The sequence below is a fragment of the Brevibacillus sp. YAE8 genome, from assembly GCF_057543335.1.
This window is the reverse complement of record NZ_BAAIYG010000007.1, coordinates 115,344-173,014: the sequence shown is the minus strand read 5'-3', so window position 1 is coordinate 173,014 and position 57,671 is coordinate 115,344. Positions and strand designations below refer to the sequence as shown.

The 57,671-nt window shown below is 52.7% G+C and carries 50 protein-coding genes, 4 pseudogenes and 1 riboswitch (1 of these 55 only partly in view); of the genes and pseudogenes, 37 read left to right on the top strand and 17 right to left on the bottom strand.

Features of this window, described 5'->3' with window-relative positions; translation table 11 throughout:
* The first annotated feature begins 201 nt into the window (after window positions 1-201).
* The 24 genes and pseudogenes from AC27IT_RS12915 to lpdA all read left to right on the top strand — a co-directional run bounded on the left by AC27IT_RS12915 (window position 202) and on the right by lpdA (window position 28,113).
* Window positions 202-1,224 carry a methyl-accepting chemotaxis protein gene (locus AC27IT_RS12915; protein WP_283858471.1) on the top strand — a complete coding sequence of 341 codons (1,023 nt, stop codon included), beginning with the start codon at window positions 202-204 and terminating at the stop codon, window positions 1,222-1,224.
* A 12-nt stretch (window positions 1,225-1,236) separates the two neighbouring features.
* Window positions 1,237-1,818 (top strand): annotated as a pseudogene (locus tag AC27IT_RS12910) (methyl-accepting chemotaxis protein); the annotation flags it as partial.
* 408 nt (window positions 1,819-2,226) lie between these two features.
* A complete protein-coding gene (locus AC27IT_RS12905) occupies window positions 2,227-2,478 on the top strand; it encodes a lactococcin 972 family bacteriocin (protein WP_283858469.1) in 252 nt (83 codons plus the stop codon).
* Window positions 2,479-2,579: 101 nt separating this feature from the next.
* Window positions 2,580-4,868, top strand: a complete 2,289-nt coding sequence (locus AC27IT_RS12900) for a DUF1430 domain-containing protein (protein WP_283858468.1) — start codon at window positions 2,580-2,582, stop codon at window positions 4,866-4,868.
* The gene (locus tag AC27IT_RS12895; RefSeq protein ID WP_005830633.1) at window positions 4,865-5,506 is read left to right on the top strand and encodes an ABC transporter ATP-binding protein; all 642 of its coding nucleotides are present in this window, start codon (window positions 4,865-4,867) and stop codon (window positions 5,504-5,506) included. The genes AC27IT_RS12900 and AC27IT_RS12895 overlap by 4 nt, the downstream gene beginning before the upstream one ends.
* 432 nt (window positions 5,507-5,938) lie before the next feature.
* Entirely contained in the window at window positions 5,939-7,483 is a 1,545-nt protein-coding gene (locus AC27IT_RS12890) for a malate:quinone oxidoreductase (RefSeq protein ID WP_268871430.1), read from the top strand.
* Between the two features lie 366 nt (window positions 7,484-7,849).
* Entirely contained in the window at window positions 7,850-8,074 is a 225-nt protein-coding gene (locus tag AC27IT_RS12885; RefSeq protein ID WP_005830628.1) for an ABC transporter substrate-binding protein, read from the top strand.
* Between the two features lie 437 nt (window positions 8,075-8,511).
* Entirely contained in the window at window positions 8,512-9,702 is a 1,191-nt protein-coding gene (locus AC27IT_RS12880) for a helix-turn-helix domain-containing protein (RefSeq protein WP_283858467.1), read from the top strand.
* A gap of 61 nt (window positions 9,703-9,763) precedes the next feature.
* Window positions 9,764-10,792, top strand: a complete 1,029-nt coding sequence (locus AC27IT_RS12875) for an ABC transporter substrate-binding protein (protein ID WP_122952394.1) — start codon at window positions 9,764-9,766, stop codon at window positions 10,790-10,792.
* Window positions 10,789-11,604, top strand: a complete 816-nt coding sequence (locus AC27IT_RS12870; protein WP_283858466.1) for an alpha/beta hydrolase — start codon at window positions 10,789-10,791, stop codon at window positions 11,602-11,604. The genes AC27IT_RS12875 and AC27IT_RS12870 overlap by 4 nt, the downstream gene beginning before the upstream one ends.
* Window positions 11,605-11,848: 244 nt before the next feature.
* Window positions 11,849-12,289 carry a VanZ family protein gene (locus AC27IT_RS12865; RefSeq protein ID WP_309479582.1) on the top strand — a complete coding sequence of 147 codons (441 nt, stop codon included), beginning with the start codon at window positions 11,849-11,851 and terminating at the stop codon, window positions 12,287-12,289.
* Complete coding sequence (locus AC27IT_RS12860) at window positions 12,289-12,780, top strand: RDD family protein (protein WP_283858464.1); 492 nt, start codon at window positions 12,289-12,291, stop codon at window positions 12,778-12,780. The genes AC27IT_RS12865 and AC27IT_RS12860 overlap by 1 nt, the downstream gene beginning before the upstream one ends.
* A complete protein-coding gene (locus tag AC27IT_RS12855) occupies window positions 12,762-13,514 on the top strand; it encodes a response regulator transcription factor (RefSeq protein WP_283859322.1) in 753 nt (250 codons plus the stop codon). The genes AC27IT_RS12860 and AC27IT_RS12855 overlap by 19 nt, the downstream gene beginning before the upstream one ends.
* 43 nt (window positions 13,515-13,557) lie before the next feature.
* The gene (locus AC27IT_RS12850; protein WP_283859321.1) at window positions 13,558-14,337 is read left to right on the top strand and encodes a sensor histidine kinase; all 780 of its coding nucleotides are present in this window, start codon (window positions 13,558-13,560) and stop codon (window positions 14,335-14,337) included.
* A gap of 401 nt (window positions 14,338-14,738) precedes the next feature.
* Complete coding sequence (locus AC27IT_RS12845; protein ID WP_005830611.1) at window positions 14,739-16,124, top strand: amino acid permease; 1,386 nt, start codon at window positions 14,739-14,741, stop codon at window positions 16,122-16,124.
* Window positions 16,125-16,391: 267 nt separating this feature from the next.
* Window positions 16,392-17,441 carry an LLM class flavin-dependent oxidoreductase gene (locus AC27IT_RS12840; protein WP_283858463.1) on the top strand — a complete coding sequence of 350 codons (1,050 nt, stop codon included), beginning with the start codon at window positions 16,392-16,394 and terminating at the stop codon, window positions 17,439-17,441.
* A 184-nt stretch (window positions 17,442-17,625) separates the two neighbouring features.
* Window positions 17,626-18,171: a hypothetical protein gene (locus AC27IT_RS12835; RefSeq protein ID WP_283858462.1), complete on the top strand. Its 546-nt coding sequence runs from the start codon at window positions 17,626-17,628 to the stop codon at window positions 18,169-18,171.
* A gap of 137 nt (window positions 18,172-18,308) precedes the next feature.
* Entirely contained in the window at window positions 18,309-20,006 is a 1,698-nt protein-coding gene (locus AC27IT_RS12830) for a DUF262 domain-containing protein (RefSeq protein ID WP_283858461.1), read from the top strand.
* Between the two features lie 196 nt (window positions 20,007-20,202).
* On the top strand, window positions 20,203-22,113 hold the full coding sequence (locus AC27IT_RS12825) for a sigma-54-dependent Fis family transcriptional regulator (RefSeq protein ID WP_283858460.1): 1,911 nt from the start codon (window positions 20,203-20,205) through the stop codon (window positions 22,111-22,113).
* 37 nt (window positions 22,114-22,150) lie between these two features.
* A complete protein-coding gene (locus AC27IT_RS12820) occupies window positions 22,151-22,984 on the top strand; it encodes a lipoate--protein ligase family protein (RefSeq protein ID WP_005835593.1) in 834 nt (277 codons plus the stop codon).
* Window positions 22,985-23,257: 273 nt separating this feature from the next.
* A complete protein-coding gene (locus AC27IT_RS12815; protein ID WP_005826811.1) occupies window positions 23,258-24,250 on the top strand; it encodes a thiamine pyrophosphate-dependent dehydrogenase E1 component subunit alpha in 993 nt (330 codons plus the stop codon).
* Between the two features lie 18 nt (window positions 24,251-24,268).
* Window positions 24,269-25,306: an alpha-ketoacid dehydrogenase subunit beta gene (locus tag AC27IT_RS12810; protein WP_283858459.1), complete on the top strand. Its 1,038-nt coding sequence runs from the start codon at window positions 24,269-24,271 to the stop codon at window positions 25,304-25,306.
* A gap of 98 nt (window positions 25,307-25,404) precedes the next feature.
* Window positions 25,405-26,721 (top strand): dihydrolipoamide acetyltransferase family protein, encoded by a 1,317-nt coding sequence (locus AC27IT_RS12805; RefSeq protein WP_283858458.1) that lies wholly within the window; start codon window positions 25,405-25,407, stop codon window positions 26,719-26,721.
* A 12-nt stretch (window positions 26,722-26,733) separates the two neighbouring features.
* Entirely contained in the window at window positions 26,734-28,113 is a 1,380-nt protein-coding gene (gene lpdA, locus AC27IT_RS12800) for a dihydrolipoyl dehydrogenase (protein ID WP_005826817.1), read from the top strand.
* A gap of 103 nt (window positions 28,114-28,216) precedes the next feature.
* On the opposite strand, the gene AC27IT_RS12795 is transcribed toward lpdA, so the two are convergent.
* The 5 genes from AC27IT_RS12795 to AC27IT_RS12775 all read right to left on the bottom strand — a co-directional run bounded on the left by AC27IT_RS12795 (window position 28,217) and on the right by AC27IT_RS12775 (window position 32,181).
* On the bottom strand, window positions 28,217-29,212 hold the full coding sequence (locus AC27IT_RS12795) for a sensor histidine kinase (protein WP_005826819.1): 996 nt from the start codon (window positions 29,210-29,212) through the stop codon (window positions 28,217-28,219).
* A complete protein-coding gene (locus AC27IT_RS12790) occupies window positions 29,209-29,886 on the bottom strand; it encodes a response regulator transcription factor (protein WP_005826821.1) in 678 nt (225 codons plus the stop codon). Before AC27IT_RS12790 ends, AC27IT_RS12795 begins: the two co-directional genes overlap by 4 nt.
* A 100-nt stretch (window positions 29,887-29,986) precedes the next feature.
* Window positions 29,987-30,709 carry an amino acid ABC transporter ATP-binding protein gene (locus AC27IT_RS12785; RefSeq protein WP_005826823.1) on the bottom strand — a complete coding sequence of 241 codons (723 nt, stop codon included), beginning with the start codon at window positions 30,707-30,709 and terminating at the stop codon, window positions 29,987-29,989.
* Complete coding sequence (locus AC27IT_RS12780) at window positions 30,706-31,362, bottom strand: amino acid ABC transporter permease (protein WP_007778144.1); 657 nt, start codon at window positions 31,360-31,362, stop codon at window positions 30,706-30,708. The genes AC27IT_RS12785 and AC27IT_RS12780 overlap by 4 nt, the downstream gene beginning before the upstream one ends.
* Before the next feature lie 45 nt (window positions 31,363-31,407).
* The gene (locus AC27IT_RS12775; RefSeq protein WP_005826827.1) at window positions 31,408-32,181 is read right to left on the bottom strand and encodes a transporter substrate-binding domain-containing protein; all 774 of its coding nucleotides are present in this window, start codon (window positions 32,179-32,181) and stop codon (window positions 31,408-31,410) included.
* A 93-nt stretch (window positions 32,182-32,274) separates the two neighbouring features.
* On the opposite strand from AC27IT_RS12775, the gene AC27IT_RS12770 reads away from it, so the two are divergent.
* The 9 genes and pseudogenes from AC27IT_RS12770 (at window position 32,275) to AC27IT_RS12730 (ending at window position 41,386) form a co-directional block, all read left to right on the top strand.
* Entirely contained in the window at window positions 32,275-33,762 is a 1,488-nt protein-coding gene (locus AC27IT_RS12770) for an alanine/glycine:cation symporter family protein (RefSeq protein WP_286085948.1), read from the top strand.
* Between the two features lie 86 nt (window positions 33,763-33,848).
* Window positions 33,849-34,634: a gamma-glutamyl-gamma-aminobutyrate hydrolase family protein gene (locus tag AC27IT_RS12765; protein ID WP_005826832.1), complete on the top strand. Its 786-nt coding sequence runs from the start codon at window positions 33,849-33,851 to the stop codon at window positions 34,632-34,634.
* 77 nt (window positions 34,635-34,711) lie between these two features.
* Window positions 34,712-35,050, top strand: coding sequence for a zinc ribbon domain-containing protein YjdM (locus AC27IT_RS12760; RefSeq protein ID WP_283858456.1), 339 nt, complete (start codon window positions 34,712-34,714; stop codon window positions 35,048-35,050).
* Between the two features lie 124 nt (window positions 35,051-35,174).
* Window positions 35,175-35,273 (top strand): DUF1963 domain-containing protein, encoded by a 99-nt coding sequence (locus tag AC27IT_RS12755; protein ID WP_412679495.1) that lies wholly within the window; start codon window positions 35,175-35,177, stop codon window positions 35,271-35,273.
* Between the two features lie 13 nt (window positions 35,274-35,286).
* Complete coding sequence (locus AC27IT_RS12750; protein ID WP_283858455.1) at window positions 35,287-36,012, top strand: metallophosphoesterase; 726 nt, start codon at window positions 35,287-35,289, stop codon at window positions 36,010-36,012.
* A gap of 51 nt (window positions 36,013-36,063) precedes the next feature.
* The gene (locus tag AC27IT_RS12745) at window positions 36,064-36,600 is read left to right on the top strand and encodes an Ig-like domain-containing protein (RefSeq protein ID WP_283858454.1); all 537 of its coding nucleotides are present in this window, start codon (window positions 36,064-36,066) and stop codon (window positions 36,598-36,600) included.
* Window positions 36,545-37,774, top strand: a complete 1,230-nt coding sequence (locus AC27IT_RS12740) for a chitobiase/beta-hexosaminidase C-terminal domain-containing protein (protein WP_283858453.1) — start codon at window positions 36,545-36,547, stop codon at window positions 37,772-37,774. Before AC27IT_RS12745 ends, AC27IT_RS12740 begins: the two co-directional genes overlap by 56 nt.
* Window positions 37,759-38,478, top strand: a pseudogene (locus AC27IT_RS12735) (FecCD family ABC transporter permease); the annotation flags it as partial. The gene AC27IT_RS12740 and the pseudogene AC27IT_RS12735, both read left to right, overlap by 16 nt.
* Before the next feature lie 232 nt (window positions 38,479-38,710).
* Window positions 38,711-41,386 carry a YhgE/Pip domain-containing protein gene (locus tag AC27IT_RS12730; RefSeq protein ID WP_283858451.1) on the top strand — a complete coding sequence of 892 codons (2,676 nt, stop codon included), beginning with the start codon at window positions 38,711-38,713 and terminating at the stop codon, window positions 41,384-41,386.
* A 126-nt stretch (window positions 41,387-41,512) separates the two neighbouring features.
* Window positions 41,513-41,712, top strand: a riboswitch (cobalamin riboswitch).
* A gap of 129 nt (window positions 41,713-41,841) precedes the next feature.
* On the opposite strand, the pseudogene AC27IT_RS12725 reads toward AC27IT_RS12730, so the two are convergent.
* A pseudogene (locus AC27IT_RS12725) lies at window positions 41,842-42,555 on the bottom strand (transposase); the annotation flags it as partial.
* A 60-nt stretch (window positions 42,556-42,615) separates the two neighbouring features.
* On the opposite strand from AC27IT_RS12725, the gene AC27IT_RS12720 reads away from it, so the two are divergent.
* From AC27IT_RS12720 to AC27IT_RS12705, 4 genes are all read left to right on the top strand, one after another.
* On the top strand, window positions 42,616-42,900 hold the full coding sequence (locus AC27IT_RS12720; RefSeq protein WP_283858450.1) for a hypothetical protein: 285 nt from the start codon (window positions 42,616-42,618) through the stop codon (window positions 42,898-42,900).
* Window positions 42,901-42,920: 20 nt separating this feature from the next.
* The gene (locus tag AC27IT_RS12715; RefSeq protein ID WP_005826868.1) at window positions 42,921-44,324 is read left to right on the top strand and encodes a sigma-54 interaction domain-containing protein; all 1,404 of its coding nucleotides are present in this window, start codon (window positions 42,921-42,923) and stop codon (window positions 44,322-44,324) included.
* A 196-nt stretch (window positions 44,325-44,520) separates the two neighbouring features.
* Complete coding sequence (gene gabT, locus AC27IT_RS12710) at window positions 44,521-45,870, top strand: 4-aminobutyrate--2-oxoglutarate transaminase (protein ID WP_005826870.1); 1,350 nt, start codon at window positions 44,521-44,523, stop codon at window positions 45,868-45,870.
* 18 nt (window positions 45,871-45,888) lie between these two features.
* A complete protein-coding gene (locus AC27IT_RS12705; RefSeq protein ID WP_221843272.1) occupies window positions 45,889-47,313 on the top strand; it encodes an aldehyde dehydrogenase family protein in 1,425 nt (474 codons plus the stop codon).
* 112 nt (window positions 47,314-47,425) lie between these two features.
* Here the strand turns inward: AC27IT_RS12705 and AC27IT_RS12700 are convergent, their stop codons facing one another.
* From AC27IT_RS12700 to AC27IT_RS12650, 11 genes and pseudogenes are all read right to left on the bottom strand, one after another.
* A complete protein-coding gene (locus tag AC27IT_RS12700) occupies window positions 47,426-49,111 on the bottom strand; it encodes a hypothetical protein (protein WP_283858449.1) in 1,686 nt (561 codons plus the stop codon).
* 23 nt (window positions 49,112-49,134) lie between these two features.
* Entirely contained in the window at window positions 49,135-49,569 is a 435-nt protein-coding gene (locus tag AC27IT_RS12695; RefSeq protein ID WP_007778189.1) for a divergent PAP2 family protein, read from the bottom strand.
* A 24-nt stretch (window positions 49,570-49,593) separates the two neighbouring features.
* Window positions 49,594-49,950 carry an SMR family transporter gene (locus tag AC27IT_RS12690; RefSeq protein WP_005826878.1) on the bottom strand — a complete coding sequence of 119 codons (357 nt, stop codon included), beginning with the start codon at window positions 49,948-49,950 and terminating at the stop codon, window positions 49,594-49,596.
* Between the two features lie 27 nt (window positions 49,951-49,977).
* A complete protein-coding gene (locus AC27IT_RS12685) occupies window positions 49,978-50,904 on the bottom strand; it encodes a decaprenyl-phosphate phosphoribosyltransferase (protein WP_035422928.1) in 927 nt (308 codons plus the stop codon).
* 262 nt (window positions 50,905-51,166) lie between these two features.
* A complete protein-coding gene (locus tag AC27IT_RS12680; RefSeq protein ID WP_025846906.1) occupies window positions 51,167-52,954 on the bottom strand; it encodes an FTR1 family protein in 1,788 nt (595 codons plus the stop codon).
* A 27-nt stretch (window positions 52,955-52,981) separates the two neighbouring features.
* On the bottom strand, window positions 52,982-54,256 hold the full coding sequence (gene efeB / locus AC27IT_RS12675; RefSeq protein ID WP_007778196.1) for an iron uptake transporter deferrochelatase/peroxidase subunit: 1,275 nt from the start codon (window positions 54,254-54,256) through the stop codon (window positions 52,982-52,984).
* 4 nt (window positions 54,257-54,260) lie between these two features.
* Entirely contained in the window at window positions 54,261-55,148 is an 888-nt protein-coding gene (gene efeO, locus AC27IT_RS12670) for an iron uptake system protein EfeO (protein WP_025846910.1), read from the bottom strand.
* 284 nt (window positions 55,149-55,432) lie between these two features.
* Window positions 55,433-55,969, bottom strand: coding sequence for a FadR/GntR family transcriptional regulator (locus AC27IT_RS12665; RefSeq protein WP_309479801.1), 537 nt, complete (start codon window positions 55,967-55,969; stop codon window positions 55,433-55,435).
* Window positions 55,970-55,987: 18 nt separating this feature from the next.
* Window positions 55,988-56,068, bottom strand: a pseudogene (locus AC27IT_RS12660) (GntR family transcriptional regulator); the annotation flags it as partial.
* Window positions 56,069-56,251: 183 nt separating this feature from the next.
* On the bottom strand, window positions 56,252-56,932 hold the full coding sequence (locus AC27IT_RS12655) for a LutC/YkgG family protein (protein ID WP_340673418.1): 681 nt from the start codon (window positions 56,930-56,932) through the stop codon (window positions 56,252-56,254).
* On the bottom strand, window positions 56,925-57,671 hold the end of the coding sequence (locus AC27IT_RS12650; protein ID WP_327944412.1) for a LutB/LldF family L-lactate oxidation iron-sulfur protein. It continues 762 nt past the right edge of the window; the window shows 747 of its 1,509 coding nt (coding positions 763-1,509); its start codon lies off the right edge, out of view; its stop codon occupies window positions 56,925-56,927. The genes AC27IT_RS12655 and AC27IT_RS12650 overlap by 8 nt, the downstream gene beginning before the upstream one ends.

The following is a 57,671-nucleotide window of genomic DNA, read 5'->3' as shown; positions in this document are numbered from 1 at the left end:
CGAGTATAGGAGAGGCGATGCTCTACAAGCTGTTGTTTCCCGAGAAGAGAATAAACACGGAAAAAGCGGAAGGGAAAGGAGGGGAACGAATTACTCTTGACAGAAAACCGAACGGGGCATGTCGCCGGACAGCGCAGTAGCGTCTGAGGTAGAGCTTGTCAAGGTTTGTTATGCCAGTTTGAGAAACAGGAGTGTATCGGTATGAATTTTACCATTGGCAAAAAGCTGTTCTTGTCATTTTTGGCAGTATCGTTCCTTTTTTTGATTTCCAGTACGGTCTCTTATGTCTATTTTATAAAGGTCGATGACTCCTACACGGACTTGGTTGGAAGGCGTGCCGTGATTTTAGCCAATGCTGAAAAAATCCAGGGACAAGTCTACAAACGGTCGAGTGGGCTACGCGGATATCTGGTGACCAGAGAAGCGAAATACATCGAAGACATGAACAAGGCTTACGAGAGTATCGGCCAGTTGATTGACGAGACGTCCAAATTAGTCCAACGACCAGTGGACCAAGAGAGATTCGATAAGCTGCAAGCGATGAATCAGGAGTACAGGCAAAAGTCAGATGCGATGCAGCAATTGGCGCGCAATGGCGAGAGTACGGAGAGCATTACCGGGTATTACAGCAAGGAAATGGTTCCGATTGGGCAAGAAATGGAGAAGATGGTCGGAAATATCGTTGCCGATCAGTATGCGCTGATGAATGAAGGCAGCGAGGCAAATACGGAGATGGTCAACTCGGTGCGCCGTCTGCTGAATATCATCAGTATAGCAGCCACGATCCTGGCGTTAGCAATCGGCTGGTACATGACGAAGAAAATTACGAGACCGATTCTGCAGATTTCCGAGGCAGCCGAACAGATTGCAAGAGGAAATGTTATGCTGGATGCGATTCAAGTGAAGAACAAAGACGAGATCGGCAAGCTGGCAGAGTCCTTTAACGAAATGGCTGCCAATTTGCGTGAGCTGATCCAAAAGGTCAGGCTTACTTCCGGGCAGGTGGCCGCTTTTTCTGAACAGTTGAAGGCAAGCGCCGAACAGACGACAGAGGCTACGAATCAAATTGCGGCTTCCATCCAGGGGGTCGCCACCGGAACCGAAGTGCAGGGGCAGGGCGCGGAGGAAAGCGCCAGAGCGATGAGCGAGATGGCAATGGGCATTGGACAGATCGCAAAAGCCGTCGCGTCGGTGTCAGAGGAAGCGGAGAGGACCCATCAATAGGCCAGAAAAGGCGATGAATTGCTGGAGGCTGTCAAACAGCAGATGAATGCGATCTCCCAGTCCACAAACGAGACGACTGCGGTGATTAAGCAGTTGCGTGAGCGTTCGACACACATTGGCAAGATCACCGACGTCATTACCGGCATAGCGGACCAGACGAATTTGCTCTCTTTGAATGCGGCGATCGAAGCGGCGCGGGCAGGAGAGCACGGGCGGGGGTTTGCCGTGGTTGCGCATGAAGTGAGAATGCTGGCGGAACAATCGAGGCACTCGTCCGAGCAGATCGCCAGCTTAATCCACGACATTCAAAGCGACACGGAAAAGGTCGTACAAGCCATGGCAAAAGACTCCCAGGAGGTAGCTGCCGGATTCGAGTACGTGCAAAAGACGGGAGAAGGCTTTGTCCACATCGTCAAATCAGTAGAAAGCGTGTCGAATCAGATCCACGAGCTGTCCTCTGTCTCCGAAGAAATGTCAGCTAGCTCCCAGCAGGTGAGCGCGTCCATCGAGGAAATGTCCAAAATCGCCAAAGAGACGGCGAACAATACACAAAACGTCGCGTCTGCTTCGGAAGAACAGTTGGCTTCCATGTAAGAAATCGCAGCCTCGGCGACCGCTCTGGCAGAGATGTCCGAGGAGCTGGAGTCTTTGCTGAAAAGATTCACCTGTAATTGAGGCTATGCTTCTTTGCTTGCTGCTTACAGACAAAAGTCCTTCGTGGAGAAGGGCTATTTTTTGTAAAAAGCTGTTTCTCACATAAAGAAGAGCTATTTTCTTTGCGTGATACGTCTATTAAATGGAAGCAATATTTGAATTTACCTTTTCTACCATTCATTATTTTCAATCACATAGACAAAGAAGACTATATAACTTATAATCATGAATTGGTAAAAAAAGTAAATCAGTGAAAGGGGCACAAAGCTTTTATGGATCTGATTGTCGACAACATGACGATATCTCTTGGCGATGACTGTTATCTGGACATAGATGGTTAACGCGCTTGTGACTCCGTTCGCAGTAAATGTGGGCGGCGGTACTTGGGATTACGGCACGGAAATCACAGGCTCTCAAAAGCATTGCTGGTCGCATTATAACCACCCGGATAACTACCATTCTTCTACTGCAAAAGTAGGAACAAGTACAGATAAAGCATATGCATATGCAGGTGAATGGTCACTGGCAGATGCTTACGGGCCAAAAGACAAAACTGGCTATGCATACTGGGACAATGAAGCGAAAGAACCCGGTAAATAACAGGAGCCTGACTAGCAACAGCTACCATACGTTACTCATCTGAGTGGCGTATGGTACGTTGCGTTTATGAGGGGGCCAGGAAAAATAAGGGGAGCGGATGCATGAAAAGGACGTTATCAGGTTTGCTTATCTTTATTTTCGCGGTGTCTTTTCTGCTAGCATACAATCAGGCTTATCGCACTGAGCTTGAGCAAATGGAAAGGGCAGGAGAGGGGGATTCAGCCCCGTTTCGGATACCTAATTATGCGAGTTTTGCTTCACCAACTGAAATGTATCCGATTCTACTCGATGCGGCTGTGAAGGCAAAGGTAAATATTTTTAGAACCAATATTGATTATGGCGTAGATGACGAGGTTCGGATTCACAAGTACGTGTTGTTGACAAACAGCACTGCGTTTTTTGACTCGTTTCGATTAAAAAGCGGCAGATTTCTCACAGCACAAGATACCCAACAGGGCAATTCCTATCTATCCACGGTAGACTCAGAAGACCAGGAGCAAAGAGGAACGATTAAGATGTTTGGCAGTCATCGGCTGATCGAAATCAAGCCACTTCGGTCTGCTTACAAGCACCTTCCCGTAGAGGGGCAGTATTTTATAGAGGGGTCCGATGAGCAATACCAGCAGTTTGTAGACCATGTCATCAACAAGATTGTTGCGAACAAATTGGTTGACCAAGGAACCAGACTCACCCCTGAAGATTTTAAGGGGCATTTTTATACTTCCGGCAAAATGGAAATCGAAGCAGATTTCTTTACATATATCAGATATTTGATTTTTATCGTGACGATTATTATGCTCGTCTACTATGTCTTTAACGAGTCAAAGCAGATTGGCGTTATGAAAATGCACGGCCTCTCCAACTTGCATCTATGGTACCTGGTTATCGGGAGATTGGTGACGGTTATTTATATACTGGCGGCCGTGATTTCTGTACTGGCAGCCTTGCTTATGAAAGATACAGCGGCTCATTTCATCGTAAATGTCATTCTGTCTCAATTGGTAAGTTACGTCATTGCTCTTTTAATCTCCCTAATCGCATATGTCTATATAGCGAGAATTAAGGTTATTGATGTCATCAAAAACCGCAAAGAAACAAATGGAATCGTTACTTTGAACACAATGCTCAAAACTGGTTGCTCTATATTTCTTGTCTTGGTCATCCTTCCGATATGGAATCAGTTTGATGAGGTGCGTATTCAAGAGGAAAATTTGAAAAGCTGGGAGCGAAGCAAAGATTACGGCGTGTTCTACCCGGTAAGGGTCGGCGATGATTCGGAAGATTACGATAGAGGTGCGTATAAAATTACCGCAACGGAAGTCACAGGCCTCTATCCCCTGCTCAATAAAATGGGAGCTTTATTCATTGATGCACGTAGCTACCGGGAATCAGTGCTTCTGCTGAACAGAAATTCTCGCAATATCCGCTCCATTTCGGTAAATCTCAACTATCTTCAGGAGTTTCCTGTATATGATGCCCAAGGAAATCCTGTGAACATTTCAGAGGATACAAGCGATTTCATTTTGCTTGTTCCTGAAAAATACCGTAACAAGGAAAAAGAAATTTTGGATTACTTTACGAAAGTAAGAAAGAATCTTGTTGAGGTAGATGAGAACCGGTTTCAGGTGGAAGTCCCGGATCGTGTAAGAAATCAACGGCTGTCTATCATCTGGACAGCAAATAACCAGAAAATATTTAGCTTCAATCCAGAAGTGTTTCCATTAGAAAACAATATGATTGTAGATCCGATTATTGAGAAAAACAGCCTTGTTGCAGACAAAGCCAACATGATGAGCGGAGGGTGGGGCCGCGATCCGTTAAAGGTGAAATTGATAAACAGAGACAGTGAACGGACGTTCGAGTTGCTCGAACCTGAACTGAAAAGGCTGAAGCTCGACGATAACCTGACAAATCTGATATCAGTCGACCAATATGTTCTGAGTCAGATATATGAATTGAAAAATACAAGGACCCAGCTTACATTCATCAGTCTCGGACTGTTAGCCGGATTGCTGGTGCTTGTCGTACAAAATCTGAGCGTGTTTTTTAGCAAATTTCAACGAAGATTTATCGTGCGCAGATTATTCGGTACCGGTTTTTTCAAAACGTACCAGGAATATATGTGGTTGCTGTCGGTGACATGGGCGATCCAGATCGGCGCCTGCCTATTGGTAAACAGTGGTTTTTCATCCAGTTTGCTTCAAATGGCCGGAAGTGTATCTATGGTAGCGTCATCCATCAACGAAGCAGTCGGATCGTCTAGCGATCGTCTGCTTGCAATAGGCGGCGGGGTGCTCGCTATTGAATTTGTAGCGTCTGTTCTCGCACTGTTTGTTATCGAGCGGAAAAATAAAGGAAAAGTACTAAAAGGAGGTGGGGGAGCAGCATGAAAACGGTATGTGAACTGGTTGATGTCAGCAAACGCTATCAAGATCACACGGTTCTTGAACAAATCAATTTGAAAGTATATGAAGGAGATATGCTCGCTATTACGGGTAAAAGCGGCTCTGGCAAGACGACTGTTCTCAATATTATGGGATTGCTTGAAGATCCGAGTAGTGGCACAGTGAAACTGTTTGATAAGCAGCGTCCGCGGATTGGATCGGCCCAGGCAAACAAACTGCTTAGAACAAGAATTGCCTACCTCTTCCAGAACTTCGCATTGATTGATGATGCAACCGTTGACTATAACCTTGAGGTCCCGCTGCTTTATTCGGGAAAAACAAGAGCGGAAAAGCAAAAATTAAAAAAAGAGGCACTGGAGAAAGTGGGGCTGGATATCTCACTCAAGCAAAAAACATACGGTTTGTCGGGCGGGGAGCAACAACGGGTGGCAATTGCGAGGATATTGTTAAAGCCATGCGACCTCATCCTTGCCGACGAACCGACAGGATCATTGGACGTCGACAACCGCAATGAAATTGTGAAGCTTCTGAAGGAACTGAATCATAAAGGCAAAACCATTATTATCGTCACTCATGATGAGTACGTTGCGGGAGAATGTGGCAGAGTGATTTCACTGTCGTGAAGAAGAGGTTGCCCGAATATCCCGTTTTGTGAAAACATGAAAGAAATGTCCCACGAAGCCCGATGAGCAGTGTGGCAAAACGTATTAGTAGTGGCACAAAAAGCGACGATTGCAATATACTGACTGATGAAGAAATAAAGACCTCGTGAGAAATCCGCTATAAACCAAAGCGACATCCGTGCAGCAACCGGGTAAAAGCTTTGGTTTTTGTCTATCCATGAGTTTTTTACACAAATTGCCAACACATTCCCTATAAAAAGTATATCATTCCGACACTTTACGGGCCTTTTAATAGCATATAACTATCAATATATAGCAAATATTTTATTCTAAAGATAAAAGTGATACACTATATAACAGGTTGTAATTATTCCAGAAAAGGTGTGTACTAGGTAGCACCCTGACTTGCAACGGGGCCAGATCAGGAGCCGCCTGCATCTTTTCTCCAAATACCAGCGAGTTAGGACGGTAAAAATGAGTAACAGACAAATGCAAACAGACGTTATCTTAATTGGTGCCGGCATCATGAGTGCGACTCTAGGGTCACTGCTGAAAGAATTAGTACCAGACTGGAAAATTACAGTGTTTGAAAAGCTCTCCAAAGCAGGAGAGGAAAGCTCCAACGAATGGAACAATGCCGGAACCGGGCATGCTGCACTCTGTGAGCTGAACTACACCACGGAAAAGAAAGACGGATCGGTCGACATTAGCAAGGCGATCAAGATCAATGAGCAGTTTCAGGTTTCCATGCAGTTTTGGTCTCATCTCGTAAACAGCAAGCTGATTAGCAATCCGCAAGATTTCATCATGCCTTTGCCGCACATGAGCTTGGTGCAAGGGGAGAAAAATGTTTCGTTTTTGAAGAAGCGTTTCGAAGCGATGTCCCAAAATCCTCTGTTCCAAGGCATGGAGTTTTCCGATGACCCGGAAAAACTGAAGGAATGGATTCCGCTCGTGATGGAAGGCCGTTCTTCGAATGAGCCAATCGCAGCCACAAAGATCGACACGGGAACGGATGTCAACTTTGGGGCTTTGACGCGGATGTTGTTTGACCACCTGAAGACGAAAAACGTTGAAGTAAACTATGAGCATAGCGTTGATGATATTAAACGTACCAGCGACGGCTCTTGGGAATTGAAAGTGAAAAATCTCAAGAACGGCATCGTCCAACGCCATAAGGCGAAGTTCGTCTTTATCGGCGGCGGTGGCGGAAGCCTGCATTTGCTGCAAAAATCCGGTATTCCGGAAGGGAAGCGCATTGGCGGATTCCCGGTAAGCGGTATCTTTATGGTCTGTAAAAACCAGGATATCGTGGAGCAGCATCATGCAAAAGTTTACGGAAAAGCCAAGGTTGGCGCTCCGCCAATGTCTGTTCCGCATCTGGACACACGTTACATCGACGGCAAGAAGTCGTTGCTGTTCGGGCCTTTTGCCGGGTTCTCGCCGAAGTTCCTGAAAACCGGCTCCATGTTCGATTTGATTACTTCTGTCAAACCGAACAACGTGCTGACAATGCTGGCAGCAGGCGCGAAAGAAATGTCGTTGACGAAGTACCTGATCCAGCAAGTCATGCTGTCCAAAGAGCAGCGTATGGAAGAGCTGCGCGAGTTTATCCCGAACGCGAAGAGCGAGGATTGGGATTTGGTCGTGGCCGGCCAGCGCGTGCAGGTTATCAAAGACACCGAGGCAGGCGGAAAAGGAACACTGCAGTTCGGTACCGAAGTCATTACGGCGTCGGACGGCTCGATTGCAGCGTTGCTGGGTGCTTCTCCGGGAGCTTCCACTGCCGTGTCCGTCATGCTTGAGGTCATTAAAAAATGCTTCCCGCAGCATATTAACGAGTGGGAAGTCAAAATCAAAGAAATGATTCCTTCTTATGGCGTGTCATTGATGGACAATCCAGAGTTGTTGCATGAAATTCACTCTTACACAGCACAGGTGCTGGGGCTGGACAGGAAAGTAGCTGTCGCCCGGTAGCCAGCCAGTAATCAATATACGAGCGAAGCGGCCTTTTCCCTGCGATTTGTAGGGGGAAGGCCGTTTTTTTCAGCTTGTCTTTGGCGCCGATTAGAAAAAGCGGCAGATCAGCCTCGAAGAATTTTTGCAAAGATAGCATGGCGTGCAGTCAAAAACGCAGGGGGAGAGGAAGCGTTACATGGTAATAGATCAAGACTTAACCATCCATGAACTAAAATCGTTTCTGCAAAGCGGCGAAAGACACTTCAGAAGAGTTTGCGTGGAGACGGGAGCCTTGAGAAACGCTGACTTGCAAAACGCGTGTTTTCGGGGCAATGCCGTATGTGGCGTAGACATGCACGGCGCCAATATCCAAGGGGTGGAGTCATGGGGGACAATATTTTTCTTTTGACCAACGGCAGTGATGAAACAAGCGTCCACCAGAAGCAACTGACAGAAAGCCCGTTGTGGAAAACGATTCCGGCCGTCCAGCAAGGCCGCGTTTACACGCTGGACAGCAAATTCAACTTCGACGACCCGATTACGTTGGACATGCTGCTGGATGAAATCGTTCAGATCATGGCCGGGGCGGGGAAGGCTGACAAGAAATAAAGCAAACGACAACCGAAGAAGCTGCTCATGCCACGGGGACGGATCGACGCCCGGTTGTGCGAGCGGCTTTTTTGTGTGGAACAGATCGCCCGGCAAATCGAAAGGGGATTGGCATGACGAAAACAATCGTTGAAAAGCTGCGTTTGCACACGTACAAAAAAGCAGCGGTTTTGCATCAGCCGGAGGGCGCAGACTACTTGGCGTCGCAGTCCCTTTTTCTGTGATAGATAAGCCCCTGGTATTTTTCATAAAAAGGAGACAGGCACTTGCGGCCAACGAAGCTCATGCCTGCTTTGCCTGCTTTATTGCGACACGTCTGAAGCGATTCGGAAGATTGCCGTCCCAAAGCAGCTATCCTGTGCTACAATTATGAAAATGATTATCAATATCACATTCGCATAAACATCATTGTTGAAAAGTGCAGGAGGTGGCTGTGCATGTTCAGTAATGAGCGGAACCATAGCGAAGCAGGAAGCACGGATGCGCCGCACATGTCGTTGGATGAAGTGCGTGAGTACATAGCCAGCCGTTTTGCGGAGCAGATGTCGATCCAGAGCTTGGCGCAGTTGGCGGGGCTTAGTCCCAATTATTTTGGTGAGGCGTTCAAAAAAGCGTACGGACAGAGCGTGATGGACTATTTGACGGAGCTGCGCATCGGCCACGCCAAGCAGCTTTTGCGCGATTCCGATTTGTATATGCGCGAAATCGCGCGCAAGGTCGGCTACCACGATGAGTTTTACTTCAGCAGAAAGTTTAAAAAAGTAGTCGGGGTTTCGCCTTCTGCATACAGCAGGGACACGAGAAAGCGGGTAGCCGTCACTTCGGCGGCTGCCATCGGCAATCTGCTCGTGCTGGGGGTCGTTCCGGTTGCCGCACCGCTTGATCCGAAGTGGAGCCCGTATTACCACTACTACTATCAAGAGCAGATCAAGGTCCATCTGAGCTCGCCAGAAGCCGACCTGGACGAAGAAAGTCTCCGGAAGCTGATGTCGGCCAAGCCGGACATGTTGATTTTGCACCATGAACACGATCCGATGGTTCGAAAGCAACTGCTCAGCTCCGGGATCGAATGCGTCGAAATCGGAGCGGCGGATTGGCGGGAGCAACTTCGGCAAACCGCCCAATCCGTAGACAGGCAATCCGTGTGTGAACAATGGATAGCAGACTATGAGACGAGGGCGGCGGAGGCGAGGGAGAGCGTGAGCCAGGCAGTCGGGGCGGATGTATTCATCACGCTTCGCATATCGGGCGAGCAAATCTACCTCTACAGCAACAGAGGGATTCGCGACATGCTTTACGGGGACCTGGCGCTTGCGACGATCCCGGAGCTAAAGCAGTTGTCCAACAAAGAGATTACGCTCGACCAGTTGGCGCAGTTCAATCCTGACAGGCTGCTGCTGTTGATTTGTCCGAACGCAAGCACCAGAAGGTACTGGCTGTCTTTGCAGTACCACACGCAATGGCGGGGGCTGAATGCGGTCAAGAACGGGCAGATGTACGTCATTCCTTCCAACCCGTGGTTCGAATATTCCGCTCTGGCAATGAACCGGATGCTGGAAGAGGCTATCTTGATGCTAACAGGGAAAAATCCAGCCCCTTCACCTGTTCCAGTCCATGGAGTCACGTAGCGGATTGCTTTATAATTCCTTCATGTGAGAATCGTTATCACTTGGAGGGGGAGCTTTTTTGATGATAAACGCGGGAAACAAAGGGCGGGGACGCATTCGCCAACCGTTGGCCCTGCTGTCAGCCTTGTTGCTTGTATCCGGACTGCTGGCTGCATGCGGGACGAATGCGGATGCACCCGAGGCGCAGGCGAGCAAACAGGAGACAGCGGTACAGAACAATGCGGCAGACGCGGAAAAGAGCAAGGCTGAGCAGGCGAGCATCTACCCGCTGACGGTCAAAGACGAGCTTGGGCATGAGGTGACGATTCCAGCGAAGCCGACCAAAGTTTTTGCTCCGGTCATGGAGGATTCTTTGCTCACGCTGGGTATCAAGCCTGTACGGCAATGGTCGAACGGCGTAAGCCCGCAGGAATATTTGCAAGATCAGCTCGGCAGCGTGCCGCAGATCAGTTTTGCGGGCGGACAGCCTTCTTTTGAAGCGATTTTGGAATCGCAGCCGGACCTGATTATTTTGCACAATGCGTATGCAGCGGAGAACGGCGTGTACGAGCAATATGCCAAAATCGCGCCTACGTATGTGTTCAAGAGTGCATCCACCGATTTGAACAGCTCGATTCGCGAACTGGGCAAATTGCTGGGGGAGGAAGACAGGGCAGCGCAAGCGATCAAAGACTACGCCGACAAGGTCACAAACGCAAAAGCCAAGCTGGAAGGAATCACAAAAGGGAAAAAAGCTGCAATCATCCGCTTTAATGCCAAAGGCATGTTTTTCATGAATAGCGACTATTTCAGCGGCTATGTGCTCGCGCATGAGCTGGGCTTCGAGCCAAGCAGCCTGGTGAAAGGCGGCGCTTTTGAAGTGTCCCTGGAAATTTTGCCTGAGCTGGATGCCGATTATATTTTCCTCGTGAACGACGGCAATCAGGGAGATCGCTTTGTAAAAGAGTTGAAGGAAAGCGAAGTGTGGAAAAACGTTCCGGCAGTGAAAAACGGTCGCGTCTTCGAGACGTCCAATGATTACTGGCTGAGTGGCGGGTTTATTGCCCAAAGCAAAGTGATGGACGATGTAGTGAGGTTCCTGCAGCCATGAACAAAATGACAGAAAGACCTCATATCGCGGAGCGTTGCTTTGAGTACGAGATGACGTCGAGCAGGCAACTCGACTACCGGATTTTGATTGCCACGCCAAAAGACGAGCCGCCGCCGAGCGGTTACGCAGTCGTCTACGCGTTGGACGGAGATGCGCTGTTTCAGACGCTCGCAGAGGCGGTCAAGCTGCAGACGCGCAAGCCGAAGGGCTTCGACCCGATCTTGGTGATCGGCATTGGCTATCCGTCCAGGGAGCCGTTTGACATGGAGCGGCGTTGCCGCGACTTTACGATGCAGGCCAGCGAAGGAGCGCTTCCGAAACGGCCTGACGGTTCACCGTGGCCGCCGCATGGCGAAGCAGACGACTTCCTCGATTTTCTGGAAACAGAATTGATGCCAGCTATCGCCAAGGAGTGGCCGATTGATCCGGCCAGACAGGCGATTGTCGGACATTCCCTCGGTGGACTGTTTACGCTGCACGCCTTGTTCACCAGACCGCATCTGTTTACGCATTATGCGGCGGGCAGCCCTTCCGTCTGGTGGGCCGACAACGAGGTGCTCAAGGAAATGGAGCAGTTCAAAGCGGGCTGGCAGCGCGAGGAACAGCGTCATCTGCTGCTGACGATCGGGGCAGATGAACTGGAGGATATGCTCGAAGGCGCGGAAGAGGTCGCCCGGGGGCTGAGTCCGCTCAAAGAGCAGGGGCTTCATCTGGAATGGATCAAGTTCGCCGGAGAAGATCATGTGACTGTTTTGCCCGCCATGCTCAGCCGCCTGCCGCGGTTTTTGTGGTCCGGAAAAGAAAACACATAACGCGAATCAGTAGTTCGGCTGTCAGCAGAAAATGACAGCCGAACCTTTTTTTATTGCATGACAGCAACCGTCTATGATAATTTTTGTAAAGTCTATCGTACAGACGAATCATCCAGGTGGGCGTGCGTCGGGAGCCAACGCGCGTCCATGACCATCGAACGAGGTGCAGCATGTCGGCATACTTGATCCCGATTCAAACCGCATTTATCGCTTTTTTCCTGCTCGAATTTGTGCTTGTAATCCCGTGGCTGATCTACAGCTACCGAAGTACGGCTATGTGAGCCTGTGGGCTTCTGTCGTGGCCTACTCGTTTATGTACTATATGTTGTCCGCGTTGTTTCTTGTGCTTTTGCCGCTCCCGGAGACGCGGGATACGTGCGCGCACCAGTCAGCGGATACGGTGTACTATTCGCTTGTGCCCTTTTCCTTTGTCAGCGATACGCTTGCGGCCAGCTCAATCGTCTGGTCCAATCCGACCACGTACATGCAGGTTTTTCAGCAGAGCGCCTTTTGGCAAGCAACCTTCAACTTTCTCCTGCTGCTCCCTTTTGGCGTCTACTTGCGCTACTTTTGGCAAGAAAAACGGCACTGGAAGCGAGCGCTTGCTTTCGGCTTTGCCCTGTCCCTGTTTTACGAGGTCACGCAGGTAATTGTCCGTATCGCATCTTTGAAGTGGACTATTTGATGCTGAACAGCAGCGGAGCGCTGTTTGGCTACTGGATTGGCCCGATCATCCTCGCCCTGTTTCCATCGAAAAAAACGCTGCTGGCGAAAACGGCCAAAATCCGGCAAAGCGAGCGGGTTCCGCCACTGTCGCAGTTGCTGGCAGTGTGGGTCGATTATTTTGCGATTCAGGCAGTCTTGTTTGTCACGATTGGCTTTTTTACGGCAAATGAACTGATTGAGATGCTCTGCACCACTGTGGGCTTTTTGCTTGTCTACTTTGCGCTTCCAGTCCTGTGGGGCGGCAAAACGATAGGGACGAACCTGCTGCGCTTCAAGCTTGCCGATCCGCAGGGAGAGACGCCTTCGCGGAAAGCTTTGCTCTTCTGCGCATTTTCGCTATCGGTGAACAAGCCCGGCTTGATAAATGGGGAGCGGTCAGGCATACTCTCACATAAAAAGGTTGGGCAGTTGAGGAGGCGAAGCCGAGATGTCTGCAAAAAAAGGTGTTAATCATTGACGACGAAGAAGATATTTTGAGGCTCATTAAAACGGTGCTGCAAAAAGAAGGCATCGAACACGTCTATACGTCTGCGACGGCCAAAGACGGCCTCGCTCAATTTCAGGAAAAGAAGCCGGATCTCGTGCTGCTGGACATCATGCTGCCCGATGGGGAAGGCTATGACGTATGCAAACAAATGAGAAGCATCTCGAAGGTGCCGATTTTGTTCATTTCGGCGAAAACGGAGGAAATTGACAAAATTCTCGGCTTTGCCATCGGCGGTGACGACTATATTACAAAGCCGTTCAGCCCGAAAGAGCTTGCCTACCGCGTCAAGGCGCAGTTGAGGCGAGCAGACTATGCCGCAGCAGAGTCTGTGGAGGAAGCAGACCCTGTGCTAAAGGCAGGCCCCTTCGAGTTGAATCCGCAAAAAGCAGAGCTGTTAAAGAACGGCGTTGCCATTGAGTTAAAGCCGAAAGAGCTTGGGCTGATGAAGGTGTTTCTGGAAAACGTCAACAAAGTGATTAGCAAGGAAAAGCTGTATGACACGGTCTGGGGCGAGGATTTTATCGGAATCGACAACACCGTCATGGTGCACATTCGCAGGCTGCGGGAAAAAATCGAGGACCAGCCGTCCCAGCCGAAGTATTTGATTACGATGAAAGGCTTGGGGTACATTCACGCTGACACCAGAAGGAAAAGATGCGCTGCAAAAAAAGAACGCGTGGATTCAGATTCTCGATGAAAACGGCAACGAAGTGTGGGGCTATCGGGTGCCCGCAGGCGTGATGAAGCATTATACGCCAGCAGACATGATTCAAATGTACAAGTACCAGGAAGTGAATGGCGATACGACCGTGTTCGTAGGGGAAAAGGCGAGCGCAGACAGGCGCTACAGCTACTTCATCGGAATGGAAAACCCGAATCTCAGTCGGTACGTGGTTTTTTACGACAACCAGGTCATCCTGCACTCGGAAATGCTGCGCGACCCGGACTATCATTTTACGCTGGACGAAATCAGGGAGTATGCAGCGATTATCGAGAAAAAGTCAGTGTACATCAAAGAGGTCATCGAAGACCTGAACTTGACGACGCGGCTGAGGAACAAAGAGCTGTCGCTGCAGCGGAAGACGGTCAACATGGTCACGCTCTTGCGCAGCATCGTGATTGACATCCTCAACGACCCGAAGTACGCCAACCGCCACATCGAATTTGCGTTCAGCGAAGAGTACATCCCCGTAGAGGCAGATGAAATCTTGATGTGGCGGGCGATCAACAACCTGATCTACAACGCGCTCGTCCACAACGATGACGGGGTAAAGATTACGGTGAGCGTTGAAAAGAAAGAACGCGTGCGCATTACGATTGCGGACGATGGAAAAGGGATTAAAAAAGAAGAGCTGAACCGGATTTTTGACCGTTACTACCGGGGGACGAACACGGGCGATGCGCATAAAGGCTCCGGGCTGGGCATGGCGATTGCTCACGATATCATCAAGGCGCATCAGGGAGAGATCGTCATCAACAGCGAGGAAGGACGCGGAACTGTAGTGGAGATTACTTTATAGATAATCATGTAGGGAAGCGGGACACCTGTGCAGGGTGTCTTTTTTATGCGGGTTTGTGGGAGGTTTGGACCACAGAAATTTATTTTATCTATCACATATTTTTTATTTTATATAAGTCTGAATATATTGATTTACCAACTGTTTTTCTAGTGAATATAATTGTTATTATCAGAAAAACATATTACAATAAACAAGTGTTTCTGGAGTAAAGCACGCTAAAAGGGGGAGAAGAATAATCTTACCAACTATTAGGAATGCTTTATTAGAAGCACGACATGATGCAGGAGAACGTTTTTTATCAAGTAAAAATGATCGCCTGCTCATGATGTGTACGATTAGGTAGTACTCTACAGCTTTTTCGCAAATACAGCTAGCCAAAGCAGAGAGGAAGAAGAACCGAAGTGGAAAAGAAAGAGTTAAAAAGGGGTCTGGAAACGCGCCACATTCAAATGATCGCATTGGGCGGTACAATTGGCGTAGGGCTCTTTATGGGTTCGGCAAGCACGATTCAATGGACGGGTCCATCCGTAATGCTTGCTTATGCAATTGTAGGAATTTTTATATTTTTTATCATGCGCGCCATGGGGGAAATGCTGTATGTAGAGCCGAGCACCGGGTCGTTCGCGACGTTTGGCTACAAGTACATTCATCCCTTGGCTGGTTACTTGACGGCCTGGAGCAACTGGTTCCAGTGGGTCGTCGTGGGGATGGCGGAGATTATCGCCGTCGGGACGTACATGAAGTACTGGTTCCCGGATTTGCCGGCCTGGATTCCCGGGATTATTGCCATGCTGATTCTCGGGGCAGCGAACTTGTTCTCCGTTAAATCGTTTGGTGAATTTGAGTTTTGGTTCGCTATGATTAAAATTGTTACGATCGTCTTGATGATTATCGCCGGATTTGGCCTGATTTTCTTCGGAATCGGCAACGGCGGCAACGCAATCGGATTGTCGAACCTGTGGGAACACGGCGGCTTTTTTGCTGGCGGCTGGACAGGCTTTTTCTTCGCTTTATCATTGGTAATCGGGGCTTATCAAGGGGTCGAGCTGATCGGGATTACGGCTGGTGAGGCAAAAGATCCAAAGAAAACGTTGACGAGCGCGATCCAAAGCATCATCTGGCGTATTCTCATTTTCTACATCGGTGCAATCTTTGTTATTGTAACCGTTTACCCATGGGATCAACTGCAGTCGATTGGCAGCCCGTTCGTGGCGACGTTTGCGAAAATCGGGATTACGGCAGCGGCTGGACTGATTAACTTTGTCGTTATCACCGCAGCGATGTCCGGCTGTAATAGTGGTATTTACAGTGCGGGTCGCATGCTTTATACGCTCGGTATGAACGGACAGGCTCCAAAAATTTTCACCAAGCTGTCCCATAACGGCGTGCCGCTTCTGGGAACGATCGGCGTGCTGATCGGCTTGGGCGTCGGCGTGATTTTGAGCTATATCGCGCCGGAAAATCTGTTTGTGTATGTGTACAGCGCAAGCGTGCTGCCTGGAATGGTTCCGTGGTTCGTCATTCTAATCAGCCAAATCCGCTTCCGCAAGCAAAGAGCGGCAGAGCTGCGCGATCATCCGTTCAAAATGCCGCTTGCTCCACTGACCAACTACGTCACGATTGCCTTTTTGCTGATGGTACTGGTCGGAATGTGGATTAACGATGAAACACGCATCTCGCTGATTGCCGGGATTGTGTTCCTGGGCATCATGACGATCAGCTTTTACGCTTTTGGCATTGGCAAGGCGGTTCCGCTCGATGAGCAGGACGGGAACGCCAAGCGGTAATAATCGTTTGGGCAACAGATAGGGACATTGGCGACGATGTCCCTATTTTTTTGTGCAGATAAAAATTATCCAGTATCAGGGCAACTAACCTTCGAGGTTCGCCAATGGCTTGGCGCAGCCAAGTTTTCTAATCTGTGCGGGAAAAAGAGGCGGTGCAGTTGCAGGGTTGAAATTTAAGTTCGAGAATCTTAAAATAAAGATATTATTTGGTGAGAAGCTACGTGTGTCACTGGAAGAAAAATGCGAAACAGTAAGGGGGCTTTTTGCGTGGAAATAGGGGTAAGCACCTTTGTCGAAACGACGCCGGACCCACAAACCGGCGAGGTTATCAGCCATGCGCAGCGTTTGCGGGAAGTGGTCGAGGAAATTGTGCTGGCGGATCAGGTAGGGCTTGATGTGTTTGGCGTTGGCGAGCATCACCGGAAAGACTTTGCTGCGTCTTCTCCCGCGATGGTGCTTGCGGCGGCTGCGCCACAGACCAAGCGGATTCGACTGACGAGCGCGGTGACGGTGCTGTCTTCGGCTGACCCGGTTCGTGTATTCCAGGACTTTGCGACACTCGATGCGCTCTCGAACGGACGCGCAGAAATCATGGCCGGGAGAGGGTCTTTTATCGAATCATTTCCTTTGTTCGGCTATGATTTGAACGATTACGATGAGTTGTTCGAAGAAAAGCTGGAGCTGCTGCTGAAAATCCGCGCGTCGGAAAAGGTGACCTGGAGCGGCAAGCATCGGCCTGCCATCCAAAATCTCGGGATTTATCCGCGGCCTGTCCAGGACCCGCTGCCCGTCTGGATCGGCAGTGGCGGCAACACGCAATCGGTCATTCGGGCCGGACTGCTGGGGCTTCCGCTCGTTCTCGCCATCATTGGCGGCCGCCCAGTGCAGTTTGCGCCGCTGGTCGAGCTGTACAGGCGCGCAGCGATCAAAGGCGGTCACGATCCGCGCAAGCTGAAGGTGGCTTCCCATTCGCACGGCTTCATCGATTGGGATAAGGAGACGGCAGCCGACAAATTTTTCCCGTCTACCCAGCAAGTCATGAACGTCCTGGGACGGGAGCGCGGCTGGGGGCACTACGACCGCTCGAGTTTTGACGCGGCCAGAAGCTTTGAAGGCGCGCTGTACGTAGGCGACCCGGAAACCGTAGCGGCGAAGATCATTCACCTGCGCAAACAGGTCGGGATCACCCGGTTCATGCTGCACGTTCCTGTAGGCACGATGCCGCACGATCAGGTCATGCAGGCGATTCGGCTCTTGGGCACCGAGGTGGCGCCGCGCGTGCGCGAAGAAGTGGCAAAGTGGGAAGCGGCAGAGTGAACCAGCCGTCGGCAGCGTGGTCTGCTCTGTCTGGGGAGTCCTCGTAACGAGCAAAAAGGCAGATTGTATGAGGTGGAAGCAGTCAGATGCTCCACCTTTTTTTATTTGGATAGTACGAGACGTAACGTACGCCAGGAACGTCTACCTTGTAACCAATCATTAAAGCAAATAAGGTGGGCTTCCTATGAAAAAAGTGGTCGTCACGTGCTTTTGCATGCTTTTCGCAGCTTTTGTCAGCGGCTGCGCCCCGGAGGCAACTGTACAGGAGAAGGCTTTGCCAGCGCCGAAAGAAGCTCCGGCCGCGGCTGATGCCGGTGCTGCGTTGAATCAGACGATAGACATCTCCGCAAACCAGAACAAAATCGCCAGCTATATGGTGGAGGAATGCAAAAAGGCGTTCTCGCCCTACTATGAGCTGCTGGCGTTTACTTTGTCCGACTACGAGGAAAAAACCGTCGATGGAAAAGTGGAAGCCATTTTCGGGTATCAGGTGAAATATAAAAACTTCGAGAAAGACCCGGACACCGTAGACTACATCAAGGCGGCAAAAGCCAAAGGCGACCCGCGATATCAGCAGTTGCACGACGAGTATTTGCAGCCCAAAGAAATGCACTTTCATTTGAAGGCGGTAATCGAACATAACGGCTCTGTCACGCTTTACACCAATGTAAAACCAAAAGGGATACAGTGGAAAAAAGTCGTCATGTCTGACTTTGTACTGAAAAAATAGGCGAATAGGCACGTTTTCCAGAATCGGATGAATTAACGGTTTCAAAGAACTGGAAAGTAGGGTATATTCCTAGGTGGGCAATAATACCTATTTCATTAATTGGATCACCCATTACAAGCATTCGGGGAGGCAGCATTTTGAAGACGACGTTATTTGCGCAGGAGACTCCTTTACATAAAGTCTTTTCCGATGATTACTTGTTTACGATTCCTTCCGTTCAGCGTCCGTACTCATGGACGACCAACGAAGCGGGAGAACTGCTGGATGATTTGCTCGACTTTATCGAACATTACGGGATTACGGAAAAAAATATTGGCGATGTAGAGGAGCCTTATTTTCTCGGCAGCATTGTGCTGGTCAAGAAAGACGGCCCTCATGCAGAAGTGTTGGACGGCCAGCAGCGGCTTACGACATTGACGATTTTGCTTGCGGTATTGCGGGATTATTTGGGCGACGACTACGCTGCCGAGATTGATGACATGATCGTGCAAAGAGGGAGCAAGATTCGAAACATTGCCGATACGTACCGTCTCTGTCTGCGCAATCGCGACAGCGACTTTTTCAAAGTGAGCATTCAGGAGCGGGGCGCTACGCAAAAGCTGAATGCAGATACGCCCGTGAAAACGGACAGTCAAAAGGCGATTCGGGACAACGCCCTGTACTTTTTGGAGCGGCTCAACGAATTGGATCCGCACACGGTCAAGACGCTGCCTGGCGTGATCGCAACGCTTTGCTATATTGTCGTGGTGTCGACTCCCAATTTTGATTCGGCTTTCCGCATTTTTACCGTGCTGAATGATCGCGGGCTGGATCTGATGACGAGCGATATTTTCAAAGCGCAGGTCATTGGCGATATCCCGAAACATGAGCAGGACCACTACACAAGCAAGTGGGAAGACGTCGAGGTTTCTCTCGGCAGGGACCGTTTCAACAAGCTGTTCGATCACATGAGGATGATTATCCAGAAGCGAAAAGGCAGCGCGAATTACAAAGACGAGTACAACGAGATTTTTTCCACGATCAGCGGCAGCCGGTTTATTGATGAATACTTGATCCCGTATGGGGAGATTTATTTAAAGCTGGTAAACTACAATTCATTTTTCAGCCAGCAGCCACAGCTTATCAAGATTTTGAGCTTGTTGAACCGGATTGACAACAACGACTGGATTCCGCCTGCCATGTACTACATGCGTCATCACAACCAAAAGGTAGAAGATTTTCTCTACCGCCTGGAGGTGCTGGCTGGTACGAGCATGATTTTGCGGAAAAACTTCAACTGGCGCATGTCGCGGTACTCGCAAATTTTGCGAGAGATGGATAAAGGCGTCGACATGTTTTCCGACGAGTCGGCTCTTGAGGTGACGGAAGAGGATAAGCAGGAAGTCATTCGCATGCTGAACGGAGATGTATACACGGATCTCAAGGATACGGCGAAGCGCTATTTGCTTTTGCGCCTGGACTCGCTTTTGACGGCAGGGCAGCCTTACTACGACTATTCGGTTATTACCGTCGAGCACGTCTTGCCGCAAACGCCCAAACCGAACAGCGACTGGTTGCAGCATTTCCCCAATCCTTCCGAGTACGTTCATAAACTGGGCAATCTCGTGTTGCTGACACGGGCCAAAAATGCGCAGGCCAAAAACTATGATTTTCAAAAGAAGAAAGCCTCCTATTTTCAAACGAGCAACGGGATCAGCTCATTTGCGCTCACGACTCAAGTGATTCAGGAGAAAGAGTGGACGCCGGATGTTTTGAAAAAGAGACAAAAGAAGCTGATCGACTTGCTCAAAAACGCCTGGAACCTGCACGCGAAAAGCACGACGACCAGTCCCTGAACAACTGGATGCCTTCGATAAGTTCGAAGGTGTCTTTTTCTTTAAGATTGAAAAGGGGAAGTCACAAGTTTGTTAAATCCTCCCTTTTGTTTTGATGAGTGGTAGTCATGAACTACAGACAGACCTTGAAACTTCTGAACATTCGGGATAATCTTGAGGGAAAGGATTGATTCGTAAAGCGGAGGGTGGTTGATGCATGTTCGAGGAAAGCGTTTCGTTGCGGATGTGGAAACGTTTTGTTCAAGAAGGTGTAATTGACTCAGCACGAATCAACAAACGGATTACAGAGTCGTGGCATCGCTGCAAAAGAAATCGGGTAAATCCGTACGCAGGAACGGGACAGGTTGTGTTGGCAGGAGACGCTTTGAAAAGGCAGCAGGAGAGCAGCCGGCTTTTGCTGGAGCTTGCCTTGCCGCAGATCGACCGACTGTCGCCTTTTATTCACGATGTGGGAATGATTGCGCTCGTGATTGATCCCGAGGGCTATGTGTTGAGCATGCGCGGCGAAAAACGGGCGCTTTTGGATGCGAACGCGATCAATTTCGTCGAGGGCGTGCGCTGGACGGAGGAAGAGGTAGGGACCAATGCCATCGGAACGGCGCTCATGGCAAAGGAAGCGATCATGGTCAACGGGACGGAGCATTATTCTGTTGCCTCTCATCGCTGGAGCTGTTTTGCCGCGCCGATTCGCGACGAAGCAGGCGGCCTGCTCGGGGTCATTGACGTATCCAGCCCGCTGGAGCGCAGCCATCCCCAGACGATGGCGACCGTTATGACATTGGCGTACTCCATCGAGCAGGCGTGGATGAAGCAGCGGCAGCAGGACGAGCTGGAATTGCTGCAGCGCTCCGTGCTTTTGGCGGACGAACCGGAACGGCATCTGATCGTCTACAACCAGGAAGAGCGGGTGGTGTACGCGAGTGCGGGCATACGCAAACAAATTGCTGGCTGGTCAGGACGGACGCGGCGCGAGCTGGCCGAATACGGGCTGATGGAGGTCAGGCAAGCCCCGGTGTTCTCCGGGCGCCATAACGGCTTGATCGGCTGGATTGTCGAGCTGACTCCCAGCAGCACGCGGGCTCCGCGCATTTTTCTCAGCGGCAGCCCCGCGTTTCAGTTCAAAGGCGAGAAGGGAACAAGCGCGGCTTTTGCCCGTGTGCTGCGGGAGCTGGAGCGAATTGCGCCAACGGACGGCAATGTCGTGATTTACGGCGAGAGCGGCACGGGAAAAGAGCTGGCGGCGCAAGCGATTCACGACAACAGCCCGCGCCGGGAAGGGCCGTTTGTCGCGGTCAACTGCGGGGCGATCCCGCGCGAGCTGATGGAAAGCGAGCTGTTTGGCTACGTCGAGGGAGCCTTCACGGGGGCGCGCCGCCGCGGGTACAAGGGCAAGCTGGCGCAGGCCAACGGGGGAACGCTGTTTCTCGACGAGATCGGGGAAATTCCGGCGGCGATGCAGGTAGCTTTGCTGCGAGTCCTCCAGGAGCGAAAAGTCACGCCGATTGGGAGTGCGGAAGAACAATCGCTGGATATTCGCGTCATCGCGGCTACGCACCGCAATTTGCGCCAGCAGGTGAGCGAAGGCACGTTTCGCGAGGACTTGTACTATCGGCTGCACGTGCTGCCCGTCTCGCTGCCGCCGCTTCGTTCGCGCAAGGAGGACATTCCGCTGCTCATTCGGCATTATTGCCGCAAAAACGGCTACGACGAGCTGGAGTTGCCGGACGTTTTGCAAAAGGAGCTGCTAGCCTACGACTGGCCGGGAAACATTCGCGAGCTGTACAACGTGGTGGAGCGTCTCAGGGTGATTCCCAGAGAAGATTGGAAGCGTTTTCTTGCCGGCTTAACCCGGCCCGATCTGAACCACGATTTTTCCGTCTCCGTGTATCCGGACCAGCCACGTACAGATTTGCGCCTCGGCGCAGGTCACGCGGCAAACGAGCCAGCTTTTTACGAACCGGACTCCTTGCGCTATCGCGAGAAGCTGGAACGGCAAACGATCGTCCAGGCGCTGGAAAAGAGCGGCGGCAGCGCGTCTGTGGCGGCCGAGCTGCTGGGCATTCCGCGCAGCACTTTTTACCGCAAGCTGAAAAAGTATCGGCTCTGAGCCTCTGACGACGAAAACAACAGGGAGGAACGCACGTATGCAACCGACATGGCGACAAACGACGCTGCAACTGCTCGACACGACCTCCCGGATACATACGGGGGACGTGCTTGTCCCGTTTGGCATCGACGAAGCGTACGCCCGCCTGTGTGCAAAAGATGCGGCAATCGCGCCGCTGGTTCACCTCTGGCGGCACGAAAAGGCAGTGGTGCTCGGCTCGCGCGACGCCAAGCTGCCACAGGCGGCGGAGGCTGTTCGCGAGCTGGAGGCAAAAGGATATCGCACGGCTGTCCGCCAATCGGGGGGCGCGGCCGTTCCGCTCGCTCCGGGCGTGGTCAATCTGTCGCTGGTGATGCCTGTCGGAGCTGCCGACTTGAATCCCGAGCCGTTTTTCGCGCAAATGGTCGAGCTGATTCGCGCAGCGTTGGGCGACGATGGAGAGCGCATGAACAGCGGCGAGGTCGTAGGTTCCTATTGTCCAGGGACGTACGATCTTGCCATCGACGGCTATAAATTTTGCGGGATTGCCCAGCGGCGTTTGACACGCGCCGTTGCTGTGCAGGCGTTCATCAATGCAGAGGGCTGCGGGCGTGCGTACGGTGAGGTCGTCCAGTCCTTTTACGAGACGGCTGCCCAAGGAGCCTGTGTCGAGCAGTATCCGCAGGTGCAGCCTGAACGGATGGCAAGCCTGTCCGAGCTGGGCGTGCCGGGTGGAGCCGAATGGTTGGCCGCGCGAATACGCAAGGTGTTGCACGCACAGGCAGCATCTTCGTTTTCGGTGCTGGATGTCTGTCCGCCATGGCTTGCCCGGGAGGCGGAGAGCGCGCTCCATATGCTGCAAGGAAGACAGCGTCACCTGGTCGGTTCTTAAAGAACCGGCCTTTTTTATTTTCTGCCATCGACCAAGCCGGACAGATGCAGGTGCGGCCCAGTGAGAATGTGAGAAAAAATGAGACAAAATGGGACGCCCGTCTCAGTTTGTCTCACCTGCGAGGGACATGTCCCGGCAAAACGAGGCGGAAACATGGCGCAAATACGCGTTTTTGTCGGACAGGTCCAGGTTGGCACAAGGATTGCACATAGAAAAGGGCAAGAGCGATCGACCGGTCGTTCCAGACAAGTCACGATGGAGGAGGCGTATCTGATGAAAGTAATCCAGGCGGAAGAACAGGTGCTGTCCCGTGAACAGGCGAAATGGATGTACCGCAAAATGCTGGAGATCCGCAAATTCGAGGACGCGGTTCACGTGTTGTTCGGACAGGGCAAGCTGCCGGGCTTTGTTCACTTGTATGCGGGAGAAGAGGCGATTGCGGTTGGGCTGGGCGTACATCTGAACCAGCAGGACAGCATTACCAGCACGCACCGTGGTCACGGCCACTGCATTGCCAAAGAGTGCGACTTGAATGGAATGATGGCGGAGATTTACGGCAAGGCGACAGGGCTGTGCAAAGGCAAGGGCGGCTCGATGCACATCGCGGACCTGGACAAAGGGATGCTGGGGGCAAACGGCATCGTCGGAGGCGGATTCCCGCTGGCGTGTGGCTCGGCGTTGACAGCCAAGCTGAAAAAGACCAGTGCGGTCAGCGTATGTTTCTTTGGGGATGGCGCAAACAACCAGGGAACTTTCCACGAAGGCTTGAATCTGGCGGCGATCTGGAAGCTGCCTGTCGTGTTTGTGGCAGAAAACAACGGGTACGGAGAGGCGACGCCGTTTACATACGCCTCGAGCTGCACTCATATCGCCGATCGTGCAAGCGGTTACAATATGCCGGGCGTGCGAGTGGATGGCAAAGACGTACTCGCTGTTTACCGGGCGGCGGAGGAAGCAGTAGCCCGTGCGCGGCGCGGCGAAGGCCCTACCCTGATTGAATGTGTGACTTACCGCAACTACGGGCATTTCGAAGGGGATGCGCAAAAATACAAAAAAGAGAGCGACAAGCAGGAGCACTTGAACGAAAAAGATGCGATTGCGACGTTCCGCAATCATTTGACTGCATCGCAAACGCTCGCTGACGCGGAGCTGACAGAGATCGAGCAGTCGGTGGAAGCGGCGATTCAGGAGGCAATCCGCTTTGCCGAGGAAAGCCCGTATCCGAACGCCGAAGAGCTGCTGACAGACGTGTACGTGTCGTACTAAGAGAGGAGGATGGAGAACATGACGAGAAAAATCAGCTTTTCTGCCGCTGTAAACGAAGCGATGAAGCTGGCGATGAGAGCCGACGAGAACGTGATTTTGCTGGGCGAGGACGTGGCTGGCGGCGCGCAGGTGGACCATTTGCAGGACGATGAAGCGTGGGGCGGCGTGCTTGGCGTGACCAAAGGGCTTGTGCAGGAGTTCGGCCGCGAGCGCGTGCTGGATACGCCGATTACCGAAGCGGGCTACATCGGGGCGGCCATGGCGGCTGCGGCAACAGGAATGAGGCCGATTGCCGAGCTGATGTTCAACGATTTTATCGGAAGCTGCCTCGACATGGTGATGAATCAGGGAGCGAAATTCCGCTACATGTTCGGCGGCAAGGCGCAGGTTCCGATCACGATTCGCACGATGCACGGCGCCGGATTCCGGGCGGCAGCGCAGCACTCGCAGAGCCTGTACGCCATGTTCACGCACATCCCGGGCATCAAGGTAGTCGTGCCGTCCACGCCGTATGAGGCAAAAGGCTTGCTGCTCGCCGCCATCGAGGACAACGACCCGGTCATTTTCTTCGAGGACAAAACGCTGTATAACACCACAGGAGAAGTTCCGGAAGGCTACTACACGATCCCGCTCGGCGTAGCGGACATCAAGCGCGCGGGCAGCGACCTGACGATTGTCGCCATCGGCAAGCAGGTACAGACAGCGCTTGCGGCAGCCGACCAGTTGGCGAAGAAGGGAATCGAGGTCGAGGTAGTCGATCCGCGCACGCTGTCGCCGCTGGATGAGGATACGATTTTGGCTTCCGTCGCGAAGACGAATCGCCTGATCGTGATCGACGAGGCGAACCCGCGCTGCAGCATCGCCACCGATATCGCAGCGCTTGTGGCCGATAAAGGCTTCGACACGCTGGATGCGCCGATCAAACGGATCACAGCGCCACATACCCCTGTTCCGTTTTCTCCGGTGCTGGAGGATCTGTATCTGCCATCGCCGCAAAAGGTCATTCAGGTCGTGTCGGAAATGATCGGAGACGCTTCGATTACCGCCGTTTCCTGATCGACTGGGCAGCACCCGGCTGTCGGCAACGAGCAAATGCCGGGTGCTTTTTCGGCTGAACACAAGCGCATAGGCAAGGCAGGAGAGGAGAGAGCAAAATGGCAGAAAATATCATTATGCCCAAGCTGGGAATGGCAATGGTGGAAGGTACGGTTATCGCCTGGAAGAAGCGCGAGGGAGAGGCGGTAAAAAAAGGCGAGGGCATCGTCGACATCAGCTCGGAAAAAATTGAAATGGAAGTAGAGGCCGCTGCAGACGGCGTGCTGTTGAAAATCGAGGTTCCCGAGGGTGGCGTGGTCCCCTACGGCACCGTGCTTGGAGTGATCGGACAGCCAGGGGAACTGGCAGGGACGGCCTCTGTCGCCGCGTCGGCAAAAGCGACTGCCGAGTCGGCCGCTGCGCTGGCGGCTTCGGATGAGCAGCGGACAAAAGCAGGAGCGCCAGCGGCAACAACTGCAACTGCCGTACTGGATCGTCCGCGGGATGGGATCAAAATCTCGCCTGTAGCGCGCAAGATGGCAGAAGAAGCGGGCATTGACTACACAAAGCTGACGGGCACAGGGCCGCAGGGCAGAATCACCAAAGAAGATGTGGAGCGCTTCATTCAGGCTGGCGGGGAAAAAGAGACGAATGCGGCGGCACAAGTTGCTGGCGTGCAAACGAGCGTTGCACCTGTCGCGGGCAGCAGCGACCATGCGGCAGCGGCCGTGAACACAGCCGAAAAGCAGCCTGAGCGCATTCCTGTCTCCGGCATGCGCAAAGTCATTGCCGAGCGGATGTACCAGAGCCTGCAGCAAAGCGCCCAACTGACGATCACGATGCAGGCGGACATTACCGAGCTTTTGCAACTGAAGGAAAAGCTCTCGCCAGAAATGGAGCGCCGCTACCAGCTCAAGCTGTCCGTTACCGATTTGATTGCCAGGGCGGTCGTTCTGTCGCTTTTGCGGCACAAGCAGATGAACAGCGCGTATGTGGAAGACCGGATCGAGCTGTACGAAGAGGTTCATCTCGGAATCGCCGTCGCGCTGGAAAAAGGTCTGGTCGTCCCCGTCATTCGCCAGGCCGAGCAGAAGACGCTTGCCGAGCTGTCCAGCCAACTGAAATCCGTCAGCGCACGGGCAAGACAAAATCAGCTTGCGCCGGAAGAAATGAAAGGCTCTACCTTTACGATCACCAACCTGGGCAGCTATGGCGTAGACACCTTTACACCTGTGCTGAATCCGCCGGAAGCCGGGATATTGGGCGTAGGCGCGGCGAAGGACACGCCTGTATTTGTCGGCGACGAGCTGCAACGCCGCAGCATATTGCCGCTCTCCCTGACATTTGACCATCGGGTGCTCGACGGCGCTCCGGCTGCGGCGTTTTTGGCGACAGTCCGGTCTTACCTGGAAGAACCGCACAGCCTGCTGGTCTAGGGAGGGAAAAACATGTACGATATCGCGATTATCGGCGGAGGACCAGCGGGCTACGTGGCGGCAATTACGGCGGCGCGTGCCGGAAAGCAGGTTGTGCTGATCGAACAAAAGGAGCTGGGCGGCACCTGCCTGAACGAAGGTTGCATGCCGACCAAAGCGCTGCTGGAGTGCGCGGACACATATCAGCACGTCTTGCATGCAGGACGCTTCGGCATCGAAAGCCCTGTGGACCAGACGCGAGTCCAATGGGAGAAAGTGCACGCCTACAAGCAGGGCATCGTTCAAAAGTTGACTGGCGGCGTGCAGTACTTGATGAAGCGCAATCAGGTGCAGGTCATGCGAGGACGCGCGACGTTTCAAAACGAGCGCTCTTTGCGGGTAGAGACGGCAGACGGCACGAGCAGCGTAGAGGCAGAGAAATTTATTGTAGCGACCGGGGCGGAGCCAATCGCCCTTCCTTTTGCTCCATTCGACGGGGAGTGGATTTTGAACAGCAGTCACTGCCTGTCATTGGAAAAGGCTCCGCCCGTGCTGCTCATCGTGGGCGGGGGAGTGATCGGCTGCGAATTTGCTTCCGTTTACAGCAGAATGGGCAGCCAGGTCGTCATGGTGGAGCTGGCGGAGCAACTATTGCCGGGAGAAGACGCTGACATCGCGGCATTTCTGGAGCGCAGCTTGAAGCAGGAGGGCGTGCAGTTGCATCTGGGGAGCAGCGTGGAAGCACTGGATCGCACGGGCAGGCTGGCGCGCATCCGTACTCCGGAGGGGGTAAAGGAACTCAAGGCAGATGCCGTCCTGGTAGCGATCGGAAGAAAGCCGCGTCTGGACGGACTTTCGCTCGATCGAGCCGGGGTAAAAGCGACAGCGCGCGGGATCGAGGTAAACGAGCGCTTGCAGACGAGCCAGCCGCATATTTATGCCGCAGGTGATGCGCGCGGAACGATTCAGCTTGCCCACGTAGCTTTTCACGAAGGCGAGACTGCTGCTCGCAACGCATGCGGCGAGGAAGCCATGCTCAACCTGCGCGCTGTGCCTCGTTGCATTTATACATCGCCGGAGGTGGCTTCCGTCGGATTGACGGAGCGTCAGGCCAGAGAGCAATACGCAGGGCTGCTCGTCGGCGAGTTTTCTTTTTCGGCCAACGGCAAGGCGATGATTTTGCAGGAAGCCGCAGGCAAAGTAAAAGTGCTGGTGGAGCCGGCGTACCACGAGATCGTCGGCGTGACGTTGGTGGGGCCGCTGGCAACAGAGCTGATCGGGCAGGCGGCGCTTCTTTTGCATGCCGAAATGACGGCAGATGCCATGGAGAACTTTATCGCTCCGCATCCTACGCTTTCAGAGGCGCTGAACGAGGCCGTCCGCGGGGCATTGGGACATGCGATTCACGGATAGCGGAACAAAAGTCGATGACTGCAAGCGATGCAAAAATGTGAAACAGATAGCCCTCCACCGAGCCAAGGGAGGGCTATCTGTTTTTTATCGAGAAGAAGCAGCGTCAGTTGGTCGTGCTTGGCAGCAAGATGGTAAACCTCACGCGTTTTCCCCTGTTTTCTGCGTGTACTTCTCCATTATGGAATTGGATGATTTTTTTCGTGATGAATAACCCAAGTCCGAATTTTCCGTTCATCCCTTTGTAAAAATGGTTGAACAACTGATCTAGCTGTTCAGCTTCGATCGGGGGACCGTCGTTTTCCAGGATGATTTCCACGAGTTCTTTTTCTTGGACGAGAACGCGGTTCACCGATATCCAGATAGAAGATTTGGCAAAGCGCATATTGTTTTCCAAAATGTTCTCTAGTGCTACCGTAAGCTCTTCCTCGTTTCCCCAGACAAACACATTTTTCAACTGGTTGTGAATGACGATATTGTTTTGCACCAGTAAAAATCTCTCGATGAGATTGTGAACAATTGCTTGGACGTTCGTGGGCTTACATTCACTTTTTCTTTCTAATATATAGTCGAGACTGTTGAGGTACAGCAGTTTTTCTACCTTTTTTTCGAGATGCTTCGCTTCTTTAATAATGACAGCAACCGTCTCGTCAAAAGAGTCGTTCAAATAGATTCGATCCAAAAGCGCCTGGGAATAGCTGTGGATGACCATGATAGGTGTTTTCAAATCATGGGAAACGCTTTGTAAAAAAATTTCTTCCTCCATCTCCATTTTCTTGAGCGATTCTTGCATCATGTTAATAGAGGAAGCCAGTTTGCCGAATTCGTCTCCGCGATTTAGATCAATCGGTTCTTCCCACTCCTTGTTTGCAATTTTGCGAACCTTCTTTTCCAAGTAGCGCAATGGCTCGGTAATTTTATTCGAGATAAACTTGGCTATGCAGATGTTGATGATAGAGAGTATGACGAGAAGCCGAACGAGATTGATTAGGACATCGACCGAGACATATGTGACGAGTACAACCGTGATGATCCCCGTAATAAAAGTGAGAAAAGCGGTCATGATTACCCATATTTGGAGTCCAAACGGTTTGTCTCTCATCCATTCACCAGCCTATACCTGTAACCGTAGCCATAGACAGTTTCTATGGACAGCTTTGGCATTTTTTTTCGTATGCGCCGCACAGTATCGTCGACTACACGATCAGAGCCATAATAGTTTTTGTCCCACAATCGTTCCAAAATTTGTTCCCGAGAGAACACACGATTTGGATGGTCAATGAAAAACAGCAATAGCTCAAACTCCTTGCTGGTCAGGGATATGGAAACACCTTCGTGATGAATGGTGTGGTTTTCGCGGTGAATGGTATAGTCGTTTATTTTGTTTATAGCGTGCCGATGAGGCTTTGTGCCGTTTTTGCGTTCCAGCAGCTTTTGCGTTTTCAAGATCAGTTCTCGCGGTAAAAATGGTTTGGAGATGTAGTCGTCGCAGCCTAGTTCCAGACCGACAACCCGGTCGATTTCCTGGTTTTTGGCAGAGATAAAGATCACAGGAATATCCGGGTGGATTGCTTTGATCTCTTTGAATAAGGTGTATCCGGTCGTATCGGGCAGCATAATGTCCAAGATCCAGAGGTCAGGTGTCTCCCGGATTTTTTGCTGGGCACAGAAGCCGTCCAGAAATGCTTCCACGGTATAGCCTGCGTTTTCCAGATACTTCTGCAAGATGGAGTTTAAATCCTGATTATCTTCAACTAAAAAGACGGTGTACGCCATCTGCAAAAACTCCCCCTCACGATGTAATACATACTATTATACCGGAATGGAGCAAACCTCTGAATTCAAGAGAATCCAGAGGTTGAAAAAGAGAAGCGAGCTACAGAACCTTGTTCAGGAACTCCCGCGTTCTTTCTTGTTGGGTGTGGAAAAACATCTGTTCAGGCGTGCCTTCTTCTACAACAATTCCTTGATCCATAAACAGGATTCGATCAGCTACCTCTTTGGCAAAACCCATTTCGTGTGTGACGATCACCATCGTCATTCCTTCCTGGGCCAAGTCTTTCATCACTTGCAAAACTTCCCCGACCATTTCGGGATCGAGTGCTGATGTAGGCTCATCAAACAGCATGATTTCCGGCTCCATAGCCAAAGCTCTTGCAATCGCCACCCTTTGCTGCTGACCGCCAGACAGATTTCGCGGGTAGACATCTGCTTTTTCTAGAAGACCTACTTTCGCAAGCAGGGCTTTTCCTTTTTCAACGGCAGATGCTGTACTGTATTTTTTGATCTTAATCAGGCCCAGCGTAATGTTTTCCAATGATGTTTTGTGCGGGAAGAGATTAAATTGCTGAAATACCATTCCGGCTTTTTGCCGAAGGGCGTTAATATTTGTTTGCTTATCCATAATGTTGATCCCGTCGATGATGATCTCACCGGCTGTAGGTTCTTCAAGAAGATTCATGCATCGGAGAAAAGTAGACTTGCCGGAGCCCGAGGGGCCGATGACACATACGACCTCTTTGCGTTTGATATGGGCGTTGATGTTCTTGAGTACATGGAGATTCCCGAATGATTTTGCCAACTGATTCACCTGAATCATCGTGCCGCCAACCTCCTTTCCAGCCAATGGGAGAACCATGTGAGCACATAGATCAGAACCCAGTAAATGACGGCAACTGTACCTAAAAACTCGAAAGCTTTGAAGTTTACCGCATAAATTGTCTGAGCCGTGAATGTAAGCTCCGCAATTCCGATGGTGGCAAGCAGTGACGTATCTTTAATGCTGATAATGAACTGGTTGACGATTGCGGGGATCATTCGCTTGATTGCTTGCGGCATGATAATGTATGCCATTGTTTGGCCATGGGTAAAGCCGATGGCTCGGCCTGCCTCCATTTGGCCCTTGTCGATGGATTCTATGCCGGCGCGAAATATTTCTACCAAATACGCCCCTGCATTAAGACTGAGAACGAAGATGCCGGCAGACACCGCATCGGTAGCTCGTCCAAACAGTAGTGGAAACACGCCGAAGTAAAAGAAAATAACTTGTACATACAGCGGGGTGCCCCGAATGATGCTTACATAGACTTTCGCAATCATTTGTAGCGACTTTCGCTTCGATACACGCAAGAGGCCGAAGAAAAGTCCGAGAACAGTGGCAAAAAGCAAAGAAAGAAAAGCTACTTTTATCGTATTCTCAAGCCCTTTCAGCAAAAGGGGAGATGCGTCTGCAATCAGGTTTAATGTGTCCATGCTTCGCTTCCTTTCCTGAAAGAAATAAGGTGCAATCTGCACCCGTTAGTTTGAACCGAAGTATTTATCGTATAATTTTTGATACTCGCCGTTTTCTTTCATTTCTTTCAGGTGTTTGTTGAATTTTTCCAGAATGTCTTCTTTTCCTTTTGCAATGGCGATCCCGTATTCTTCACCTGTCAATTTGTCTCCAACGATTTTCAAGTTGGTAGCTGTTCCGGATTTGATTTTATTGGCGACAAAAGGGAAGTCGTTAATCAGCACATCGGAGCCTCCCGCTTCCACGTCCATATAGAGTGTGGCTTCATCTTCCAAAATCTTTACTTTGGCGCCTTTTTCTTTGGCGAGCTCGTTTGCTTTTTCAAGTCCGGATGTTCCTTGTTTGGCGACGATTGTCTTGTCCTTCAAGTCATCGACGGAGTTGATCGGGCTATCTTTTTTCACTACCATCACAAGGCCGGAATCAAAATAGGGGTCGGTAAAATTCGTCACTGCCTTACGATCGTCACGAATGGTGATTGAAGCTGCAGCGCCATCAACCTGTTTCGCTTGCAAGGCAGGGATAATTCCGTTGAATTTCATCTCTTTCCACTCTACTTTGAGGTTTTCTTTCGCAGCGAGTGACTCAACGAGTTCAATATCAAATCCGGTCAGTTTGCCGGAGCTGTCTCGGGAACTGAAAGCGCCTCCATCTGGAGCGACGGCAAAAATGAGAGTATTGTTTGCGCTGCCCCCGGTCTCTTGGGCTCCGCACCCTACCAATCCAATGGCTGTCAAACAGCTTACTACGAAGGAAATCCAATGTTTACGACGAAGCATAAAAACCCTCCTCTTTGAAAAAAGATACGTACTTTGTGCCTATATCATAAAAAAATAATGTAAAATAAATTTCAAAGAAATGTGTGAAAATTCGTGAAAGGTTTGGTCGTCTTGATAGAGAAAATGGCAAACTCCATCGTCAACATCCTTTGGGATATCCCCATGCCTTTTGCTATTCTTTTCGCGGGCTTCTTTTTTACGGTGGATAATCGGTTTTTTCAGCTTCGTCAGCTTTTGCATATATTTCGCCACATTTGGGGCTCCACTCGCCAAAAAACGGAAAAAACAAGCCAACGAGGAGGACTGCCTTCTTACATCGCCGGAAATATTGCCCTTGGCTGTCTGGTAGGGGTTGGATGTATAGGCGGGGTGGCTACAGCCATCTCCATCGGCGGTCCGGGAGCGGTATTTTGGATGTGGGTTGCCTCCGCAGTCGGGATGATTATCAAAATGGTAGAAGTAACTTTATCCGTCTATTACAGAACGAGAGACGAGGATGGGCAATTCATCGGGGGGGCGACTGTTTACATCGAAAAAGGTATCGGTGAAGAAATGAATGTAAAAAATTGGATGTTTCTGGTCGTGTTGTTTGTGATTGGCATGATCGCGCCCATTTTTCTCTCGATCCAAAACTACGTGGCTTCCGTCGCTATCAGCACCACGTTTCATATGAACATTCTTGGCGTATCCTTTTTGTTTGCGCTTTTGGTTTATTTCATCATTGTGCGCGGCATTCCGTATTTGGCAAGGATATTTTTATTCATAGTGCCGTTCATGATCGTGGCTTATCTTGCTTTAGGTTTCCTGATTATTTTGATGAACGTGGAAAAAGTCATCCCGACCCTGGAATTGATTATTCGGCACGCCTTTTATGGCTCGGCCGCCATCGGTGGTTTCACGGGAGCAACCTTGGCCCAGGTCATTACGATCGGGGTATCCCAGGCAGTGTACACCAGCGAATTCGGCTGGGGCACTACACCGATTGTTCATTCGACGGCCAATGTCGACCATCCGGTAAAGCAAGGGCTGTGGGGTGGTTTTGAGGTGTTTTTTACAAGCATTGTGATTTGTGGAATTACGGCTTTCGTGGTGATTTTGTCTGATGATTGGGTTTCCGGACGAACGGGGATTGAACTGGCTTTGCATTCGTTTGAACAAACATTGGGGTTAGCGGGCAAATACATGGTGACGGTCATCATTTTCTTGTTTGCACTAACGTCGGCAAGCGGCTGGTATGTGAGCAGGGAAATAATGGTAAAACACCTGCTGAATAAAAAGAAGGTCGCTAAAAAACATGTACTGAAATATTTGAAGATATTTTGCGCATTTCCCGAATTTCTCTTTGTCGTCTATGTCGTCACTTTTCACTTTCCCGACAAGGATGTATGGTTGATGACAGGCATCATGACTGCTGTACCTACCTTTATCAACATATTTTTCCTGCTGGTTCTCAGCCATCAGTTTAAAAAGCTGTTGCAAGATTACAAAGCCAGATATTTGAACATCGGGCAGATTGACGAAGATGTCCGACTGTTTTATGAAGATAAGGGAATGGCCAGCGCTACAAAGACAATTGAGTGAGCGATCACATAATTTTTTGATTTTTCTCCAGAATTTTTCCCCTAAAATCGGTCACATAAGATCAGCAGATGAAGGAGAAATGGAATGTGACGAAGCCTCTCATTGGTTGTACAACCTATTACGTCAGTGCCTTTGAGGAAAGCAAACATCGATTTGTCATTGCCCAGGACCACTTTATGTCAGCGATAGACGATCCTGAGAGTATTCATCGTGCAGGCGGAATACCTGTACCGATTCCACTCATTGATGATGACAGTTATCTGGAGTCGCTATTGGATCGTCTCGATGGCCTGATGTTTATTGGCGGGAGCGACATTAGCCCAAGCTTCTACGGGCAGCCGTATAAAAAAGGTCTTGGTCAGATCAATCCGGCCAGGGACCAGTTTGAATGGAAGCTGCTGGACAAAGCGGTAAAAAGAAAGATGCCGATATTCGGGATATGTCGCGGACTTCAACTTCTGAATGTGTATTTTGGCGGGACGCTCGTGCAAGACATTGAGCGAGGCTATTCCACGGAGATCAACCACGCCGGGTATATAGGGCCAAAATCCAGTATTGCTCACAAGGTAAAGCTTTCAAAGGAGCATGTTCTTTATCGTTGTTTTGGCAAGGAGGAGCTGGACGTCAACAGCTTTCATCATCAGGTGATCGAAAGACTCGGAGAAGGTCTGGAAGCGATTGCAACCGCAGAGGATGGCATCATTGAGGCGATTGTACATCCGCAGTATCCATTTTTACTGGCTGTTCAGTGGCATCCCGAGATGATGTTTCAGACAGATGAGGAACAACTGAAGCTGTTTATGCTATTTATCGAGTCCGCCAAGAAGAAGCGAATAGACATGGATAACCTTTGTACCTCTGCCAACCGTTAAGAAATTGGGCGGCAAGACATGTATCCAACGGGCATTTGTGTTAAAATGAGCCGTAATTGGATGGAGGTATGAAATGCATGAGTAAATTGCCAAATTGCCCGAAATGTAATTCCGAGTACACGTACGAGGATGGAAGCATGCTGATCTGCCCGGAATGCAGCCACGAGTGGACACTGCAAGCAGAAGCCGAGGACAGCGGCGAAAAAGTAATCAAGGACGCGAACGGCAACATCCTGCAAGACGGCGATACCGTAACGGTCATCAAAGACCTGAAAGTAAAAGGAACCTCGCTGGTCGTGAAAATCGGGACGAAGGTCAAAAATATTCGCCTGGTGGACGGCGACCACGATATCGATTGCAAGATCGACGGGTTCGGCGCGATGAAACTGAAGTCAGAGTTTGTGAAAAAGGTATAGAAACGCGAGGCCAGCTTCTCCAGAGAAGCTGGTTTTTTCTCATCATTTGCGAATTGCTGTTCCATTCAGATAAAATACACCTATCAAATTCCAGTCGCCTATGCGAAATATTGGGATCTGACAGATGCCAGCGGGGCGCGGAGTGGCGAATTTTTTTATCCGCAAAGACGACTTGGCAAGGCTCAATTTTTCTCGCGTCTTCTATACGTGGGATTGCCTGTAGACGGCAGGCTTTCGTGACCCGTATCCGGGAAGGAGTAGGGAAATGCGAATCATCCGAATCGCACAGGAGCATCGAGCAGATTCCATATTTGGCTGCTGGTTCAGGCGACAAAGGGGTTATCCCGAGCTGGCTTCCGATCTTTTTCGGGGAAATGGCGCACATGCCGAATGGATGCGATGCTGTGATCGTGACATCTGATTTGCAGGGAGTAACAGAGGCTGAAAGCAAAGAGCAGGCATTGCTTGGGGAAGTTCTTCCGGCCTTTGTCACGTTGCTCTTGCAAATCGAAAAGCCGTCGGTACGTCCAGAGCGCACGCTTGTCTTGCTGTGCGGGGATTTGTATGCGGATCCGCTGAAACGAGGGAGTAGCGGCGATCCTTTAGCTGTATGGACGGCTTTTCAACGCGAGTTCGGGCATGTAGTCGGGGTGGCGGGCAATCACGATTTGCGGGCATATAAAAAGTGGTTGAGCAACGTTTCCCGTTGCCAACCACTTTTTTCAATTGGAACGGTTAAGGAAAGTCAGAACAACTACGACACGCATAGCTTGTTCCGGTTTTGGGTGTTACTTCGCGGTAGTAGCAGCAACGCGCAACTGCTCGTTTTTCATCAGAAGTGTGGAGAAGTTTTGAATAGAGGCAGAAAACGGTTTTTTCAGCCCTTTTTTGTTAAGAGAAGGGATCATAACCATGAGTACGTCCTCCTTTCTTATAGAAAGCAGAGCGTAAATTCGGCGTAGTCCTCGTCGCTGATACAACGTCTAAACTGGACAGTCAAACCGGGGACGATTGTGCGCATTCCCGATCTGGAAAATACGGTTCGGGCAGGCGCCATCTACTATTTGCCCGGCAAGGTTTTGGCCGAAATGGACGATGGCAGCAAGAGCTGGGAAGTCGTGAAGTGGGAGCAGAAGGCAGACACGACAAAGACCGGAACGTTCCGTTTTCATGGAAAAGTGAGCGGATACGGGCAGGGTGTTACGTTGACCTTGCACATTTATGCGCCGTTTGGCAAGCCAGTCAAGCTGCACGAGGGAACCATGCTGTTTGACCAAGGCTTCGAGCTGAACATGGGCGCGAATCAGATTCCGGAGAATGCGACTGTGACGATAACCGAAGCGGAACCGGGAACGGCGCTGACGCAGGCAGGGCTCGTCCTGCGCTTTGATTTTGCCGGAATCGAACTGACGCGGCCTGTCAGTTGTCATATGCGCTGGAAGCGGAAGAGGACGCAAGTGACGTGGGAGTCTTTTACGAGCGGTCCGCTGACCGTTGGGAATACGTACACAGCACGAGCGTGTCTGGCGGCAGAGCGGTCGCGAGCGTAGAGCATTTCTCACGTATGGCGTGTTTCACGCTCCGCAAGTATCGCCAGTGATCCCGTCGCCAAAAGCGGGACTGGTTGATCGCACCCCTGACATTGCGCTGCAGACAGAGACGCCGGGCGCGACGATTTACTACCGGGACGGCGGCGAGTACGTGCGCTACCAATCCGGCGCGTCGATCCGGCCGTCCGATGGAGCGATCGAGGCGTATGCCACGGCTGACAACATGCGGGACAGCGAGGTGGCAAAGTACGCCTACACGACAGTGTCCGCGAGCGTCAAAGACAGCCAGCATGTAGAGATCGCTTTTTCCGAACCGGTTCAAAGCGGCTCGGGAGCGGGGATTACTTTGCAAAATGGCCGATCCTACCGTTTTGACATTCCGGCTGCAAGCGGCGGGCAAGCGCTTGGCGTTGCCAGCGGGACGCAGACGTCAGCGCGCACCGTTTTACTGACGCTGGCAGTTGATACTTCGACGATGCTGCAAAACGCGTTTGTCGTCAGATTCTACGACGAAGCTGGCAGCTATGCGGCGCAGAGCAATTCGTTCCTGCTTGGCTACGTGCCGACACCGCCTGACCCGGAGCCTGAGCCGGAGGTCGAGACGATCGGACTGGAGATCGGCGAGGACGGTTCGGTCTATATCAGATGGGCGCAAGTGGCTGGGGCAGCAAACTACGAGCTTTGCCTGACCGGAAAAGGGTGCGAGACGCTTTTGCAGCCTGACAATGACGATCAATTGGAATACGTATTCGCAGACTTTGAATATTTGGTCAAATATACAGCGACAGTTACCGCCTATAACGCCGCTCATCAAGTGATCGCGGAAGGCAGCGAGTCTTTCAGGGTCGTGGCAGAGCCGGTAGGGATGACGGTGGAAGCAACGGCCGACGGATTGTCCATCGCCGTCACCTGGGATGAAGTGAGCGTGGCCGATGTGTATGTGGTTTGCCTGGCATCTGTCCCAGACTCCTGCGTAGAGGTTCGCAATGGCCTGGCACATACTTTTGCAGATTTGCCGGCTGGTTCCTATGAAGTGACTGTGCTGGCAAAGGATGAATTTGACCAGACTGTCGGCCAAGGCTCGGATGGCGTCACCATTGCAGATCCAGACCCAGCTCCGCTACCGCCACCTCCTGACGATCCAGGGCCAAGTCCACTGGTGTCATCGGGGTGACGAAGGGAGCAGGCTTGTTTGCGGTTGTCGTCATCATTCTTTTTCCCCATGCTTCGCCGCTGCTGCTGCCGGTTTTTGCCTTTCTGGGGGCACTTGCCGTTGCGGTCGCGCTGATCGCGTTTGCCCAAAAAAGCGGGGCGCAGCCTGGCACGTTTGCCCTCGTCGGACTGGGCGTCGGGGCGGTTTGCCAGGCGTTGACGGAGTTTATTTTGGTCAAATACCCGCTGCAAGCCAACGATTCGCTCGTCTGGCTGGCGGGAAGCCTGTGGGGAAAGGGCTGGGATGAAGTTTACGGCTTGCTGCCATGGCTGTGCGTGCTGATCCCTGCCGCATTCGCCCTGTATCGGAAGCTCGACATTATCAGCCTCGACGAAAACAGCTTGATGGGGCTTGGCCTGAAGGTCAGCCAGACCCGCTACGTACTGCTGCTCGCGGTGGCACTGGCCGGAGCGTGTGTCGCTGCGATTGGCTCGATTGGCTTTGTCGGCTTGCTGGCACCGCAAATGGCACGAAAGCTGTTCGGTAACCAGCACCGGATTTTGTTGCCGGGCGCAGCGATTATTGGCGCGCTGATTTTGGTGATTGCAGACGCGATCGGGCGGGGAGTGAATCCGCCTGTCGAGATTCCCGCGGGGATTTTGACCGCGATCATTGGAGTCCCGTACTTCTTGTATCTGGTGCGGGTTGAGAAGAAAAAGGCATAGCGCTTGCGAACCCGTTTGGAAAAAGGAAGCCACCCGTTCTGCATGTCTGGCAGGGCAGGTGGCTTTTGGCGCAGGGCGAGGGCAGCGCGGCGGCTGGACAGGCCAAACATAAAATGACAGGCAGCGGCTCATGCTACTACTGGCAGCTTCCTTCCTGCTTATTTCCTTTTATGGTAGACTGTCATGGAAGTATCAGATGGCCCTCATTCCTCCAAAATTAGGTGGTACATGCATGCGTTCCATATGGCAGATTTACAAAACGGACTGGATCAACATATTCAAAGTACCGACGGGAATTTTCCTCATTGTCGCGATCATCTTGCTCCCATGCCTGTACGATTGGGTCAACATCAAGTCGGTCTGGGACCCGTACGCCAATACGCAAGGCGTAAAAGTGGCGGTAACGAGCGAGGACCAGGGCGCGACGGTCATGGACAAGCAGATCAACATCGGGGACGAGCTGCTAAAGAGCTTGCAGCACAACGATAAGCTGGGCTGGACCTTCGTGACGAAGGAGGAGGCCGAGCGCGGCGTGGATCGGGGCGATTACTACGCCAGCATCCTGATTCCGGCCGACTTTTCCGAGAAAATTACCGGGATCGTCAACGGCAGACTGGACAGGCCCGAAGTGATCTATACGGTCAACGAAAAAGTCAACGCCGTGGCTCCCAAAATCACCTCTTCCGGCGTCTCGGCCATCGCCAAGCAGATCAACGAAAGCTTCACGGAAGAGGTCAGCGAGGCTCTGCTGACAAAGCTGACGGAAATCGGTGTGAAGCTCGAGGAGCAACTGCCGACCATTCGCCGAATCGAGAGCGGTATTTTTGAACTGGAGAAAAAGCTGCCCGAGATTCATGCAGCGGGGCAAAAGGTGCTGGAGATTGAAAAGAAGCTGCCGGAAATTCACGAGAAGGCGCAAATCATCCCGGAAGTGGAAAAGCGCCTCCCGGAAATCAACCAGGCGGCCGATGCCGTGCTGAAAGTCCAGCAAAACTGGCCGCGAATCAACGAAGCCGCATCGGTTATCATCGGCATGGAAGACAAGCTGCCGACAATCGAGCAGGCGGTTGGGCGCATTGCCGAGCTCGATCAAAACTTCGGCAAAGTCGCAAGCGCGGTCACCACGGCCACAGAGAAGGCCAGTCAGGCAATTGAGATTGTTTCGGCGGCTCAAAACGCCCTGCCGCGCATTGCCGAGCTGACGGACAAAGGAGCCGATTTGGCCGATCAACTGAATCGGTTTTTTGCAACCCATGACGGCGCATGGGACACAATCGCGCCGCTGATTAAGCAAAATCTCCTGCTGGCCCAGCAAGCTGCCGATGCGCTTGCGCAGCTTACAGACAGGCTTTTGCAGCTCAATCCGGAGCGCTTGCCGACAGCAGAAGAGGTTCATGCCGTCCAGGACAGGCTGTCCCGAGTCGTGCGCGTGCTGGAACATACCGCAGCGCTGGTCGACAAGCTGAACGGCTACATCCCCGGACAGCCGCTGGACCGTTTGTCAGAGCGGCTGCACGGGCTCGAGGACAGGATGAATCGGCAAATCGAAATTCTCGGCACGATTGCAGACGCGCTGGAAAACGGGAAAAAGCCAGCGCGAGACTTGGTCGAGAGCCTGAACGAACTGTCGAAAAACACGAGCGCGGAACTGGGCGATATTCTCGGGCGCTACGATAGCGAAATCGTTCCGAAAATCGAGGAAGGCATTGAAAAGCTGAAGACGATCACGGGAACGTCCGCCGAGCTTTTGCACAAAGCGCAGGAAAAGCTCCCGGACATCGAGGCGATTCTCAAGGAAACGAAGGCGGGGCTGGAGCTGGGCCTGGCAGAGCTGAAACGAATCGAGCAGGAGCTGCCGCAAATTCAGGCGCGGGTTCACGAGTTGGCGCAAACGCTGCAAGCGAAGTCGGACGCTTTTGCCAAAGCGATTCGCACGGCGGCTCCGTTCTTGAAGGAAAACTTGCCAGCCATCGGGCAAAAGCTCGACCAGGCGGCGGCATTCATTCGCAACGATTTGCCGCAGGCAGAAGCGGAACTTGTGAAGCTGGCTGATTTCGTGCGCAACAAGCTGCCGGAGGTGGAGAACGGCGTCCACAGAGTGGCGGCGCTGGTTCGCGACGATTTGCCCAAGCTGGAGAGCGCGATTTCGCAGGCGGCAGACAAGCTGAGAGAGGTAGAGGCGAACAACAACTTCGCCGATCTCGCCAAGCTTTTGCGCGGGGATATTCAAAAAGAGAGCGAATTTCTCGCCAGCCCGGTGCAGATCAAGGAAAACCGCAAATACCCGATCCCGAACTACGGCTCGGCGATGTCTCCGTTTTACGGCGTCCTGTCGCTATGGGTCGGGGCGACGTTGCTGATTTCCCTGCTCAAGCCGGATGCGGAAAATCCGGATGGCCGCTACAAGCCGTACCAGCTTTATTTGGGGCGTTTGGGCACGTTTGTGACGATCGGTCTGCTTCAGGCATTGTGCATTACGCTTGGAGACATTTACATTCTGGAAGCTTATGTTGCGGATAAAGTTCCGTTTGTGCTTTTCGCGATGCTCGTCAGCATGGTATTCGTCACGATCACGTACACGCTGCTGTCCGTATTCGGCAACGTGGGCAAAGGCATCGCGATCATTTTCATGGTGTTCCAGTTTTCCAGCTCGGGCGGGACGTTCCCGATCAGCATGACCGCTCCCTTTTTCCAGGCATTGAATCCGTTCATGCCGTTCACCTACGCGATCAGCCTGCTGCGTGAGGGCGTAGGCGGGGTGCTGTGGGAGACGGCGACCCGGGACATTCTCTTTCTGTTCGGCTTCATCGGAATCAGCCTGTTCATCGCGCTCGCCCTGAAGCGTCCGTTGAGCGGCCTGATTCAAAAATCGATGGAGAATGCCAAGAAGACAAAAATTATCGGGTAAGCCATCAGTAACCAGCCAATCATCGTTATTGGCTGGTTTTTTCGTGTGCGTTCAGTCGGATTACCCAATTTTTAGGAAAGAATCCAATTGTTAATTTTCTGAATCGGTGGTATATTCGAGACAAACTAAATACGTGTACAAACAGGTGCAGATAAATTCACCATCTTTTATCTGCTTAAAAGGGAAGTTCGGTTAGAATCCGACGCTGTCCCGCAACTGTAATTGGGAGCGATTCGAAGATGCCACTGTTTTCGCCAGCCGAAAATGGGAAGGTTCGAAAAGCGATGAACATAAGCCAGGAGACCTGCCTGTTTGAGCACAACATCAATACCTACGAGGATAGGGGGTGTTAAGTGCGAAATGGATAGGCGTGTTTTTGATTTGGACAATCAGCATGCTTATTTGAGTATTCATTCGCCTCTTAACAACTTCTGCGGAAGTTGTTTCAGATTGGAGACAAACCCCTTTCGATCACAAGCCGTATGGAAACTGTAGGCAAAGACACGCTCTTTTTCTCCTTTTACAAACAATCCGCACTCGGGATCAGTCGTACTGACCTTCCCCTCCTTCTGTGAGCTTCTGTCTTTTTTTTCGAGTGGTTTCTTCCCATGTGCGATTCGATCTTGATTGATCTCGTCGTCCAGCAGTTCCTGATACTTTTTGCTTTGCTCTTGCACGATCTCTTTGAGGTATTTGTTCTTGTTCGCGTTGGCTTTTACATGTGTGGCATCAATGAAAAGCACTTCCGGCTCCACGAATCCATGGCTGACGGCCTCTTCCAGAATGCGAGCGAAGATTGTCTCAAACAAATTGCTATCGCGGAAGCGGCGAACGTAGTTCTTACCCAGTGTCGAGAAGTGGGGAATAGGTTGACTGGAGTCATAGCCGATGAACCATCGATAGGCGACATTGGTTTCGATTTCTTTTATGGTCTGACGCATAGAACGTATCCCAAAGATACACTGAATAAACGCAATTTTGATAAGCACGACCGGATCAATACTGGGTCTTCCGTTATCTTCACAATACAGATCTTGAACGAGATTGTAGACGAAACGAAAGTCGATTGCGTTTTCGATTTTCCGTACAAGATGATCTTGCGGAACAAGTTCGTCCAAAGAGACGAACGAAACTTGAGTCCGTCCTTCGTAGCCTGTCTTTCGCAACAACCGTAATCACTTCCATAAGGTACATCTTATACAATTATAACATATTAACGCGGTGAATAAATGGAGATACTTGACAAAATAAAAACTGCCGGCAGGTACTTTGTCGACAATCTGAGACAGCTTGAAAAGCTGTCTTTTTTTGCTGAGCAGTTGCGATGCTGCATGAACACGTGTGTGGTGGATAAAATCTCAGCTTTCTGGGCATTCGTTGTTCTGGCAAGCTTTATTTTCTATAATGAGAGTAAAAAACAGGATTCAGAGACAACCGTGAAGGCAGACACGGCTTTTGGGACAAGGCAGATTTTACGGGCGGGCAAGCAAGCGGGAGCGGCGACAGCAGCCTGAGGCCAAAAGGAGGCGGACGAATGAATAATGAAGAGAGCCGGGCGCGATGGATGAGCCGCGTGCTGGAAGGCATTGTGGAGACGTCGCGCGATCATCTGCTCATCACGGACCCGGAAGGCTACATTCAGCTAGTCGGGGATTCGTCCTACGAAATGTACGGGATCGGCAAAGACGAGCTGTTGGGCAAAAACGTCATCGAGCTGGAAAAAGAAAAAGTATTTTCGCCTTCCGTCACGCGCAAGGTCATGGATACGAAGACCCCGCAGACGATGATGCAGGAAATCCCCGGGGGCCGCAAGCTGATGGTGACGGCCTATCCGTTGTGGAATGCCGATGGGAGCATGCATTCGGTCATCAGCTATTCGCACGATTTGACGGAAATTTTGGAATTGAAGCGTCGCTACGAGAGCCTGACCGAGCAATTGAAGCAGTTTGAATCAGAAATCGAGGAGCTGCGTGAGAAAAATCAGGATGGCTTCGTGGCTGTCAGTCAGCCGATGCGCGACATTGACCGCCTCATCAAAAAGGTGGCGATGGTCGACTCGACCGTGCTCATTCTGGGGGAATCGGGTGTCGGCAAAAACGTGATCGCGCGCGAGATTCACCGCAACAGCCGCCGCTTTGGCGGACAGTTCGTGGAAATCAACTGCGGGTCGATTCCGGAAGGGCTGCTGGAGTCGGAGCTGTTTGGCTACGAGGCAGGCGCGTTTACGGGCGCAGGCAAGCAGGGCAAACAAGGGATTATCGAGATGGCGAATCAGGGGACGCTGCTTTTGGACGAACTGGGAGAGCTGCCGCTGACTTTGCAGGCCAAGCTGCTGAAGGTAATTCAGGAAAAACGGCTGCAGCGAGTGGGCAGCATGCAGTACCGGGACGTGGATTTTCGCCTGATTGCCGCGACCAACCGCGACCTGGAGAAGATGGTCAAGGAAGGCAAGTTTCGCCAGGACCTGTATTTCCGGCTGAACGTCGTGCCGATTCATGTGCCCGCCCTGCGCAATCGGCCAGAGGATATTGCCGCGCTGTTGAAGCTTGTCGTGCGCACGCTCAATGAGCGGTACGGAATGAACAAGCGGCTTGATGCAGCGGCGACCCACGCCTTGATGCAGTACGCCTGGCCGGGGAACGTGCGGGAGCTGGAAAACGTCCTGGAGCGGATGGTCGTGACGGCGGACGAAGACGTGATTACGCCCCAGCACCTGCCTGCCGAAATCCGGGCGGTCGGAGAGGAGCAGGCAGCGATGGAGCCGAGTGTAGCGGCATCGAGAATGTCGCTGCGGGATGCGCTGGAGCAGGTGGAGGAAAAATGGCTGCGCCATGCGGCAGAGCGCTGCCGGACGACAGCAGAGATGGCGGAGTTTCTCGGCATCAGCCAGCCGTCTGTCGTGCGCAAGCTGCAAAAATACCGGATTCGTTCCACTTGATTCAAAAATGAATTTTTCATTCAAAAATGAATCGGGAATTTCGTGGTCTTCAATTCATTTTTGAATAAACGTACACCGCGCGCGTGCGGCAAATGCGCTTCCGGCAAGCTTTTTCGCTTGGCACGAGTATTGCTACATATCGTCAGCGAAGGCATCACCTTGCTGTTATCAATCTCATACGAGGAGAGATCACGATATGTCCAAACAACGCAAATTCGTCAATGTAGCCGCTGGTGTACCTGGTCCGAAGGGGTCCGCCCTGATCGAGAAAAGAAAACAGTTTGTGCCAAAAGGCATCGGCAACAACACCCCGGTTTTTGTAGAGACAGCCTCCGGCGCGCTCGTGACAGACGTAGATGGCAACACGTTCATTGATCTGGCAGGCGCGATCGGCACTTTGAACGCAGGGCATTGTCCGCAGGAAGTAGTCGACGCGGTCAAAGAGCAACTGGACAAATACATCCATCCTTGCTTCCACGTAGGCATGTACGAGCCGTATGTGGCACTGGCGGAAAAGCTCGCCGAAATCACGCCAGGCAGCTTCGAAAAGAAAACGATGTTTGCCAACAGCGGAGCGGAAGCGGTGGAAAACGCCGTGAAAATCGCCCGCAAATACACCGGACGTCCCGGTATCGTATCGTTTAGCCGCGGCTTCCACGGACGCACACTGCTCGGCATGTCGCTGACCTCCAAAGTGAAGCCGTACAAATTCGAGATGGGGCCGTTCGCGCCAGCTACCTACAAGGCGCAATTCCCTTATCCGCTGAACAAGCCTGCTTCCATGACAGAGGATGAGTACGCGCAATTTTGCGTGCGCCAATTCGAAGACTTCCTCCTGACAGAAGTCGCGCCGGAAGAAGTCGCGGCTGTCATCATGGAGCCGATCCAGGGCGAAGGCGGCTTCATCGTGCCGCCAGTAGCATTCGTACAAGGCGTCTTCCAAATTTGCAAAAAGCACAATATCTTGTTCATTTCCGATGAAATTCAAACAGGCTTCGGCCGGACCGGAGCGATGTTCGCTTCGACTCACTTCGGAATCGAGCCTGATATCATTACGATGTCGAAGTCGCTTGCGGCTGGCTTGCCAATCTCTGCTGTGACAGGTCGCGCAGAGATCATGGACGCGCCAAATCCGGGGGAAATCGGCGGCACTTACGGCGGCAGCCCGCTCGGTTGCGTAGCGGCGCTCGCTGTGATCGAAAAAATGGAGCGCGAAAATTTGTCCGGGCGCGCAAAAGAGATCGGCAAGGCGATCAAGACGCATTTCCAGGCGCTGCAAGCCGAGTTCCCTGTGATTGCGGAAATTCGCGGACTGGGGGCAATGTGCGCGGTAGAGTTTATCGACCCGCAAACGAAGCAGCCTGCCAAAGAGCTTGTGGCGGGCCTGACCAAAGGCTGCTACGAGTCCGGCGTCATCGTGCTTTCCGCAGGTGTGCACAGCAACGTGCTGCGTTTCCTGTCTCCGCTGGTGATTACCGACGAGCAACTGCAAGAAGCGCTGGACATCATGACCGATGTGCTGAAAAGCCAATACGTGACCCACTAATTCATCTGGGAGGTACGCATGAAAAAGCATCTGTATATCAACGGTCAATGGAAAGAAGCAACGGAATACGCGCCGCTGTACTCGCCTTATTCCGGCGAGCTGCTGGCAGAGGTCGCCCAGGCGAACGAGGCGGATGTCGACGAGGCGATCCGCGCGGCCAGCGCCGCAGCAAAAGTGATGGCGAAGCTGCCAGCGAGCCAGCGGGCGCTGATTTTGGAAAAAGCGGTGGCGATCATGGAAGCGCGCAAAGAGGAGCTGGCTGTGATTCTCGCCCAGGAAGCTGCCAAACCACTGCGCACGGGACGGGTCGAGATCGCCCGCACGATTCAGACGTACAAATTCGCGGCAGAGGAAGCAAAGCGGATTCACGGGGAAACCGTACCGCTCGATGCGGCTCCGGGAGGCGAGGGACGACTCGCTTTTACCGTGCGCAAGCCGATCGGCGTGGTCGGGGCGATTACGCCATTCAACTTCCCGTTTAACCTGGTTGCCCACAAAGTAGGTCCGGCGATTGCGGCAGGAAATACGGTCGTACTGAAGCCAGCCAGTCAGACTCCGCTCAGCTCGCTGATTTTGGCCGATATTTTTGCCGAGGCCGGATTGCCGGCCGGCGCGTTGAACATCCTTCCGGGAAAAGGCGCGGTCGTAGGCGAAAAGCTCGTCAGCGACAGCCGGATCGCCGCGATTACGTTTACGGGCAGTCCTGCGGTCGGGATTGCGATGAAAAACAAGGCAGGTCTGAAACGCGTGACATTGGAGCTTGGCTCCAACTCCGCGGTCATTATCGACCACAACGTAGAGATCACGTCAGCGTTGGTCGATCGCTGCGTGACAGGAGCCTTCTCCTTTAGCGGCCAGGTGTGCATCTCGCTGCAACGCGTCTACGTTCACCAGAGCAAGTACGAACAGTTTCTGGAAAAGTTCAAGGCAGCGACAGAAAAGCTCGTGCTGGGTGACCCGCTGCAGGAGGCAACCGACATGTCCTCCGTCATTTCCGCCAAAGATCATGAGCGGATGGGGGCGTGGGTACAGGAAGCGGTTGACGCCGGAGCGCGCGTCGTAACAGGCGGCAAAGCCGTGAGCGACCGACTTTTTGCCCCTACGATCCTGACCAACGTGAGCAGCCATTCCTCCGTGTCTTGCCAGGAGGTGTTTGGGCCAATCGTTGTCGTCACGCCGTTTGAGACGATGGACGAGGCGATTGCGGCAGTAAACGACTCCCGCTTCGGCCTGCAAGCAGGGATTTACACGAGCGATATTCATGCAGCCATGCGCGCAGCAGAAGAGCTGGAAGTGGGCGGCGTGATGATTAACGACATCCCGACCTTTCGGGTGGATAACATGCCATACGGTGGCGTGAAGGACAGCGGCTTTGGCCGCGAAGGCATCAAGTATGCCGTCGAAGAGTTGACAGAGCTGAAACTGATTGCGATCAAGCTGTAGCTGCCGCTGTTTTTCCACGAGTAAACAGGAGAGTGCAGCACCACATGAAAAAACCTTCTCAGCGTCGCTGAGAAGGTTTTTTGTTTGATCCCGTCTGTGCATACGAAGCGGGTTACTGCAAGTAGTAGATCGCCCGCGAGCTGACAATGCCTTTGACGTTTTGCTCGTCGCTGATTTTTTGCTCTACGAACGGAATCCCGGCTTCCTGCAGCCGCACGCGGTTGGCGTTGAAGTGGCGGAAATCGACGACCATCGTCTTGTTCGCAGCTTTGATGTCTTGTAACTGCTGCCGCGCCATTTCGTTGACGGATTTTTGCGCCAGCAGATGTGCATTGCCAACCAGCAGCATGTTGACGAACATGACGCCGACCAGGAGCGTGCTTCCGTAGCGCAACAAGGCAGAGCGCGCCTCCCAGCCTGCCAATGCCACGAGAACGGGAATCAGCCAGAGCTGGGGAACATACCGCGCCCACCAGCTTTCCGGGTTGACGAGCACCGTGGCGAGCAGGATGCCGCTCGCGATGAAAAACGGCACGGCTTTTCTCCGCTCCGGGTCTACAAGCAAGCCAAGCGCGAGCAGGAGGGCGATCAGCACAGCTCCCCCGAACCATGGCCCGAAGCCTGCCACGCGGACGTCCGGGGAGAGAAACACTTTCAACTCCGGAGTCGAGACGGTAAAGGGCCATTTCAGCGTCGTTTCTTTTGGCGTGGCGATGTTTTCTGATTTGGCGAACAGCGAAATCGCGAGCTTGCTCACCGGGTTGATGCCTTTGAAATCATGCGGGCTGTTCGAGGTCATAATATCGACCGCTCCTTTGCCCGCCAGCGGATAAAACGGATGCCCTTTGGCGAGCGTGTTGGTGACGTACGGATTGTAGCCCACTACCAGGACGGTGATAACCAGACTCGCCGCGAGCCACGTCAGGAGTCTTTTCCAGCGCTTTTGCCGATCGTAGAAAAAGAAGAGCACCAGCAAGGCGCAGCCGAGCAGCACGGCGTATACCAGCGCCGTGAATTTGATCTGTGCCAGCAGCATGAGCGCCGAGCAGAGAGCCAGCATGATCCAGGTGTGATAGCGCTTGAGCAGCAAGTACCCGAGCGCGCAGATGATGAGCACGAGCGAGCCGAGCTGTCCGTCAATGTAGTAGGACGTAGCCTGCGTGACGCTGACCGGATTGCCGGCCAAAAGCAGCGCCAGGACGATCCCCAGCCCTTTTTTCGCGGGAAAGGCGACTCTTATGGCAGCCAGACTGAAGAAAAAGGAAGCGGCCATGAGCAGCAGGTTGAATATTTTCCCGACTTCAATCTGGTCGGTCACCTTGTACATGACGGCATCCAGCATCCACGGCCCTTTGGCGTAATGATTGATCCAGAGGTGGAACGCGGACAAAATCTCCTTGTTGTCCATTTCCTCGATTGGCTTGGCGAGCGGCTTGAGCACGGGCGCGTCGTGGACCGGATTCCAGCCGTTTTTCAGCAAAATGATCGCTTCCTGGTGATAGGTCTGCCCGTCAAAGGAAAGGTCGAACGTATTGGCGCTGATGTACCAGCTACTTCCGACGACGAGGCCAAGTCCCGCGAGCAGGGCGAGCAGCCAGGTTGGACGGCGGAGAGGCACAAATACGGCCGTCATGGCGAGCATGCAGGCCAAAGCGGCGAAGACGGCGAGCCAGAAGCTGACGGCCGTGACCGGGATGCCCAACAAAAAGAAAATCGAGGTACAAAGCACGATCGCGGCCATAAAAAACAGCAAAGCGGCCCCGATCAAAAACGAATACGTTGCAGTACGGTTATTCATCTGTATGTCTCCTGTTTTGCAAGCTAAAGGACTGGGAAGGCGCCAGCCAACAGGTGCAGGAGCGTGGCGAGCATGATCCCCAGCACCAGCCCTCCGGCAATTTCCCATCTGGTATGGCCCATGCTCTCGCGCAGCGGCGTGGGCAACAGGCTGCCAGGGTGCTCCTTTGCCAGCTTGTTGAGTGCGGCGGCATGCTTGCCTACGGCTCGGCGCAGCCCGGTTGCGTCAATGATGACAATAAACGTCACCGCCACGCCCAGACCGAAAACAGGATGAGTGAAGCCCTCCTGCAAGCCGATCAAAAACACGGTGGTGACCATGACGGTCGTGTGCGTGCTGGGAAAGCCGCCGTTTCCGACCATCTTTTTCGCTTCTGGTCCAAAGCGAAGGTAATTTATCAAAAATTTGGTTACTCCGGACACAAGCCAGCCAATAAATGGCGCGATCGCATAAAACATGGGCAAGCTCCTCTTTCTTGGTGATTACGATTGGGAAATGACAACCACGCCAACGACGATGATCGCCAGCCCGACGATACGTGTGAGCGACAGCGGCTCGTGAAAGATCAAAAAGGACAGCCCGGCTACCAGCACGTACCCGAGGGCCGCCATGGGATACGCGTAGGAAAGCTGCACTTTTTCCAGCGCGGCGATCCAGATGAACGCAGACAGTCCGTAAAGCGCAAGCCCCGCCATGATCGGCAGGTTGGTGAAATAATGCAGAAACTTCAACAGCAGCATGTCATTGTTGCCGGACAGCGAGGACGCCCCCATTTTCATGGCAATTTGACCGCTGGCGCTGAGCAGCACCGAGATGAGGATGAGAACGATAGATGGCATAGTGTGATCCACAACCTGTCTGTGTGATTAATATTCAAAGGTGTAAATGATGCCCGCTACGGTGATGGCGTAGAGCACGACTGTGATGAGAATCGGCTTGTCCTGCAGCAGCACTTTTTCAGGACTGCCGCCTTTGTCTGTGATCGTAATCAGGTACAGGTAGCGGAAAATGCCGAAGATCACGAACGGGATTGTCCACATCAGATGAATCGTGCGTCCCGAAGTAAAGGTGAACAAGCTGTAGCTGATAATCGTCGCCGTAGTGACAATTGTATTGAGCTGATTCAACAATTCGGACGAATAGCTGTCCAGTACTTTGCGATGCGTTCCTTTGTCCGCTTGCAGCAGAAGCAGCTCGTGGCGCCGTTTGCTGATCGCCAAAAACAGGGCCAGCAGCATGGTGCAGAGCAAAAACCACGGCGTGAACGGCGTGTTAATCATCAGGCTGCCGCCGATGGCCCGCAGCACAAACCCTGCGGAAATAATCATGACGTCGAGAATGACTACGTGCTTGAGCTTGAGCGAATAGGCGACATTGAGCACAAAATAAACAGCGAGGACAACCCCGAACAACCGATCAAAGTAAAAGGCGGAAAAAAGCGAGCCAGCCAACAGCAGCGCACCAAACGCCAGGGCAAGCGCAGGCGGCAGGGTGCCGGAGGCCATGGGCCGAAACCGCTTTTCCGGGTGGTTCCGGTCGTTTTTGATGTCCACGAAGTCGTTCAGGATGTAGACGCAGCCGGATACAAAGCAGAACAACAAAAACGCGAACAACGATTTGCCAATGACATCCGTGCTGACTTTGTGCAAGGAAAAGAGCAGTGCTGCGAAGACGAGCAAATTTTTCGTCCACTGGTGTGGGCGCAATTGACGAATCAGCAGGTAGACGATATTTTGCCGGACGCGGGAAGCCGTTTTCACGTCAACTTTTACGGAATTAGATGTTACCCCCATATTTCTCTCCAATCCAAAAAGAATATTGCTATCCTCCTAATGACGAAAAATGTAAATTGAAAGTTACACCTCGCCAATATAACGTTTCATTTTTGCGTAAAATTTGTGGTTTGTCCATATCTTATGGAGATTTTGTAAAATTTTGTAACTGGTCATTCGGAGGCGGCGGACGGTGGGGCAAATGGTTGCGATCTCACGAAAAAACGCAGCTTCTGGCAAAGCGGAGTGCCAGCAAGCTGCGTTTTTTTCCCTTCTGTTCCGGTCAGTTTACGCGTGGGACCCTTTTGGCTGGCCTTTTCCACGAGTAAATCGACAAGTTGAGCAAAATGACGGCCAGGATGACAAGCTGCGGAATCGTCGTCTCCCAGTTCGCATAAATGCCGAGGTCCGGCAGGTGGAGCAGGAAGTCCTCGCTGTGCGCAGGCAGGGTGCCTGTGACCTGTAGCGCATGGATGCTGACCCCGATAAACTTGAAGGCCATGTAGTAAAGCAGCAGGCTGGCGACGAGGAAGAACGGACGGACAGGAATCCGCGCGCTCAGCCTGATGATGACGAAGCTGATGACGGCGAGCACGACCAGCGCTCCGACGATGCCGAGCATCAGGTCGGTCATGGAAATCGTCGCGGCCATCCCCATGTAAAAAATGATCGTTTCCGCGCCTTCGCGGACGACAGCGAGAAACGCAGTGAAAGCAAGCGACCAGAGCGCGCCTTTTGCCAGCGAGGAGCCGATTGATTTTTGCACAAAATCGTTCCACGCCTGCAAATTCGACTTTTTGTGGAGCCAGGCGCCGATGGTCAGCATGAAGAACACGGCAATGAGTCCGGTAATGCCTTCGATTGTCTCGCGGGAGCTGCCTGTCGTGAGGTTGGAAAAGACGATGCTGAGCACGACGGCGAGGATCGCCGAAGCCGCTACCCCGAGCGCGGCGCCTGACCAAATCCATTTGCGCTTGTCCGCATTGCCTGATTTTTGCAGGAAGGCGAGCAGCGACACGATAATCAGTATCGCCTCCAAGCCTTCGCGGAACAAAATCAGTCCCGCATCCCAGGCGGTGTAGGAGGAAGCGGTGGCGAACGGCTCCAGCTCTGCCTTCATCTCAGCGAGCAGGGCGGCTGCTTTGTCCCACTGTGGCGGGCTAGACAAAATCAGCGTCGGTACGGCGACCATCTTGGCTTCTATGCTGCTGTAGGTCGCGGGCGATTTGGTCATGACCACGCCTTCCACCAGAGGCCATGTGGCGATGAAGGTGTCCATTTTTCCGGCCGCTTCCTCCGCGTTCTGGCTGGCGATGTCCGCCTCCACAGAGCCGATGAGTTCAAGCAGGGTGGAGATGGACGGCTGCTCTGTGGAGTCTGTCGCCCCCGCCGCCTGCTGCCCGGCTTTTCCTGACACGTAGTCTTGGACCGCTTGCAGCAGCGATTGCAGCTTTTCCGTACTTTTTTGCGGATTGGGCGGCTCGGTGTTCAAGGCGATGCGTGCGCCGCTTATTTTCACTTCCATATCGCCGTAGACGGCGGCGTTTTCCGAACGAACGAGGCTTTCGGCTTTGTACCAGCCTTCGACGAAGCTGTTGTACTGCTGCTTGGCTTGTGTCCAGTCGCTTGCTTCGACTGCAGCCAGGCTTTTTTCCAGAAAAGGCAGCAGGGCAGCGATTTGCTTGTGCGCCTTTTCTTTTGGCTGTGCCGGTGATTCCTGGGCCGTGACGTAGCGATCGGCGGCTTTGGCCAGGTTGGAGATGGCTGCGGCCGCGTCCTCCGGCTTGGACTGTACCTGGGCGAGAGCTTGCTCGGCTTGCGCGATGGCAGCCGACAGCGCCTGTGCGTCTGCTGAAGTATCCTCTGCGTTCGCAGCCCAGATCGTCTTCATGCTGGCAACGGCTTTTGTCGCTTCGTCCCAATTTTTATCGCCGCTGCTGATGAGCGCGTCGCTGGAGAGGGCGATCAACTGTTTGAGCTGCTCGGAAGCAAGTGGCGCTGCGAAGGCAGACGACAGCCCGGAGAGAAGCAGCAGCAGGCAGAGGAAAACGGAAAAAAGATAGCGTATCAAGGGATTCACTCCATCCTTGCTAGTTGGTTAAAACAGTGTGTCTCCGATGTAGCCGCCTTCGCTGGCGCCCGGCAGACAGGCGTACAGGCCGCTGCCGACGTGGGTAATGTATTCGTTGAGCAAATCGACAGATGCGAGCTTTTGTTGCATCGGGATAAACTGCTTGCGCGGGTCGCGGTTGAAGCAGATGAACAGCAGTCCGGCGTCCAACTGCCCGGTCCGCGCATCCAGTCCGCTCGAATAAGAGTAGCCGCGGCGCAGTATTTTGACTTTGCCCTCCATGTGGGCGAGAGCGACGTGGGAGTCAGCCGGAATGACCGGATTGCCGTTAGCGTCTTTGCGGTCCAGCTCCAGATCGTCGAACTCGTTTGTTTTTCCGAGCGGCGCACCGGAGTCGCGATGTCGGCCAAACGTATTTTCCTGGTCGTCCAGGGCAGAGCGGTCCCAGACCTCGATCCGCATGCGGATTCTACGCATGACCATGTAGCTGCCGCCAGTCATCCAGGCCGGTTCGTCGGAAGGTTGCACCCAGACGACTTCATCGGCTACAGCCGGGTCGCTGACCTTCGGGTTGTTGGTTCCGTCCTTGAAGCCCATCAAATTGCGCGGGGTAGAACCGCTCGGATCGGCTGCGCCCGTGCGCTGAAAGCCTTCCTGAACCCAGTGGAGGACAGCTTTGCCGCGCGCGATGCGGGCCAGGTTGCGCAGCGCGTGAAAAGCCACCTGCGGATCGTTGGCGCACACCTGGACGACGACGTCGCCGCCAGACCATTCCTTGCGTATTTCATCGCTGTTGAAGCGGGGCAAGTCGACCAGAGCGGCGGGCCGTTTGCCAGACAGTCCGAAGCGCTCGTCGAAGAAGGAAGCGCCGAGTCCAAACGTAATCGTCAGGCGCATCGGGTTCAGCCCCGCGCTCTCGCCTGTATCGGCGGGCGGGAGGTGAGGGCTGCCGCTTTCCTCGTCCGCGGTTTTGCCAGCCGTCAAGCGGGCTGCTGCTGCGGTCCAGCTCTGGAACAGCTTGCGCACATCGTCGAGCGAGGCCGTCGTTAAATCAAAAGCACCCATGCAGATAAAATCCTGCATAGGTGTAATGATCCCGGCCTGATGCTTGCCGTAAAAAGGAATGATGCCGTCGGCAAGCACAGGCGCTGCAGCGGCTTTTTCGCTGGAAGAAGCGGACGGCAGCAGCGATTTCACGCCGGTGGCGCCGAGAATCAGCCCGAGTCCGCCGACACCCGCCAGCTTCAGTGCCTCGCGACGTGTCAGCTTTGTGTTGTCGCTTGCGGGATGCTTGTTTTCCATCAGGTTAGCCCCCAATGATCGTGCCCATTTTGGACAGTGGTTCAGCCAGGGCATCGAGAGACTGGCTCAGTTTTTTCACCTGGTCTTCCTTCAACTCGGTGTACAACACGTAGCCGTTGTCCTTGCGGTAAGGCGCGAGCGCTGCGTCAAGCTCGGCAAAACGGGTTTCGATCTCTTTGGACAAAGCTTCGTCCTTGGCATCGACAGCAGGCTTGAGCACTTTGAAAATCTCGTGTGCGCCCTCTACGTTTGCCGCGAAATCGTACAGGTCGGTGTGGGAGTAGCGCTCTTCCTCGCCTGTCACCTTGCTGGTCGAAACTTCGTTCAAAAGCTCTACTGCGCCTGTTACGAGCATTTTCACGTCGATATCCACGCTCTCGACTTTCACGCGCAGTTGCTTGACGTCTTGCAGAAGCTGGTCTGCCACCGGGCCTTGGTCAGCGACGGACTTGGTTTCCCAGAGAGCTTTTTCCAATTTGTGATAGCCGCGCCATTCGTTATCGGGAACATCGCCTTCGCGGGCATCAATCCACGGGTCGAAGTCGCCGAGCGATTCCGCGATCGGCTCGATTCGTTCAAAGTAGGCGCGAGCTGGCGCGTACTCGCTTTTCGCTTTTTCCATGTCGCCAGCTTTGACGGCGGCCGTAAAGCTTTCTGTCGCTTTGACCAGTTGGTCTGTCTGTTCAATGACCCATTTGCGGTAGGCGTCGATGGGAGCTTGCAGGTCTACGGCAGCGGTGTTCGCGGCGGTTTCGGCAGCGGCCGGCTTGTCCGGCTGAGCGGCTTCAGGCTTTTTCTCTTCCTTTGCCGTCTCGGTGCTGCCGCAAGCAGACAACAAGAGAGAAGATCCGAGCACAACGGCGGACAGCGGGTAACCCCATTTTTTCATCATCTGAAAACATCCCCTTAATTACCATATAAGTAGATTCTTATACATTGATAATAAAAATCATTATCATTCAGGAAAAATGTAAACCTTTCTTTGGCGGTTTGCAATATTTTTTTGTACAGAGAAGAATGTATAAGATTCTTATCCAGTATCAGCGCAACTAAGTCTGCGCCAAGTTTTCTGACAGGCTTGCCTACCGGTTTATTTTGCATGCCGGAACGAGGGGGGAGCGAGACAGAAAAAAAGGCCGCCGAGTCCGTTGCTCGACAAGCCTTTTTGCGCGGGGTTCAATCAGCCAAATACTTCAGGAGAATGCTCTTTTCGTGGAGCAGATGTTCCTTCATCCTGGACTGGGCCGCTTCGGGGTCTTTGCTCTTGATCGCTTCGTAGATCGCTCTATGCTCGTGGAAAAACTGCGCGGAGACGGAGTGGTTCGAGTAAATTTCCATTCTGCGAGTCTCGCGAATGCCGATTTCCATTTGGTGGGAGAGCGATTCAAACAGATGCGCCAGGATGGAGTTGTGGGTGGCTTTGGCGAGTGTCAGGTGAAAAAGCAGATCGGTGCGCTCGCCTACTTCCTCGGCGCCGACGTGCTGCTCCATTTCCGCGAGGATGGCTTCCAAGGAGTGCAGGTCGTGATCGTCACGCTTGAGTGCAGCGATGGCGGCGTTGGAGACTTCCAGCGATTTTCGCACCTCGATCAGTTCGAGAATGGTTTGTTTGTTCGTTTGCAAGCCGCTGAGATCAGGCAGCAGGCTGTGCGCAGGGGAGGGGATGCTTCTTACCGTGCAATTGCCGCCCTGGCGAATCTCAATCAGCCCCATCGCCTTCAAGGCACTGAGCGCCTCGCGCGTGGTGGAGCGGCCGACGCCGAATCGCTCCGACAGCTCCTTGGTGGAGGGGAGCTTGGCTCCGGGTGGCAGCTCTCCGTTGAGAATGAGCGCTTTTAACTGCTCGGTGATGTGTTCGTAATGGTTTTTTTGGCGAGCCTAGAGAGATCCATTTCAACACTCCTGTACGATCCGGTTTTTTCCAAAAGCTATTGTAACACGTGACGACGCCGGAAAAAGAGCGCGCTTCCCGCTGGCCAGGGCGCGACCGGGTGCTTAGCCGACGAGCAAAACAAACACGACGCCAGGGCCGTGCACCCCGATGGTCAGATCGTTTTCGATATCGGCGGAACGGCTGGGGCCGGAGATGAAATGAATCCCGGCAGGAAAGTCTGCGAGCTCGCGTCCGTCGTAGGCAGCCAACGCTTCCCCGAGCCTTGTCCGGAGCCGCTCTGCGGGGAGGATGGCGATAAACACGGCAGGCAGCAGGCTGACCGAGCGTCCGCTGTTTTCCGACGAGGTCACGACGACCGTTCCGGTATGCGCGACGCCGCAATCGACGAGCGCGATGCCGATATCGGCTTGGGCTGCCTGTGCCAGCAGCACGTCGCGATTGGCTGGATGCCAGACGGTGAAGGTGGAGTCGGGCAAGCTCTCGGATAGCCCGAGCGCGAGCAGCTCTGGCTGGTTTTGCACAAGAAACTGGCGGGCCTTCAGTTCGGCCGCTTTTTCCACGATGAACTGTTTGGCTTCACGCATGGTCGCAAAACGGCAGAAGTGTCCGCCAGCTTTTTGCCAATTGTCGCGGAAAAGCGCGATCTTGTCCTCCAGCGCAAGCGCGTGGGTTCGCCAAAAATCAGGAGCGCCTTTGTACGGGTGCACAGGCGGCGAAGCGGGCATCGGCCTGCCCAGTCGGTTTGTAATCATTTGAATGAAGGCTTTTTGCGCGTCACTCATGGTCGTCGACTCTCCTTTCGCGTTTGCGCAGCTCTTCTTCCAGCCGGGCTTGTAGTTGCGGGCTTAGTTCCTTGCGTTCGTCGCCGAGCACGTGCGCCAGGGCAGGCCACTTTTCGCGAAAAGACTGCGCAGGGATCGCAGGCGTGTGCCGATACTTGCTCCAGCCTTGCAAGGGTCCGCGCTTCGCTTTGATGGCAAAGTCGTGCAGCCCCAGCTTTTGCCCGAGCCTGCCCAGCGTAAGGACTCGCCGCAGCCGTCTGTGGTCGGACATGATGTAGCGAAAGCCTTTCATGGCCCATGCTTCTTCGGGGGCGGTAATGCCTGCTTCTGCCTTGCGCTTGCGCAAGTAGACGAGCATGTCGTGCAGCGGAATTTTGACCGGGCACGCTTCGTAGCAGGCGCCGCACAGGCTGGAGGCGTAGGCGATGTCGTCCCACTCCGCCACGTTTTTTTGCAAGGCAGGCTTGAGTACAGCCCCGATTGGCCCGCTGTACGGCCCGCCGTAAGCGTGTCCGCCAATGTGCCGATACACGGGACAGGCGTTGAGGCAGGCTCCGCAGCGGATGCAGTTCAACAGCTCCTGAAAATCCGGGTCGCCGAGCTGCAGCGAGCGGCCGTTGTCGACGATGATGATGTGCATTTCCTCCGGCCCGTCGCTGTCTAGGGCGCGGCGCGGTCCACTGATGCCGGACATGTAGACGGTCAGCTTTTGCCCGGTGGCGGAGCGCGGCAGGAGCGT

Coding starts and splice junctions, on each gene's coding strand:
- AC27IT_RS12915 (WP_283858471.1), top strand. CDS start 202: ATGAATTTTACCATTGGCAAAAAGCTGTTCTTGTCATTTTTGGCAGTA.
- AC27IT_RS12900 (WP_283858468.1), top strand. CDS start 2,580: ATGAAAAGGACGTTATCAGGTTTGCTTATCTTTATTTTCGCGGTGTCT.
- AC27IT_RS12895 (WP_005830633.1), top strand. CDS start 4,865: ATGAAAACGGTATGTGAACTGGTTGATGTCAGCAAACGCTATCAAGAT.
- AC27IT_RS12885 (WP_005830628.1), top strand. CDS start 7,850: ATGGGGGACAATATTTTTCTTTTGACCAACGGCAGTGATGAAACAAGC.
- AC27IT_RS12880 (WP_283858467.1), top strand. CDS start 8,512: ATGTTCAGTAATGAGCGGAACCATAGCGAAGCAGGAAGCACGGATGCG.
- AC27IT_RS12875 (WP_122952394.1), top strand. CDS start 9,764: ATGATAAACGCGGGAAACAAAGGGCGGGGACGCATTCGCCAACCGTTG.
- AC27IT_RS12870 (WP_283858466.1), top strand. CDS start 10,789: ATGAACAAAATGACAGAAAGACCTCATATCGCGGAGCGTTGCTTTGAG.
- AC27IT_RS12860 (WP_283858464.1), top strand. CDS start 12,289: ATGCTGAACAGCAGCGGAGCGCTGTTTGGCTACTGGATTGGCCCGATC.
- AC27IT_RS12850 (WP_283859321.1), top strand. CDS start 13,558: ATGAAGCATTATACGCCAGCAGACATGATTCAAATGTACAAGTACCAG.
- AC27IT_RS12835 (WP_283858462.1), top strand. CDS start 17,626: ATGAAAAAAGTGGTCGTCACGTGCTTTTGCATGCTTTTCGCAGCTTTT.
- AC27IT_RS12825 (WP_283858460.1), top strand. CDS start 20,203: ATGTTCGAGGAAAGCGTTTCGTTGCGGATGTGGAAACGTTTTGTTCAA.
- AC27IT_RS12820 (WP_005835593.1), top strand. CDS start 22,151: ATGCAACCGACATGGCGACAAACGACGCTGCAACTGCTCGACACGACC.
- AC27IT_RS12815 (WP_005826811.1), top strand. CDS start 23,258: ATGAAAGTAATCCAGGCGGAAGAACAGGTGCTGTCCCGTGAACAGGCG.
- AC27IT_RS12810 (WP_283858459.1), top strand. CDS start 24,269: ATGACGAGAAAAATCAGCTTTTCTGCCGCTGTAAACGAAGCGATGAAG.
- AC27IT_RS12805 (WP_283858458.1), top strand. CDS start 25,405: ATGGCAGAAAATATCATTATGCCCAAGCTGGGAATGGCAATGGTGGAA.
- lpdA (WP_005826817.1), top strand. CDS start 26,734: ATGTACGATATCGCGATTATCGGCGGAGGACCAGCGGGCTACGTGGCG.
- AC27IT_RS12795 (WP_005826819.1), bottom strand. CDS start 29,212: ATGAGAGACAAACCGTTTGGACTCCAAATATGGGTAATCATGACCGCT.
- AC27IT_RS12790 (WP_005826821.1), bottom strand. CDS start 29,886: ATGGCGTACACCGTCTTTTTAGTTGAAGATAATCAGGATTTAAACTCC.
- AC27IT_RS12785 (WP_005826823.1), bottom strand. CDS start 30,709: ATGATTCAGGTGAATCAGTTGGCAAAATCATTCGGGAATCTCCATGTA.
- AC27IT_RS12780 (WP_007778144.1), bottom strand. CDS start 31,362: ATGGACACATTAAACCTGATTGCAGACGCATCTCCCCTTTTGCTGAAA.
- AC27IT_RS12775 (WP_005826827.1), bottom strand. CDS start 32,181: ATGCTTCGTCGTAAACATTGGATTTCCTTCGTAGTAAGCTGTTTGACA.
- AC27IT_RS12760 (WP_283858456.1), top strand. CDS start 34,712: ATGAGTAAATTGCCAAATTGCCCGAAATGTAATTCCGAGTACACGTAC.
- AC27IT_RS12755 (WP_412679495.1), top strand. CDS start 35,175: ATGCCAGCGGGGCGCGGAGTGGCGAATTTTTTTATCCGCAAAGACGAC.
- AC27IT_RS12730 (WP_283858451.1), top strand. CDS start 38,711: ATGCGTTCCATATGGCAGATTTACAAAACGGACTGGATCAACATATTC.
- AC27IT_RS12720 (WP_283858450.1), top strand. CDS start 42,616: ATGGAGATACTTGACAAAATAAAAACTGCCGGCAGGTACTTTGTCGAC.
- AC27IT_RS12715 (WP_005826868.1), top strand. CDS start 42,921: ATGAATAATGAAGAGAGCCGGGCGCGATGGATGAGCCGCGTGCTGGAA.
- gabT (WP_005826870.1), top strand. CDS start 44,521: ATGTCCAAACAACGCAAATTCGTCAATGTAGCCGCTGGTGTACCTGGT.
- AC27IT_RS12705 (WP_221843272.1), top strand. CDS start 45,889: ATGAAAAAGCATCTGTATATCAACGGTCAATGGAAAGAAGCAACGGAA.
- AC27IT_RS12700 (WP_283858449.1), bottom strand. CDS start 49,111: ATGAATAACCGTACTGCAACGTATTCGTTTTTGATCGGGGCCGCTTTG.
- AC27IT_RS12695 (WP_007778189.1), bottom strand. CDS start 49,569: ATGTTTTATGCGATCGCGCCATTTATTGGCTGGCTTGTGTCCGGAGTA.
- AC27IT_RS12690 (WP_005826878.1), bottom strand. CDS start 49,950: ATGCCATCTATCGTTCTCATCCTCATCTCGGTGCTGCTCAGCGCCAGC.
- AC27IT_RS12685 (WP_035422928.1), bottom strand. CDS start 50,904: ATGGGGGTAACATCTAATTCCGTAAAAGTTGACGTGAAAACGGCTTCC.
- efeB (WP_007778196.1), bottom strand. CDS start 54,256: ATGGAAAACAAGCATCCCGCAAGCGACAACACAAAGCTGACACGTCGC.
- efeO (WP_025846910.1), bottom strand. CDS start 55,148: ATGATGAAAAAATGGGGTTACCCGCTGTCCGCCGTTGTGCTCGGATCT.
- AC27IT_RS12665 (WP_309479801.1), bottom strand. CDS start 55,969: ATGGGGCTGATTGAGATTCGCCAGGGCGGCAATTGCACGGTAAGAAGC.
- AC27IT_RS12655 (WP_340673418.1), bottom strand. CDS start 56,932: ATGAGTGACGCGCAAAAAGCCTTCATTCAAATGATTACAAACCGACTG.